The organism is Pseudomonas sp. XWY-1 (assembly GCF_002953115.1).
In the GTDB taxonomy this organism is placed as follows: Bacteria; Pseudomonadota; Gammaproteobacteria; order Pseudomonadales; family Pseudomonadaceae; genus Aquipseudomonas; species Aquipseudomonas alloputida.
In genome coordinates this window covers 3358425-3416095 of sequence record NZ_CP026332.1, presented here as the reverse complement: position 1 = coordinate 3416095, position 57671 = coordinate 3358425, and the positions used below count along the sequence as shown (strand labels likewise).

The window sequence follows — 57671 nt, the reverse complement described above, 5'->3', positions numbered from 1 at the left end:
TCTCTGGCCATCCTGCTGGCCGGCACCGCGTTTGCCGACAGCGATGATGAAGGCTTCATCGACGGCACGCAGATCCATGTGCTCAACCGCAACTTCTTCTTCAGCCAGGACTATCGCAACGGCGACTTCACCCTCAACCCCAACAAGGGTCAGCGGCAGAGCCTGCATCGTGAATGGGGCCACGGCATCATCGCCAATCTGCAATCCGGTTTCACCCGTGGCACTGTCGGCTTCGGCGTGGATGTGCAGGGGCTGGTCGGGCTCAAGCTCGATGGCGGCAATGGGGCAGTCGGCAATGGTGTCGGCGTGCCTGGCATCGTGTCGCGCTCGGGGAGCAACTTCGATGGCGAGCCCAAGGACAGCTACGGCAAGGTTGGCGCCGCGCTCAAGGTGCGCGCCTTCGACACCGAGCTGCGCTATGGCGACGTCAGCCCGACCAGCCCGGTGCTGCACGCCAGCGACATTCGCCTGCTGCCGCAGACACTGCGCGGCTTCATCTTCAACAACAACTCGCTGGATGGCCTGAGCCTGCAGGGCGGCAAGCTGGAGTCGAGCAGTGACCGCAACGCCAGCAACCACCGTGGTGATCTCGGCACCGTCTATGCCGGGCGTATCAAGGGCGCCAACGATGTGGTGTACCTGGGTGGCGATTACTCGTTCAACGACCAGCTCACCTTGCGCCTGCACAGCAGCCGCCTCGACGACGTATGGAACCAGTCGTTCTTCAGCGTCGACCATGTGCAGCCGCTGGGTAGCGAGCTGAGCCTGAAGACCGGCCTCAATTATTACCGCACCCGTGACAGCGGCCAGGCGCTGGCCGGCCAGATCGACAACGACTCATGGAGCGTGCATGCCGGTGTGGCTGCCGGCGCTCATGGCTTCAAGCTGTCCTACACACGCATTGATGGCGACACGCCGTTCGACTACGTGTGGAACACCTATGACCTGCAACTGGATGCCGCCTCGCAGGTTTCCGACTTCAACAACCCCAATGAGCGAGCCTGGGAAGCCCGTTACGACTATGACTTCGCCACGCTTGGCGTGCCAGGGCTGAGCCTGACAGCCCGCTACGTGCGCGGTACCGACATCGACGGTACGCGCGCGGGGGGCGCTTACAGCTACTTCAATGGTACCGAGGACGGCCGCCACTGGGAGCGCAACCTGTGGCTGAAGTACGTGCTGCAGAGTGGGCCGGCCAAGGACCTCTCGTTCAACCTGATGCAGGCCACCCACCGCGTCGGTGGCGATCACGTCGCCGAGTCCAACGTCGACGAACTGCGCCTGATCGTCCAGTACCCGCTGGATATCAGCCTCTGAGAACCTGCTCACGATCTCGCGAGATAACGCCATGCAACACCGATGGCGGCCCCGCAAAAACAGGCGAGGCGCGGTCGGAGTCGCGCTCGACTTCACCCGCTGTAAATGAGCAGTCCGACCACGCTTGCGCTCCAGCCTTTTTTAACGCAGGAGGGCCGACGCGCAGCAGGTCGTGAACAGGTCTGAGGCAAGTGTCCGCCCGGCAACAGCCAATCCACAGTTTGCCGCCACAGGTGCTTTTCCAATTATCTGGATTGCGCATCAAGTCATTGAATATGAAGGATTTTCCAGGTTGGTACGGGCTGTGCAGTAGCCCTGGAGAATCCATCACGCTTGGAGCAACACATGACTCAGTCACAACCCGCCGATCTGCGCGAGCAGGTCAGCTCGGCGCCTCGGCGCCCGGCACAGATCATCCGTAGCGACGCCGAAGCCATCGAGGTGGCGCAGCGCTTGGCCGAGGATTTTGCCCGTGAGGCAGCCTGGCGTGATCGCGAGCGGCGCCTGCCCTGGGAGGAACTGGAGCGCTTTTCCGAAAGCGGTCTGTGGGCAATCAGCGTGCCCAAGGCGCACGGCGGCGCCGGGGTATCTTATGTCACCCTCAGCGAGGTGATCGCGACCATCTCCGCCGCCGATTCATCGCTCGGCCAGTTGCCGCAGAACCACTTTGGTGTGCTCAGCAACCTCGGCCTGACCGGCAGCGAGGCGCAGAAGCGCCGCTACTACGCCAAGGTGCTGCAAGGCTACCGTTTCGGTAACGCCTTTTCCGAAGCGCGCAGCCAGTACGTCACCACCTTCCAGACGCAGATCCGCTTCGACGGCGACAGCGCCGTGCTCGATGGCGAGAAGGCCTACTGCACGGGGGCACTGTTCGCCCACATCGTCCCGGTCGCGGGTGTCGACGAGGAGGGCCGCCCGCACATCGCCTTCGTGCCACGCGATGCAGCTGGCCTGACGGTGATCGACAGTTGGGATGGCTTCGGCCAGCGCATCACAGCCAGCGGCCAGGTGCGTATCGAAGGCGTGCGAGTGCCAGCGAGCGAGGTGATACCGGCCTGGAAGGCCTACTACCAGCCAACCGCTGATGGCCCGATCTCGCAGATCATCCAGGCCGCCGTGGACACCGGCATCGCCCGTGGCGCCTTTGCCGAAACCCTGCGCGTGGCGCGTCAGGCACGCCCCTGGGTCGACAGCGGCTTGCAGCACGGCTGGCAGGATCCACTTGGCCAGGCGCTAATCGGCGAGCTGGCCTGGCGCCTGCAGGCGGCCGAGGCGATCTTGCAGCGCGCTGCCGAGGCGGTCGATCGCGCCGTCGCCGAGCCTGGCGAAGAGCTCGTTGCTGAAGCCTCAGTGGTGGTCGGCCAGGCCAAGGTGCTGTCTACCGAGATTTCCCTTGAGGCGTCCAGTCGCCTGCTGGAGCTGGGCGGCACGCGCAGCGTCTCGGCCAGCCAGGGGCTGGACCGCTTCTGGCGCAATGCGCGCACCCACACGCTGCATGACCCGGTGCGCTGGAAGTACCACCTGGTCGGCAATCAATTGCTCAACGGCATCAAGCCGCAACGTCATTCCTGGAACTGAGGTCACGCCATGTCCAACACCCATTCCCAAGGCCGGGGTGACCTGGCCCACGCTCGTCATGTCGAGGCAGCTCTGCTTGACTACCTGCGCGGGCAGAGTGCTCGCCATGAAGCGCTGGTCATCGCTGCAGTCGGCGAGTTGCGCATCCGTATCGACGCCGCCGACGCGTTGCTGGCACGCGCCGACGCCTCGCAGTCGGCCGCCATCGCTTTTCGTTTGGGCGCCGCCGAGGCCGCGCGCCTGGCCGCGCAGACGCATTTCGAACTGGTGGGCAGTAGTCTGCCGCGTCCGCAGCCGGGCAGCGCCGAACCGGCACTGCCCACTCAACGGCGACTGCTCGGCGACCACTACCTCAACGGCGCCGCCTTGGCAGATCAGCAAAGGGTGCAAGCATGAGTCGAATCCTGACGTTGCTCACCGCCCTGGTGCTGGCATTGGCGGGCGGCCTGACACAAGCCGAGGAGGAGGGCGAGGCCGTGCCGTCGCTGGCCGGCAAGCGCATTGCCGTGAGCATGACTGGCACCAGTCATTACTTCGACATCAAGGCGTTCCAGGCGCAGGTCAATGAGATTAAGCGCCTGGGCGGCACGCCGATCACCCTCGACGCCGGGCGCAACGACCGCAATCTGGTCACACAACTGAACACGGTGGTCACGCAAAAGCCCGATGCGGTGATTCAGACCCTCGGCACCCTGAGCGTGATCGACCCCTGGCTCAAGCGCATCCAGGCAGCAGGCATCCCGCTGTTCACCATTGATGTGCCATCGCAGTACAGCCTCAACAACACCACCTCGGACAACGTCGCGGCCGGCCGCGCGTTGGCCGAACAGCTGGTGCGCGACACCGGCGGCAAGGGCCGCATCCTGGTGTTCAACGGCTTCTACGGGGTGCCGGTCTGTGCGATCCGCTACGACGAGTTGAAGAAGGTACTGGCCGATCATCCGCAATTGCAGATCGTCCAGCCGGAGCTGCGTGACGTGATTCCCAACACCGTGCAGGACGCCCGCAGCCAGATCGCCGCGCTCCTGAACAAGTACCCCAAGGGCGATATCGCCGCCATCTGGTCGGCCTGGGACATCCCTCAGCTCGGCGCCAGCCAGGCGCTGATCGACGCCGGGCGCAGTGAGATCCGCACCTATGGTGTGGACGGCACGCCGGAGGTACTGGAGCTGCTCGCCCCTGACAACTCGCCCATCGGCGCGGTGGTTGCGCAGCAGCCCGACCTGATCGGCCGCACCGCCGTGCGCAACGTTGCCCGCTACCTGGCCGGCCAGCGTGATCTGCCGAAGGAAACCCATGTCGCCGCGCTATTGACGACCCGCGACAACCTGGCTCAGGTCAAGCACCTGCGAGGTGACCAATGAGTGACAACGACTGCTCCGGCATTTCCCGGCGCTGCCTGCTCGGCGCGTCTTCGGCGATGCTCGCTCTCGGGCTTGCCGCACCATTGACCCGCACCATTGCGGCTGGAGCCGACAGCGGTGCCGAGGCCAGTGCCACAGTGCCTTCGCTCAAGGGCAAGCGCATCGCCATCAGCACCGTGGGCACCAGCATCTACTTCGACAGCCGGGCCTTCAAGGCGCAGGTCGAGGAGGTACAGCGCCTGGGCGGCACGCCGATCACCCTGGATGCCGGGCGCAACGACAAGGCCATGGTGACCCAGTTGCAGAATCTGGTGACGCAGAAGCCCGATGCAGTGATTCACACCCTCGGCACGCTGAGCATCATCGAGCCCTGGTTCAAGCGCATCAGCGCCGCCGGCATCCCGCTGTTCACCATCGAGGTGCCGTCGCAGTACGCGGTCAATACGATTTCCGCAGACAACTGGAGCACGGGTTTGCTGCTGGCCAAGCAGTTGGTGGCCGATCTGCGCGGCAAGGGCAGGGTGCTGCTGTTCAATGGCTTCTATGGCGTGCCGAGCTGCGGCATTCGCTATGACCAGTTGAAGCTGGTGAGCAAGTTCTACCCGCAGATCGAGTTCATCCAGCCGGAGTTGCGCGACGTGATTCCCAACACCGTGCAGGATGCCCGCAGTCAGGTTGCCGCCTTGCTCAACAAGTACCCCAAGGGTGAGCTCGACGCGATCTGGGCGGCCTGGGATCTGCCGCAGCTCGGTGCCAGCCAGGCGCTGATCGAAGCCGGGCGCAATGAAGTGCGCACCTATGGCGTCGACGGTACGCCCGAGGTGCTGGAACTGCTGCGCCAGCCCGGCAGCCCGGTGGCTGCAGTGGTGGCGCAGCAGCCTGCGTTGATTGGCCGGACGGCGGTGCATAACGTCGCCCGCTACCTGGCCGGCGAGCACGATCTGCCGCCCGAAACCTTCGTCGAGACCCTGCTGACCACGGCGGGCAACGTCGATGACGTCAAACGCATCCGAGGCGACGCATGAGTACGCCGGTGCTGGAGCTGCGTGGCATCGTCAAGACCTTCGGTGCCACCCGGGCGCTCGACGGCGCCAGCCTGCGGGTGGCGGCGGGCAGCGTGCACGGTCTGGTGGGCGAGAACGGCGCCGGCAAGTCTACGCTGATCAAGGTGCTGGCCGGCATCCACCGCCCGGACGCCGGCAGCCTGCTGCTCGACGGCCAGCCGCACGGGCATTTCAGCCCGCGCCAGGTGGAGCGCCTGGGCATTGGCTTCATCCACCAGGAACGCTTGTTGCCGGCCCGTTTCACCGTGGGTGAAGCCTTGTTCTTCGGCCACGAACGGCGATTCGGGCCCTTGCTCGATCGCCGCTCCCAGCAGCGCGAGGCCGCGCGTCTGCTGGACGACTACTTCGGCCTGCGACTGCCGGCGAATGCGCTGATCGGTGAACTGAGCAGCGCCGAGCAACAGATGGTGCAGATCGTCCGCGCGCTGCTGATCAAACCGCGTGTGCTGGTGTTCGACGAACCCAGCGTGGCCCTGGTGCAGCGTGAGGTGGAGCGTTTGCTGCGGATCGTCCAGCGCCTGCGTGACGATGGCCTGGCGATCGTCTACATCTCCCATTACCTGCAGGAAATCGAGGCCCTGTGCGACCGCGTGACGGTACTGCGCAACGGTCGCGATGTCGCTGAAGTCTCCCCGCGCAACACGTCGCTGGAGCAGATCACCCGCCTGATGGTCAACCGCGAAGTCGGCGAGCTGTACCCCAAGGTAGCGGTGCCTGCCGGTGCGCTGTTGCTCGACGTACGCGGGCTGGGTCGGGCACGGGCCTACCAGGGCATCGACCTGCAGGTGCGCCGTGGCGAGATCGTCGGCCTCACCGGGCTGGTGGGCTCGGGCGCCAAGGAGTTGCTACGCAGCCTGTTCGGCCTGGCGCCACCGGACAGCGGCGAGGTGCGCCTGGACGGGCGACCGTTGTCCTTGCGCAGCCCGCGCGAGGCTGTCGCCCAGGGCGTCGCGCTGATGCCCGAGGAGCGCCGTCGGCAAGGCGTGGCGCTCGATCTGAGCGTGCAGGAGAACACCACCCTGGCGGCACTGTCGCGCTTCGTCCGCCTGGGGCTGCTGTCGCCGGCGCGCGAGCGGCATACCACCCTGGAGCTCATCGAGCGCCTAAGGATCAAGGCCCATGGCGCGCATGCCAAGGTGCGTCAGCTCAGCGGCGGCAATCAGCAGAAGGTGGCGCTGGCCAAGTGGTTCGCGCGGTGTTCCAGCCTGTACCTGCTGGACGAGCCCAGCGTTGGCATCGATGTTGGCGCCAAGGTGGAGATCTATCGGCTGATTGGAGAACTGGTGAAGGAGGGCGCCGGGGTGTTGATCCTCTCGTCCGACCTGCCGGAGTTGATCGGCCTCTGCGACCGCATTCATGTCATGCACCGCGGCGCCATCGCCGCACGTTTCGCCGCTGGCGAGGCGAACAGTGACCGCCTGCTGGCGGTGGCTACCGGCGCGCAACGCGCGCAGAACGAGGAACGACCTTTCTATGCCTATGCCATTGCTATCTGATGCCTTCCACCCGCGATTCGCGCAGTGGCTGCTGCGCCGTGGCGCGCTGCTGGCCTTCGCCGCGATCCTGCTGGCCTTCGCCCTCAGTGCGCCGAACTTCCTCACCCCGAGCAACCTGGTCAATGTGCTGGCCCAGTCGGCGATCCTCGGCAGCCTTGCCTTCGGCCTGACCACGGTGATCATCGGCGGCGGCTCGAACGTGGTGTCCGGTGGGCTTGATCTGTCGCTGGCGGCCAACCTCGGGTTGTCCGCTGCGGTCTATGCCAGCCTGAACAACGCCGGTTTCGGCGATGTTGTCAGCATCGCCGCGACGCTTGGCACTGGCCTGGCCATCGGCACGCTGAATGCGCTGGTGGTGGTCGGTTTCCGTTTGCCGCCGCTGCTGGCAACCCTGGCCACGATGAACCTGGTGGCCGGGCTGGAACTGGTGCTGACCGAAAACACCGTGCTGCCTAGCTCTTCGCCGTTGCTGGAAGGGCTGGCCTTCGGTAGTTGGCTCGGCGTGCCAGCCCTGGCCTGGGTGCTGCTGGCGGTCGGTGGCGTGCTGATCGTGTTGATGCAGTACACGCCATTCGGCCTGCGTCTGTACGCCATCGGCGAATACCCGGAGGCGGCTAATGCCGCTGGCCTGTCGGTGCGTGGCTACGTGTTCGCCAGCTACCTGATCAGCGGTTTGTGCGGCAGCCTGGCCGCGTTTTGTTCGGCGGCCTGGTTCAGCGGCAGCACCACCGGTTCCGGCGAGATGCTGCTGTCGGTGGTGGCCATTGCTTTTCTTGGGGTGATCTTCTCCCAGCGTCTGCAGCCGAGCATCGGTGGCACGCTGCTGGCAACGTTGCTGGTCGGGGTGCTGATCAACGGCTTCCAGCTTCTGAATATTTCCAGCTTCTGGGTCGACGGCGTGCAGGGTGTCCTGATCCTGCTGGTGGTGGCCCTGTCCGGTTTGCGCAACAAGGAGGCCTGAGATGTCCGATTCGTTATCCGCCCCGCAGCCTGCCGGTCTGACCGGGCTCTCTGGCCGGGCGTTGCTGCTCCTGGTCATGCCGACGCTGTTCGCCGCCGTTCTACTGTTCTTCGCGTTGAAGGCACCCGGCTTTCTCACCGTCGGCAACCTGTCCAGCCTGTTATTGAACAATTTCGTGCTGCTGGCCATCGTCGCCATCGGCATGACCTACGCCATCGCTGCGGGTGGCATCGACCTGTCAGTCGGCACTGCGCTGGACTTCTCGGCGCTGACCTTCGTCCTGCTGCTCAATGCCGGCTTCGGGCTCTATGTCGCGATTCCCGGTGGGCTGCTGGCTGGCAGCCTGGCCGGGTTGTTCAATGCCGGGCTGATCGCCGGGCTGCGTATTTCCCCTTTTCTGGCCACCCTTGGCACGCTGTTCATTGGCAGCAGCGTGCAAAAGCTGCTTTCCGATGGCGGACAACCGATCTACCTGGAGGCGCAGGTGCGCAGCGGCTTGGCCAGTGAGCGCTTGCTCGGCGTGCCGCTACCCTTGCTGCTGGTGGCACTGTTGGCGCTGGTGTATGGCGTGGTATTGGCGCGTGGCCGCTTAGGCCGGGAGATCATCGTCCTTGGCAGCCAGCCACTGGTGGCGCGTTATTCGGGCCTGGCGCAGCGACGTATCGCTGCCCTGGTGTTCATCGCCAGTGCCTTTGCCAGCGCGCTGGCGGGCATCCTGCTGCCGGCCACGGTGAACGCCTACGCGCCGATGTCCGGCAATGCCTTCCTGATGAATGCCATCGGTGCGGTCTTCATAGGTGCCACGCTGAGCCTGCACAACCGGGTCAACGTACCCGGTACACTGCTCGGTGTGCTATTTCTCAACGTCACGGCCAACGGTCTGCTGCTGATCGGCTGGAATTTCTTCTGGCAGCAGGTGGCCACCGGCGTTCTGATTCTCTCGGTTCTGCTGTTCAGTTTTGCCAGTCGGCGACTCGGCGCTGGCTAGTTCTGGCGTTCCGGGCGAAACGCCAGTGTCGTGACGAGGCCTGGGGGTGTGCCCCAGGCCATGCTTTCAGGACTGTTTGGCACCGCCACCGATCTGCCAGACATAGGGCGGTTCGCTACCATTGACGTGCCAGTCGCCGATGATGCGTTCCTTGTAGATCACCGGGTTGTGCGAGGCAGCAGTACGGGCGTTGCGCCAGTGGCGATCGAGCTGTTTGGTGGTGCTGGTACCGGAGGCGCCGAGGGTGTTGAACAGGTCGCTGGTGGCACGCAGTACCCATTCGATGGCCGCCACCTGGGCCTGGGCCGATTCCAGTTCGGCGGCGATGTTGGCCTTGCGCTCGGCGTTCTTGTCATTGCCGAAACGCGCCAGGTAGGCTTGCTGCGCGGCCTCGCTGGCGCGCAGGGTGCCTGCCTCGGCGGCGTAGATCAGCCCGGAGGCCTTGCCGATAACCTGCAATACCTGTGGATCCTCGCTTACCGCTGCGCCATTGCCATGGCTGAACACGCGCGTGCGCTTGCTGGTTTCCTGGCTGAAGTCACGCACGGCGGCGCGGCCGGAACCGACGATGACGGCGAGCAGCACCAGTTGGTAGAAGGCCGTCTGGTATTTGAAGCGGGTGGCGAAGTCGATGATGTTCTCTTCCTCGACCACCGCGTTCTCGAACACCGAGGTGCCGCTGCCGGTGGTGCGCTGGCCAAAACCATCCCAGTCGTCGCTCTGGGTGATCCCGGGTTGGTGGGTACGGATCGCTGCGATCACGTCGCCACCGGTGTCGTCTCGGCGGGCGAACAGGTCGATCCAGTCGGAGAAGAGGCTGCCGGTGCTGTAGTACTTGGTGCCATTGACCACCCACTGATCACCCTGGCGCGACACCCGGGTGCTGACGTCGCCGATCTTCACTGCGCCCACCTCCGTCCAGGCGCAGCCCACCAGATCCCCGTCGACGAAGCGTTTGAACCAGACGTCCTGTGGGGTGCTGGCATGGGCGTTGAGGCGATCCTCGACAAAAGCAAAATGCCCGCGCAGTGCCTGCGGCACATTGGAGTCCGCTTCGGCCAGTTCGATCAGCAGCTGGAACAACTGTGGCAGGGAAGCGCCGGCACCGCCCTGTTCGACGGGTACACGCACGGCGCCGAAGCCGGCTTCCTTGAGCCACTGGATGGGCTCATGGGGCAGGGTGCGGTTGCGCTCGCGTGCCACGCTGGATTCGGCGATGCGGGTAAAGATGGGGCGGAAGCGGGCGGCAAGGGATTCGTAGTGGGTACCGGTAGACAGGTGGGGCAGTGGGGCTTGGGCGGTCATCGCAGTTCTCCTCGATTGATGCGATTGCTGACGGCGATGCTCTCGCAAACTTCGTGCCTTGCAGTGAATGCCTTTTAAATCAATGGGTTGTGATCATTCTGGTGGGGCGGGCTGTTCGCTCGCCGACAGCTTGCTGAATGACTGTTGGTGGGCGGTCAATTGCGTTTTCCGGGGCAACTGTTGGCCGAGGGTCAGTGGTTCAACAGCTTGTTGGCCAAAAGACAGTTCAGGCTGCTAGCGCTAGCGTTCAAGTACTTGAATTTAAAGATTTTTATGGATTGGCACGGTTGCTGCTGAAGCTCCCTCAGGTAATGCCCGCTGGGCAAGGAGGGATGAGCATGAACGCACGTGTTATCAGGGTCGTGGTGGTGTCCGGCAGCCTGCGGGCTCCATCACGCACCCATGGTCTGCTGCAGGCCCTGGTGGAGCGGCTGCCGGCCGTGTTGCCGAAGCTGGAGGTGCACTGGGTGCGCATCGCCGAGTTGTCCGCCAGCCTGGCCGGTTCGCTGGAGCGCGATAGCGCCTCGGCTGACCTGCAACCGCATTTGCAGGCCATCGAGCAAGCCGACCTGCTACTGGTCGGCAGCCCGGTGTATCGCGCGTCCTACACCGGTTTGTTCAAGCACCTGTTCGACCTGGTCGATTACCAGTCGCTCAAGGGCGTGCCCGTGGTGCTTGCCGCCACCGGTGGTAGCGAGCGACATGCCTTGATGATCGATCACCAGTTGCGCCCGCTATTCGCTTTCTTCCAGGCCCACACCCTGCCGTACGGCCTGTACGCCAGTGTCGAGTCTTTCGACGATCAGCGCCTGGCTGACCCTGCGCAGCTCGAACGGATCGAGCGGGTACTCGATACCGTCGGCGCCTTCTTTCATATCCCGGTCGCCCGCGCGGCCTGACTTTCCGAGTTACAGGAGACATCGCCATGAGCCAACCGATCAAATTCGCCTACTGGGTTCCTAACGTCAGCGGTGGCCTCGTTGTCAGCAAGATCGAACAACGCACCAGCTGGGACATCGATTACAACCGCAAGCTGGCGCAGATTGCCGAGCGTTCCGGGTTCGAGTACGCGCTTTCGCAGATCCGCTTCACCGCCGGCTATGGCGCTGACAACCAGCACGAGTCGGTAACCATCAGCCACGCGCTGCTGGCCGCCACCGAAAAACTCAAGGTGATCGCCGCGATCCTGCCCGGACCCTGGACGCCGGTATTGGCAGCCAAGCAATTGGCAAGCATCGACCAGTTCACCGCGGGCCGCATCGCCATCAACGTGGTGTCCGGCTGGTTCAAGGGCGAGTTCCGCGCCATCGGCGAGCCATGGCTGGACCATGACGAGCGCTATCGCCGATCCGAGGAGTTCATTCGTGCGCTGAAGGGCATCTGGACGCAGGACAATTTCAGCTTCCACGGCGATTTCTACCGTTTCAACGATTACACCCTCAAGCCCAAGCCGCTGCAGCAACCGCACCCGGAAATCTTCCAGGGCGGGAGCTCACGGGCCGCGCGCGACATGGCCTCGAGGGTCTCCGACTGGTACTTCACCAATGGCAACAGTGTCGAGGGCATCAAGACCCAGGTCGACGATATCCGCACCAAGGCAGCGGCCAACGGGCATTCGGTGAAGGTCGGGGTAAACGCTTTCATCATCGCCCGCGACACCGAGGAAGAGGCCCGCGCGGTGCTGGCAGAGATCATCGCCAAGGCCGACCCGGAGGCGGTCAACGGCTTTGGCAGTGAAGTGAAGAACGCCGGTGCGGCCAGCCCGGAAGGCGAGGGCAATTGGGCCAAGTCGACCTTCGAAGACCTGGTGCAGTACAACGACGGCTTCAAGACCAACCTGATCGGTACGCCACGGCAGATCGCCGAGCGCATCGTCGCGCTCAAGGCGGTCGGCGTCGACCTGATCCTCTCCGGCTTCCTGCACTTCCAGGAAGAGGTCGAATACTTCGGCAAGCATGTGTTGCCGCTGGTGCGCGAACTGGAGCAGGAGCAGCATGCCTCCCTCGCTGTGGCCTGAGGTGCGTGGCCATGCATGAGGCGCTCGCGGACAACCTGCCGGCCAGCTTGCTGGCCCGGGCACATCAACGTGGGGCGGACGTTGCGTTGCGCCACAAGCGTCTAGGCCTGTGGCAGGCGCGCGGCTGGGCGCAACTGCTGGCCGAGGTGCAGAGCCTGGCCACCGGGCTGCGCGAGGCCGGCTTCGCGGTCGGCGACAGCCTGCTGATCGTCAGCCGGCCGCGCCCTGAGGCGCTGCTGGCAAGCCTGGCGGCGCAGTGGCTGGGCGGCGTCGCGGCACTGCTCGACCCGCTGATGACCGACACGGAGCAACTGACGCTGTTGCGTGAACTGCAGGCCGGGTTCGTCTTTGCCGAAGGTCAGGAGGAGGTCGAGCGGGTGCTGGCGAGCGGTCATGTGCCGGCATTGCTGTTCTACGCCGATGGCCGTGGCCTGGCGGATTCCGGGTTGCCTAATTACGCTCGCCTGGCCGCGCAGTTGCCCGATCCTGCCTTGCCGGTGCAGGCGCAGAGCGAGCGCCCAGCGTTCAGCTTTCACCGGCTGGATGCCGATGGCCAGGTTCAGCAGCACGGGCTCAGCCATGCAGAGGTGCTGGGCGAGGGGCGTCGGCTGGTCGAACAGGAGCGCCTGACGGCGGCCGAGGAAGCCTTGGCCTCCCGCAACTTCGCCACCAGCGGCCAGGCCCGCTACCTGCTGGCGCCTTGGCTGCTGGCAGGCTTTCGGATGAATTTTCCGGAGAGCCTGGCGACCCGCGACACCGACCGCCGTGAACTCGGCCCGACCCTGGTACTCGGCACCCACGACAGCTACGGCCGCCTGTATGCACTGGCGCAACAGCGTCTACCGCTGCCGGGCAGCCTGCTGCGGCGCGGGCTGGAATGGGCGCTTGACGCGCGCGGTGGGTTGCTGCGCAACGGCCTTGGCCACGTGTTGCTGCGTCGGCCGCTGCGCGATGTGCTGGGCCTGAGCCGCACCCGGGTGCCGCTGCTGGTCGGTGAGGCCCTGCCGGGCGAGGTGCAGGCGTTCTTCGCCGCCCTTGGGGTGGCGCCGCGTATCTGGCGGGAGGCGCCCCGCTGGCAGGCCGTGCGCAGCCCTCGTTCATCCCTCGCTGCTCGGTCGCAAAGCCGGGTTCAGCCCGTCTGAGGAGTGTTCATGTCGAATTCCCCGTTGTTGGAGCTGGAGGGCATCAGCCTGTCGTTCAAGGGTGTGAAGGCCATCAGCGACATCGGCTTCAGCGTCGCCGAAGGCGAGATCTGTGCGCTGATCGGGCCCAATGGCGCGGGCAAGAGCTCGCTGCTGAACATCATCAATGGCGTCTACCGGGCGCAGCAGGGGCGTATTCGTTTTGCCGGGCAGCAGCGTCGGGTGATGCACCCACATGCAGCGGCACGCAGCGGCATCGCTCGCACCTTCCAGAACATCGCGCTGTTCAAGGGCATGAGCGTGCTCGACAACGTGCTCACCGGGCGCAACCTCAAGCGCCGCAGTTCCTGGCTGGAGCAGGCGTTGCGCATCGGCCGCGCGCCGGGCGAGGACGATCGCCAACGCGCCGCCGCCGAGCGGGTCATCGAGTTTCTGCGCATCCAGCCGTGGCGTGACGAAATCGTTGGCACCTTGCCCTATGGCCTGCAGAAGCGGGTCGAGCTGGCCCGTGCGCTGGCCGCCGAGCCTCGCTTGCTGCTGCTCGACGAGCCGATGGCCGGGATGAATGCCGAGGAGAAGCGCGAAATGAGCCGCTTCATCGTCGAGATCAACCGTGAGTTCGGCATGACGGTGGTGCTGATCGAGCACGACATCGGCGTGGTCATGGGCATTTCCCACCATGTGGTGGTGCTCGATTACGGCCGCAAGATCGGCGACGGCTCCCCCGAGCAGGTTCGCCGCAACCCCGACGTGATCGCGGCCTATCTGGGTGGCCGGCCGGCGGCAGCTTCGGGGCTGTTCCCACACAGGAGCGCGACATGGCATTCTTTTTCGAAGTGCTGATCGGTGGCCTGCTGGCCGGGGTGATGTACTCCCTGGTGGCCATCGGCTTCGTGCTGATCTACAAAGCCAGCGGTGTGTTCAACTTCGCCCAGGGGGCGATGGTACTGTTCGCCGCGCTGACCTTCGTCAGCCTGCTGGAGCGCGGCGTGCCGTTCTGGCTGTCTTTTCTCGTCACCCTGGCGACGATGATCGCCCTGGCGCTGCTGATCGAACGGGCGGTACTGCGGCCATTGGTCGGGCGTTCGCCGATTACCCTGTTCATGGCCACGCTCGGCCTGGCCTACATCATCGAGGGCGCCGCCCAGGCCCTGTGGGGCGCTCAGGTTCACGGCCTGGAGCTGGCCATCAGCGACGCGCCGCTGGAACTGGGTGGCTTGCTGCTGTCGCAGTTCGACCTGTTCGCCGCCGCAACGGCGGCGGCCCTGGTGGTGCTACTGTCCTTGCTGTTCAACCGCACGCGCATCGGCCTGGCGCTGCGTGCGGTGGCTGACGATCCCCGCGCGGCGATGAGCGTCGGTATCCGCCTGCCGAGGGTGTGGGCGGTGGTCTGGGCGGTGGCCGGGTTCGTCGGGCTGGTCGCCGGGCTGCTCTGGGGCGCGCGCCTGGGGGTGCAGTTTTCGCTCTCGCTGGTGGTGCTCAAGGCCCTGCCGGTGCTGATCATCGGCGGCTTCACCTCGATCAGCGGGGCGATCGTCGGCGGCCTGATCATCGGCGCTTCGGAGAAGCTCGCCGAGGTGTATCTCGGGCCGCTCATCGGCGGCGGCATCGAAAACTGGTTTCCCTATGTGCTGGCCCTGCTGTTCCTGCTGGTGCGTCCGGCTGGGCTGTTCGGCGAGCGCGCCATCGAGCGAGTCTGAGGAGCGTCGATCATGCTGTATCGAGAAGCGGGCCAGTTCAGCGTGCGTTACGCCGACGACCGACGATTCTTCCGCCTGCGCCAGGATCGGCTGGGCCTGGCGGCCTTGGTCCTGTTCGCCTTCATCGGCGTGCCGTTGCTGGGCAACGATTACTGGTTCAGTGCCATCCTGATCCCATTTCTACTGCTGTCGCTGGCCGGCCTAGGGCTGAACCTGCTGACCGGTTATGCCGGGCAACTGTCCTTGGGTTCGGCGGCGTTCATGGCAGTAGGTGCCTTCGCGGCCTATAATTTCGAGCTGCGCGTGGCGTGGCTGCCGCTGCTCGCCAGCCTGCTGCTCGGCGGCCTGGTGGCGGCGCTGGTGGCTGTGGTGTTCGGCCTGCCGAGCCTGCGCATCAAGGGCTTCTATCTGCTGGTGTCGACACTGGCGGCGCAGTTCTTCGTGCCATGGGCGTTGACCCGCTTCAGTTGGTTCAGCAACGACAGTGCCTCGGGGGTGATCAGCGCGCCGCCACTGCTGATGGCCGGGTATGACTTTTCGTCGCCGGCCGGGCGCTACCTGCTGACCCTGGCGGTGGTCAGCGCGCTGTTCTGGCTGGGCGCCAACCTGGTGCGCAGCGAACTGGGGCGCAACTGGATGGCGGTGCGCGACATGGACACCGCCGCCGCAGTGATCGGCATCCCCCTGTTGAAGACCAAACTGCTGGCTTTTGCCATCAGCGGCTTCTACCTCGGCGTGGCCGGTTCGCTCTGGGCCTTCACCTACCTGGGCACGGTGGAGCCACACGGCTTCGACCTGAACCGCTCGTTCCAGATCCTGTTCATCATCATTATCGGCGGCCTGGGCAGCATCCTCGGGAACTTCCTCGGCGCCGCCTTCATCGTGCTGTTCCCGGTGCTGCTGTCGAACCTGGCCGGGTTGCTGCCGACCGGGCTGATCGATGCCGGACAGATAGAGAACCTGCAGAAGATGGCCTTCGGCACGCTGATCATCATCTTCCTGATCAAGGAACCGGAGGGCCTGGCGCGCCTCTGGCAACGCTTTCGCGAGCGCACTCGGCGTTGGCCGTTGCGCCACTGAGCGAACCTTCGCACCGGGCTTCGCCCGCCTTATGTCACTGCCCACTGATTTGTAAAGGATAACCACGATGTCGACCCGATCCGTCCTCGGCCGCCTGGCGCTGGCCGTGAGCCTAGCGGCCGGTGCACTCAACGTGCACGCGGCCAACGAACAGTATTTCCCCCTGCAGAGCTACCGCGTTGGCCCCTATGCCGCAGGTGGCACCGGTTTCTTCGGTGGTTTTATCGATTACCTCAAGTACGTCAACGCCCAAGGCGGCGTGAATGGTGTCAAGCTGACCTGGAGCGAGTGCGAGACTGAATACGTCGTGGAGAAGGGGGTGGAGTGCTACGAGCGCCTCAAGGGTGGGCTCAACGGCGCACCGGCTGCCGCCACCAATCCGCTGTCGGTGGGTATCGCGTATGCCACCCTGGAACGCTCCACGGCCGACAAGCTGCCGCTGATCACCATCAACCATGGGCGTACCGACTCCACCGATGGCAGCGTGTTCCCTTACGTCTTCCCGCTGCAGCTCAATCCCTATTCCGAGGTATCGGCCATCGTCAACTGGATCGCTCAGCAGGCAGGCGGCGAGCAGGGCCTCAAGGGCAAGAAGATCGTCACGCTCTTTCACGGTTCGCCCTATGGCAAGGAAACCAACGAGGTGCTGCAGGCCCTGGCGGACAAGTACGGTTTCGAGTTGGTCCTGCTTGAGGTGCCGCACCCCGGTAACGAGCAACAATCGCAGTGGCTGAACATCCGCCGCCTGAAGCCGGACTGGGTCATCCTGCGCGGCTGGGGCGTGATGAACCCGGTGGCGCTGAAGACTGCGCAGAAGGTCGGTTTCCCTGCCGACCGCATCATCGGCAATATCTGGAGCAATTCCGAGGAAGACGCGGCGCCTGCCGGTGCCGCGGCCAAGGGCTTCATCGCCATCACCACGCATCCGTCCGGTACCGAGTTCCCGGTGCTGCAGGGCATCGAACAGGCGGTGGTGGACAAGGGCCAAGGCGACCTGGCCGATCCGAAGCGCTTCGGCACCGTTTACTACAACCTCGGCGTGGTCAACGGCATCCTCAACGTCGAGGCATTGCGTCTGGCTCAGGAGAAGTTCGGCAGGCAACCGCTGAGTGGCGAGCAGGTGCGTTGGGGCTTCGAACACCTGAACCTGGACGATACCCGCCTGCAGGCACTCGGTGCCAAGGGGCTGGTGCAGCCGCTGAAACTGTCCTGCTCCGACCATGAAGGCGGTGGTGCGGTGCGCTTCCAGCAGTGGGACGGGCAGAAGTGGAAACTGATCAGCGACTGGGTACAGGCCGACCGCGCGTTTTTGCGGCCGATCATCGAGGCCTCGTCGCATCAATATGCCATAGAGAAGGGTATCACCCCGCGTGATTGCAGCCAGGAAGGCTGATCGCGCGGGCAGGGCCGGTGGCGTCCCCCCGGCCTGTCTTCAGCCCTGCGCAGTTCGGGCGCCGCTTCCAGTCTGTTGCGATTCGCCATTTGGCGCGGCCATGCGCTTCTGTCCTTCGCAACCCTCTTGGCGCAGTTGGCAAGGGGGGCAATCGTTCGTGGCGGCCTCTCAGATTGATAGTTGTATCGCCCGCTCAGGGCGCATCTGGGGCTCTGGCCGGCGCCGATTGACCACCAGTTCGCCGATGGCGATCAGTCGGGCGCGGGTGATGTTGCGGCTCAGGCCCAGCAGACTGGCCGTGTGCACCTGGTTGCAGTGGCAGAAACGATAGGCACTGCGTAGCAGGGTGTCCTCGACCTTCTCGTGCAGGCTGCCGGCCTGCTCCTCGAACAGGCGCTGAAAGGCACGCAGCAACTGCTCTTCGGCGCTTTCGGCGGTGCTCACCGGCGACTTGTCCTGGCGCTCGATACGCAGGTGCGACAGGCGCAGGTCGTCGTCCTGCACCAGGCCATTGCGGCACACCAGCAGGGTGTGGTGGATGACGTTTTCCAGCTCGCGGATGTTGCCGGGCCAGTCGTAGCTCACCAGCTTGCGTTCGGCCTCGGGGGACAGGCGCACTTCGCCGTAACCCAGGCGGTTGCAGTAGGTCTTGATGAAGTGTCGGGTCAGCGGCAGGATGTCGCCCGGGCGTTCTCGCAGCGGGTAGAGTTGCAGGCTGACCACGTTGAGGCGGTAGTACAGGTCTTCGCGGAAGTTGCCGGCAGCGATGGCCTTGTCCAGTTGCACGTTGGTGGCGGCGACCACGCGCACGTCGATGGGGATGCTCTTGCGCGAGCCCAGGCGCACCACTTCACGCTCCTGCAGCACGCGCAACAGCTTGACCTGTATGGCCATGGGCAGGTCGCCGATTTCGTCGAGGAACAGCGTGCCGCCGTTGCCCTCCTCGAACCAGCCGGCCTTGGCCGCCAGGGCGCCGGTGAAGGCGCCTTTCTCGTGGCCGAACAGCTCGGCCTCTACCAGCGACTCCGAAAAGGCGCCACAGTTCACCGCGACGAAGGGGCCGTTGCGCCGTCCGCTGAGGTTGTGTATGTGGCGTGCGACCAGCTCCTTGCCCGTGCCGGTCTCGCCGATGATCAGGACGCTGGCCTCGCTGGGGGCGACCTGTTGCAGGTGGGCGAGCAGCGCCTGCGATCTAGCGTCTTCGAAGACCTGTGCGGTCGCCCGGATCGAGGTGGCCAGTGACGGCGAAGGGGGGAGGGTCAGCAACTGCATGGCGATTCCTATGAGTAGAAAGATGGGGTGGGTCGCGTCTGGCTCAGTGCCCACTCACCCAGCTCGTGGAGTTTGTAGTCCAGCGGGTCGTGCAGGCTCTGGGTACGCAGGTTGCGCCAGTAGCGATCGAGGCGTAGCGAGGCGTGGGTCGCACGTGCGCCAGTGACCTCGAACAGGCGGTTGCAGATGTCCAGGCCAGTGCGTGCCGCCGCCACCTTGGCCGTGGCGATGGCCAGCGCCAGTTGCGCACGCTCTTCGGCGCCGAGCGCGTGCTCCTTGTGCCAGGCCGCGTCGAGTTGCGTCGCGGCGCGCTCCACCAGCAGGCGCACGCCTTCCAGACCGACCCAGAACTCGCCGTAGTGGCGCAGGATGTAAGGGTCTTCGCTGACATGTCGGGCTTTGGAGCGGAACCACGGGCGGCCTTCCTTCAACGTGTAATGGCGGGCCTCTTCCAGAGCGCCTTCGGTGATACCAAGGAATACGTTGGCGAAATGCAACTGGGCGATCAGCGGGCGCAGGCTGGCGAAGGGTGTGCTCAGCGGGCCGGGGTCGAGAAGCATCTCGTTCTCTTCGACGCGCACGCGCTCGAAAGTAGCGCTGCCGCTGTCGGTCTGGCGCTGGCCCATGTTGTTCCAGTCATCATGCAGTGTGATACCGGTCCGGCCGCTGGGGATGGCAGCGATCAGCAGCTTGCCGCCAGCACTTTCATCGACTGCCGAGGCAATCAGCATTTCCGAGTCGCTGGCGCCTGAGCAGAAACTCTTCTTGCCGGAAAACTCGTACCAACCGTCGAAGCGTGTGAGTACGGTGCGGCTGTCCAGGGGGTTGAGCGCATTGCCCCAGAACCAGTTCTTGCGCGCGGTCTGCTCGAACCAGGGTTGCCACTGATCGCGACGGGAGAACAGGCGCACGGTAGCCAGCATCAGGTGCTGAAAGCCGAAGACGTGGGCGATGGAACTGTCGACCCGGGCGAATTCGCGCACCACCTCCAGGGTTTCGCTCCAGCTGGCGCCGAGGCCGCCGAACTGGGTGGGTATGCTCAGCGCCAACAAGCCGCTCTGGCGGATAGCGTCGCGCTGGGCCTTGGGTGTGCCGCCGGCCTCGTCGCGCTCGACGGCGGTTTCGGCGAACGCCGTAGCTAGGCGACGTGCAGTCTGCAAGGGGCTGAGCACGGCAGGTCGTAGAGGGGTTGTCACTCGGCATTCCTCGCTGGCGGGTGGGATGGCGGATAGGGGGAATTTCATAGCGGCGCCTCAGGCAATTTGCTCAGCACATGCGCTTGGCGGTGGAAGAGGGCTGCGGTGCGTTCTGCGGCTAGCGGGATGCGGGCCTGCAGAGGCTGGAAGAAACTCAACAGCGGGTGCAGCTGCAACAGCACCTGGGATTGGCCGGAGGTAGGCAATGACGTTGGCATAAGAAACTTCAACCCTCCAGCACGGTTACCCCGATTCATCGCGGGTCTGATGAAAGTATAAAAGTTGATTAATATCTCTAAAAATAATAAAAAATAATATTTATATTTCTTGGTAGAATATCTGTTCATTGCAAATGCAATGGCATCACAAGGCTGCCAAAGCTTTCGATCAACTGAGACCGCAGGCGTGTTCCTCGCTGTTTCCCACACAACAGCAGCCATGCAATGTTGCTGCCTCTTCAACACCATGCCGTCATGACAAGAACCCTTCTCGCGCTTGAGTACGCGGGGTTTGGCCGATTGGCATGGAGTCTGCTTCGTTGCCCTGGAATCCATTGAATCCCAGGGGGCGACGTGATCGCTGATAAATATCCACTGATTGCCAACGACCCTTTGGAAACCCCTGCGCGGGTCAGCGCAGACTCCCTTGGCTCTGCATCGATTCATGCTATCGCGCTGGAATTTCGCGCGGTCACCAAACGTTACGAGGGGAGCCGGAGCGTACACGACGCGCAGCGGCACAACGGCAGTTGCAGGCGGTGGGGCTGAAAGCGTGGGGCGAGCGTTTTCCCCACGAGTTGTCTGGTGGCATGCAGCAACGTGTCGGGCTTGCGCGGGCAACCACCCACCGCTGGGTCATCTGGCTGTTGCCTATAGCCGGCTTTGCGTCGGGGCTGGTTTATCACCTGATCGGCAAGCCGGTGAACGCGGCAATAACCTACTGATCGACGAGATTCACGACCCGAAGAAAACCGTTCCGCTGCGCAGGGTGCCTCTGGTGCTTGCGGGTACGGTGATATTCCACTTCTGGAACTTTCGTGCTGTTTCAAGCAATCGATTTTGTCATTTTACGACCCCTCTCCAAGCCCCATTGAGCTGCATAAATCAAAGGTTTCAGGGCGCGTCGGGATTTCTCACAAAAAGCACTGATGGCACGTTGACTCTCCCCTTAGGGGGAGACTTTAGACTCCCGGCCCCCGATAGATCTGGCCTCAAAACAGCTTTTTTGGCCCGATGACTTTATTCATTCAATGCGGCTTTTGTAGGGAAACACTCAATGAATAATCCGTTGGAATTGGACAGCGTTATCAGCAGTACACAGGATATTCTTGCGCAGTTGCTGGTGCTGGATAGGGGCGACGTGACAGAGCACAGCAGTATTGTTGACGACCTCAGCGCCGACTCGCTGGACATCGTCGACCTGAGCTTCCAGCTGGGCCGTCAGTACGGTTGCACCTTGCCGAAAACCAGCGTGCTGGATCACGCGGTAGCGGTGTTCGGCGACGCCACCCGGTTTGTCGAAAATGGCCGAATCACGCAGGACGGCGTGGCCTTGCTGGAGCAGAGCCTCAGTGCTTATGCGCCGGGCCAGTTGCACGTGGGCATGCAGCCGGGCGATGTCTTCTCGGCCACCACCGTGCGTAACTGGGCGCAGCAATGCCATAACGTTTTCAACTACCTCCCCGAGACCTGCCCTGAGTGTGGCGCGGTTCATGCCCAACTCAATGAACGCCAGCAAGTGGTGTGTGGCGGTTGCAGTGCTCGCCTGACCCCTCTGGACGGTGACTCGATCTCGCGTCTGTTGGTTGAGCAGTACGCGGCCGCCCAGTTGAAGGCTTCGGCGTAGGGGGTGCCTTGATGCAGGCCCGAGAGGTTCTGGTCACCGGCTATGGACTGGTGGCTCCCACGGCACTGGATGCGGCCTCGCTGTTCACGACGATCAGCGAAAACCGTTCCTGCATTGGCCAGCACCCGGCGTTTGTCGAACTGGGGTTTGCGAACCCGGCGGCCGGATTTATCGATGAGCAACAATGGCAGGTCATCGCGGCGGCCTTTCCGGGCGACCTGCAGACCACCTCCCGCCAGGAATGGCTGGCGCATTACGTGGCCCGTCAGGCGCTGGCCCATGCCGGGTTGGCCGACGGCGCTTTTGCCCGAGTCGCCAGCGGTATTTTCGTCGGGGCCAACAAATATTGCGTGAGCGGTGATTTGCGGGACGCCAGCCGTTACATGGACGATCAGGGGCGGGTCGATCTCGACCAGTTCCTGGATAACCACACCCTCAGCGGTGGGGCGTTTGCCCGGCGGGTTGATCAGCAAACCCGCCATCTCGCCGAATGGCTGGGTGTACGTGACCATATTTCCACGCATTCCGATGCCTGTGCCGCCGGCACCATGGCCATCGGCAGCGCCTATCGAGCGATCGCCCGTGGCGAGATCGACCTGGCGTTGTGTGGCGCGGTGGAGTTGATGGCCCATGAATTGTCCTACTACAGCTTTGATGGGCTGGGCGCACTCTGCCAGCGCGTGGACTTTTCCCCGCAAGAACAGAGCCGGCCATTCATGCCGGACCGCTGCGGCTTTGTGCTGAGTGAAGGGGCGGCGCTGTTGGTGCTGGAATCCCGCGAGCATGCCGAGCGTCGTCAGGCCTGTTCGCTGGGCCGGGTGCTGGGTTACGCGAATCTGTGCGAGGCAGAGAAAATCACCTCCAGCAGCCGCGATGGCAGCAAGTATGCCGCCTGCATGACGGCGGCCCTGGCCGATGCCGAACTGACCAGTGCGGCTGTGGACCATGTGAATGTTCACGGTACGTCGACACAGGCCAATGACCGTTGCGAGGCCCTGGGCCTGGTGCAGGTCTTCGGCGAAACCCTGGAGCAGATGACGTTCACCGCCAACAAATCTGCCGTAGGGCATTCGTTGGCCGGCAGTGGTGCCATTGAGGCGGTGCTGTCGTTGATGAGCATTCAGTTGGGCGTGGCCTTGCCGACCCTCAATTTTCAGCCGGAAAAATCCGAATTTCCGGCGTTGAAATTCCTTTGCGAACCGTTGCAGCAACCGATCAATGTCGTGCTCTCCAACTCCTTCGGGTTTGGTGGCGTGAACAGTTCGTTGGTGCTGGGCAGGGCATGACATGACCAGATCCAATTCAACCGCTGTTTATATCACTGCGGCGTCGGTACTCAACGCTGCCGGTACTGAATGTGCGCCTCGTGACAGTCAACCTCAGGCCGCGCAACCGCTGGATTTCGACCCGGCACGTCTGGCCCATTGTGTCGCAGCGCCCGCCTTGCCGGCGGGTGTGTACGACCGCAGACTGTCCCGCAGCCTCGAGCCTCAGGGCGCGCGCCTGCTGTATTGCGCCGGCCGTCTCGCCGAGACCTTGCGTGGGCTGGAGCTGCCCGACGAGCGGATCGCATTGACCGCTGCCATTCCGGAAGTGGATGGCCCCAGCTCGTGCTGGGATGCAGTGCAGGCCATTGGCGCACAACCGGCAGACCTGTTGGCGCAATTCTTTGCCCACACACCGCCGCTGCATGCGCTGATGATGCTCAACAGCAGCGTCATGGCCCACGCGGCTGAGGCCTTGCGGTGCAAGGGGCCCATGGGCGGTTTTTGCTCCCAGGGCAATGCGGGGCTGGATGCTTTGATGGAGGCCGCTGCCCATCTGAGCGAAGGCCGTGCCGATGCTGCCGTCGTCGTCAGTAGCAGTCCGAACATCACCCCGGCGTTGTACCTGCGTGACACGAATCACCCACCTGTGAACCCCGGCCCGTGGGTTTTCGGCGAAGGTGCTGCGGCACTGTTGCTGACGACCAACCCAGGCAGCGGTGCTCAATCTGCGTTGCGTATTGCCGGGTTTGCCCGTGGTTACAGCGCGCAACCCGAGCGTGGACTGGCGGTTGGTCGCGACGTCATAGAGCGTGCTTTGAGCAATGAAAAACTGTGCCTCAACGATATCGGGCAAGTCGTCGCCGATGCACAGGATCCGCAGATTGCCGCGTTGTTTAGCCTATCGGGGCACACCCTCGAACACTCCAAGGCGTTGCTAGGTGACTTGGGCGCCAGCGCCTTGCTCAGCGAAATCGCTGTGACCTGGGCACTGGATTGCAGCCGTTACACGCTGTTGCTCGAACATAGCCGAGGCGGGCATTGGGGCGCGGTACTGCTGGCCAGAACGTCGTCGGACACAGAGACAATGGAGAGTTACCCATGAGCCCCACACGGATCGTGATCACGGGCATGGGCGCCGTCACCGGCTTCGGTTTCGAGTGGCAGTCCATGTGGCAAAGAATGTTGGCCGGCGAGCATTGCATTCGGCCATGGCAACCGGAAGGCGTCGAGGCGGGTGCGTTCCCCGTGCGTTACGCAGCGCCCGTGGATATGGGCTTGATGCCGGCACACTTGAAAGACCATCCGGCCTGGGGATTGTCGCTGGAAAAACGCACCCGCTTTGGCTGGGTCGCGGCCACCCAAGCCATTGCCGATAGTGGTCTGAGCCCCGAACAGTTGCGTGGCGCGGCGGTATTGTCAGCGTCCGGCGCACCTGCTCATCGTTTGCAGGACATGCTGCTCAGCCTGGCGGATAACCCGGCGCAGGCGCCGTCCTGGGCTCAATTGATGGCGCGACAGGCGCAGGTCGATCCTGACAGTTCACTGTGTCAGAGCAACGACCGCCTTGCGCGGGTGATTGCCGATGGCATCGGCAGTGAAGGCCCGGTGATCAATGTCAGCAGCGCCTGCGCGGGAGCGTCCCAGGCCATCGGCAATGCATTCCAGATGATCCGTCGCGGCGAGGTCGAGCTGGCCATTGCCGGGGGCGCGGATTCGGTGCTGAGCCTGGACACCATGACCGCGCTGTATCTGCTCGGCGCCGCCAGCAGCGAACAGCGTTGGGGCACCGAACTGTGTCGGCCGTTCGATCGCCATCGCAGTGGCTTGATTGCGGGTGAAGGCGGCGGTTTTGTAGTGCTCGAAACCCTTGAACGGGCGCTCGCCCGAGGGGCAACGCCGTACGCCGAAGTGCTGGGTTTCGGCAGCAGCCTGGATGCCTACAAAATCACCGCACCCGACCCGCAGGGCCGGGGCGCGGTGCTGGCGATGCAGGCGGCCCTGACGGATGCCGGGCTGGCGCCGCAACAGGTCGATCTGATCAATGCCCACGGTACGTCGACCCCCCTCAACGATGCCGCCGAAACCCTGGCAATCAAAACCCTGTTCGCCGAGCGCGAACATTATCGGCGGTTGCTGGTGACGGCCAACAAATCCCAGTTCGGCCACCTGATTGCGGCCGCCGGAGCACCGGAGTTCATGCTCACGGCCCTGGCCTGCCGGGATGATCGGGTCACGCCGACCCTGAACCTGCAGGATGCCGACGAACAATGCGACCTCGACTACTGCGCCCACCAAGCGGTCAAGCGCAAGGTCGACGTTGCCCTGAGCAACTCCTTCGGTTTCGGCGGCCTCAACACTTCACTGGCGCTGGGCAAGTACCGGGAGGCGCCGCGATGAAACAGGCGGTCGCGATTGCCGGTGCGGGTTGCGTGTTGCCCAGCGGCTGGGGTGTCGAGTCTTTTTGGGCGGCCGCAACCGAAGGGCGCAGTGCAATTACGGCGCTGAACGCCCGACGGTTCAGCAGCGAGCGCGTGGTGGCGTTCGGGCAAATTCAGGATCAGGACCACCAACGCAGCCGACAAGACCTTGCGCAAAACCTTCAGCGTTACTGCACGCCGGCAGTGATCTGGGGTGTCAGCGCGGTACGTCAGGCGTTGGAAGAAGCCGGCCTGGCTGATGAGCAGCCGGATGTCCGTTTCGGTTTGTATTGCTGTCAGGGCGGCTACACCCATCCGTCTCTGGAATCCTATGCCGAGTTGTTGCACGGCTGTCGGCAGGACGGCGTCGCCGACATGGCGGCGTTCGCCAAACGGATCCTGCAAGACCGTGCCCAGGACCCTTTTCTGGTGCTCAAAGGCTTGAGCAACTGCTTGCTGGGTGTCACCAGCCTGGCGCTGAAACTGGTGGGCGAGTGCAACGCCTATATGCAAGGTGTCGCCGGCAACCTGGCAGCCTTGCGTGAGGCTACGGCCGCTTTGCAGGCTGGCCGAATTGACGCGGCAATCGTTGTCGGCGCGGGCAGCGAGCTGGATGCCCTGGCGCTGTCCGGGTTGGTCCAGGCGGGTGTCATCAGCGCCAACGGCTCGAACACGCTGCTGCCGTTCGACCTTCGGGGCACCGGCGGCATTGCCGGGGAGGGCGCGGCAGCGTTGGTGCTGCGCCGGCGCGAAGACCTGCCGGCCGGTCCTCAGGCGTGCCTCGCCGACATGACGGCCCATGCCTCCCTCGGTCGCTTGAGCCTGCCCGACAGCCCAACCGATGTGTTGGTGTGCAGCGGCACCGGCGATGCGCACAAAGACCGCGTGTTGTGCCAGACGCTGGCCCTTGCGCGCGCCTCGCACATCACCAGCGGGTTGGCGATCAACGGCATTCTCAGCGCGGCGCCGAGCCTGGTGGATCTGATGCTTGCCCGTTGCGCATTGCAGGCCCAAAGCGTGCCGCCGATTGCCGGTTTGCAGCAGCCAGTGGCGAACCTGCCGTTCATTCAGGGCGCGCCCCACGCCGCGAGCCTTGCGCATTGCCTGGTGCTGAACCGCGACGACAACGGATTCAGCGCCGCCTATCAAGTGCACTACAGCGCAAAGGTCACTCAGGACTGCCGCTGACTACCGCCTCTTTTTTACTTTCAAGGGATATGACTGTCATGGATTATCGCGATTTCGTTCGGCCCAAATTCGTCGGCCTGCTGCAGGCACTGGGCCTGGAGTGTGAATTTGAGCGCGCCCTCGGTAGCCAGTTGTTCTACCGCAACCCCAAGGGCGACATGGTCACGGTCACCGACTTTCTCGGCGGTTACGGTGCGGCACTGTTCGGCCACAACGACCCACAGTTTGTCGATCAGCTATGTGCGCTGCTGCGCAGCGACGTGCCGTTCAACGCACAAATGTCGATCCGCGGTGCGGCCGGGCAATTGGGGCGAGCGCTCAGCGACGCCTTCAATCGCGAACTGAAGAACACCGAACGTTATATTTCGACTTTCTCCAACAGCGGCGCGGAGGCGGTGGAAATCGCCGTCAAGCACGCGGAGTTCCGTCGCCAGAAGAGCCTGCAAAAGCAGTTCGACGACATCGATTTCACCCTGGCCAGCCTGACCGCCAGCGAACACGCTTACCGCGAACTGGAGGTGGCCGACCTCGACCTGCCTGCAGGTGTCCTGCCGGCCACACTGAACAGCGTGACCTTGCGTCAGGTGGTTGAAGCCGTTCGCCAACACAACCTGGCGCAGTTGCACATCGAACCGGTATTCGTCGCCCTGCGCGGCAGCTTCCACGGCAAATTGGTCAATACCGTGCAACTGACCTATGGCCGTCAGTACCGCGCGCCGTTTGCCCGTTTTGGGCTGAACGTCGAGTTCATCGACCCACAGCAGCCCCATCAGTTGCAGGAATTGCCGGCCCGGCACACGCACCATTGGTTGAGCCTGCAATGGGACGGCGAACACCTGCACGTCCTGCAACTGCCGTTCAGTGCGATTACCGCCGTGTTGATGGAACCGATTCAGGGCGAAGGCGGTATCAACGAGTTCGTGGCCGAGTTCTATCTGGGGCTGCGCAAGCTGTGTAACGAGCAACAATGCCCGCTGGTGGTCGATGAAGTGCAGTCGGGTTTTGGTCGCGCCGGGACGTTTCTTGCCAGCAGCCAGTTCAACCTGCAAGGCGACTACTACTGCCTGTCCAAGGCCCTCGGCGGCGGCTTGATGAAAATCGCCGCGACGGTGATCCGCAGCAGCCACTACGAAGGCGAGTTCAGCTACATCCACAGCTCGACCTTCGCCGAGGACGACCCGTCCTGCCATATCGCGCTGTCGGCATTGCGCCGGTTGTTCGCCAATGACGACGCGATGCTCAAAGACATACGCACCAAGGGCGCCTACCTCAAAGCCTCGCTCAATGAACTGAAGATGGCCTATCCGGATGTGATCGCCGATGTGCGCGGGCGTGGCTTGCTGGTGGGGCTGGAATTGCACGACTTGAGTGTCAGCAGCTCGCTGGTACAGGCGTCGGCCCAGTACAACGATGCCTTGGGTTACTTGATCGCCGGTTACCTGTTGCAATTCGAAGCGTTGCGGGTGGCACCGTCGGGCAGCAACTCCAACGTGATTCGCCTGGAGCCGCCAGCCTGTATCACCCTGAGCGAAATCGACAAGCTGATCGCTGCCCTCAAACGGGTCTGCGACATGCTGCGCCGTGGCGATGCCTTGCCGTTGGCGGCGGGTATCTGCGCGGACTCGATGCCCGCCGTGCCAGCCCGTCAGAACGATTTTCGGGTGACCGAGCCCGTTGAAAACAGGGATGCCAAGGTCGAAGTCGTCGCTCGGGTAGCGTTCATCAACCACCTGATCGATGCCGATATCCTCGGTGACGTCGATCCCTCGCTGGCAGCCCTGAGCCCGGAACAAAAACGCACGTTCATCAATCGCACCAAGCCTGAACGCCGCGCTGTGCCAGTCGGTCCGGTGATCATTCGGTCGCGCCTCGGCATGGCGGTGGAGTTCACGTTATACCCGCTGTGCATGGACTCGGATGCCATGGCCGAGTACATCCGCAGCGGTGACCTGGACAGCATTCGCGAAGAAGTCGGCAGGCGTGTCACCGATGCCCGCGCCGATGGCTGCAGCATCGCCGGCCTCGGGATGTACACCTCGATCGTCACCAACAATTGTCAGGCGCTGAAGATTGCCGACATGGCGCTGACGTCCGGCAACGCCCTGACCATCGGCATGGGGCTCGAAGCCATCGAGCAAGGCTGTGTACAGCAAGGTTTGGCACTTTGCGAGCAAACCGCTGCCGTTGTCGGTGCCGCCGGTAACGTTGCGTCGACCTATGCCTCGGTGCTGTCCGCCACCGTCGATCACCTGATTCTGATTGGCAGCGGTCGTGACGGCTCGGTTCGGCGCCTGGAGAAAACCGCGCAACAGATCTACGCCGACGCGGCCCGCTCGATCCTCAAAGGCACGGCCGAACACGACCGCTTGGCCCAGCGACTGCTGACCCTTGATGGTTTTCGTGGCTTGTTGCACTCACATGGCCAAAAAGCCGACCTCGGTTTGCACATCGCCCGTCTGGTGGATGAACGCCTTGGCGCGAACGCCTTCATCACGGTCACCAACGATCTCGACGCCATCAAGGGCGCACGGATTGTCCTGTGCGCTGCCAATGCGCCTCAGCCGTTCCTCGGTGCCGAACATTTTGCCGAGCGCAGCGTGATTTGCGATATCGCCGTGCCGCTGAACGTCCATCAAGACCTGCCGAGCCAACGCGAAGACGTGCTCTACATGCACGGCGGCATCGTCCAGACGCCGTTCGACGACGGCCTGGCGCCCAACGTGCGGGCCTATCTGAAAAAAGGTCAGTTGTATGCGTGCATGGCCGAGTCGGTGTTGATGGGCTTGTCTGGCATGAGCCAGCACGGCTCCTACGGCGATATCAGCCGTGAGCAAGTTCAGCAGGTCCGCGCACTGGCCGCGACCCACGGTTTCACCCTCGCGCAATTCAAAACTCAAAACTCACTTTAAGGAGCGGTCATGACTCAGAAAATAGCTGTCGTGACCGGCGGCAGCCGTGGCATTGGCAAGTCCATCGTGCTGGCCCTGGCCGGCGCGGGTTATCAGGTTGCCTTCAGTTATGTCCGTGACGAGGCGTCAGCCGCTGCCTTGCAGGCGCAGGTCGAAGGGCTCGGCCGGGAGTGCCTGGCCGTGCAGTGTGATGTCAAGGATGCGCAGTGCATTCAGGCGTTTTTTGAACGGGTCGAGCAACGTTTCGAGCGTATCGACTTGTTGGTCAACAACGCCGGTATTACCCGTGACGGTTTGCTCGCCACGCAATCGTTGAGCGACATCACCGAGGTCATCCAGACCAACCTGGTCGGCACGTTGTTGTGCTGTCAGCAGGTGCTGCCCTGCATGATGCGCCAACGCAGCGGGTGCATCGTCAACCTCAGTTCGGTGGCCGCGCAAAAGCCCGGCAAGGGCCAGAGCAACTACGCCGCCGCCAAAGGCGGTGTAGAAGCATTGACACGCGCACTGGCGGTGGAGTTGGCGCCCCGCAACATCCGGGTCAACGCGGTGGCCCCCGGCATCGTCAGCACCGACATGAGCCAAGCCTTGGTCGGCGCCCATGAGCAGGAAATCCAGTCGCGGCTGTTGATCAAACGGTTCGCCCGGCCTGAAGAAATTGCCGACGCGGTGCTGTATCTGGCCGAGCGCGGCCTGTACGTCACGGGCGAAGTCTTGTCCGTCAACGGCGGATTGAAAATGCTATGAGCCAGGTACGCACGATTGTGATTACCGGCGCGGCCAATGGTATTGGCCGCGCCGTCGCGGAGAATTTTGCAGCCCAGGCCGAGCACCTTTTGATCTTGCTTGATCGGGATCTGGCAACCTTGCAGGGGTGGGTCACCGAGGGCGAATTTGCCGCTCGCATCGAAACCCATCAAGCGGACATCGCCGATCTCGCCAGCCTGCAACTTCTGTTCAAGGGCCTGGCCAACCGGGTCGGCTTTGTTGATGTGCTGGTCAACAGCGCCGGGGTCTGCGACGAGAACGAACCCGAAGACCTCGACAACTGGCACAAGGTCATTTCGATCAACCTCAACGGCACCTTTTACGTCACCTCGTTGTGCCTGCCACTGATGGCGGATGGTGGGCGGATCGTCAACATGTCGTCGATCCTCGGCCGAGCGGGCAAGGTCCGCAACACCGCTTACTGCGCCTCCAAGCACGGCATCATCGGCATGACCAAAGCCTTGGCGCTGGACCTGGCGCCACGGCGAATCACCGTCAATGCCATCCTGCCCGCCTGGATCGACACACCGATGCTGCAAGGCGAATTGGCGGCTCAAGCGCGCATCGCCGGGATCACCCACGAGCAAATCCTGCGCAATGCCAAGAAGAAGTTGCCCCTACGGCGCTTCATTCAGGGCGACGAAGTGGCGGCCATGGTTCGTTATCTGGCGAGCCCGCAGGCGAGTGGTGTCACGGCGCAAAGCCTGATGATCGACGGCGGTGCCGGGTTGGGAATGTAGCCATGGCTCGACTGGGATTGAACCGCGGCCTTTTGGCCGCGCTGGTCAGCCTCGGCCCGCCAGCGGCGATCGCCGAGTGGTTGCCGGAGCATCATGAAGCGGAGATCGGCGTTGCCACGGCCGTGCGTCTGCACGGTGACGACCGGGTCACGCAGAAGGCCGTGTACCTCAAGTTCAGCCTGGAGGATGCCTGGGACAGCGGCTACTACAAGGCCAAGGGCCGAGCCCGTTACGACTTCCGTTATGACGGCAACAACCCATACAGCGCGCAAGCCCGGGACGATTACCGGGCGACTGCCGATTGGCGGCACCTTTACTGGGGGCTCTACGTCGGTGACGGCGAGCTGACGGTGGGCTGGCAGCAGGTGGTGTGGGGGCGTGCAGATGAATTACGGGTGCTCGATCAGATCAACCCGCTGGATTATCGCGAGGGTGTGATCGGTCTGTTGGAAGACAGCCGCATCGCCGTGCCGATGATTCGCCTGGTGCAGCCGGTCGCCGAGTGGGAGCTGGAAGCGCTGGTGATCACTGATTTTGTGAAAAACCAGGCGCCGGCCGTCGGCAGCGAGTTCGATGCACCGATCTTTGCCACACCCGATCCGCAGATGTTCGTGGTCGATTCGCGGCCCGGTTATGACGGTCACAGTGGCTTCGGTTACGGCGCCAGTGCCAACGGCCGGATCGGCACGGTGGATGTCAGCTTCGTTGCCCTCAACGCCCGCCAACAGGACCCGGTTTACGCCGTCGAAGGCCAGACCGAAGAGGGCCTGATTCGCCTCGAGCGGCAATTCCCGCGCTATTCCATGGGCGGTGCCGGTGTGGCCATCGATGCCGGCCACAGCATCGTGGTACGCAGTGAAGTCGCCTACTTCGACAATTGGCGCGTCACCAATCCTTACCGCGCTTACGGCAGCGACCAGACGGCGATGACCAAGTCGCTGCTGGGCGTCGATTACCTATTGCGGGACTGGCTGATCTCGACGCAGTGGCAACATCAGCGGCTGCTCGACTGGCAGCCCGGCATGGTGCAAGACAAGCGCGACGACCTGTTCACCGTGTCTGCCGAAGGCTCGCAGTTCCAGGATCGCCTCAAGACCCGTCTGGTTTTCGGCATGTCGCCGCCAGCGCAGGACGACAGTTTCGTTCAGGGGATCTTCACCTACAAACCGGTGGACTGGCTCAAGTTGGGGCTCGAAGTCGATGTGTTCTTCGGCAAGCCCGACCGCCAGTTCGGTGCGTACGACAACCGCGACCAGGTGCGCTTGTCCGCCGGTTATCTGTTCTGACCACACCGGTGCGGTGTGCGAACCACTCAAACAATGAAAAGGAAATCGCCATGTTGCCCATCTTCAAGACCCTGACTGTAAGCGCACTGCTGCTGAGCGCCGCTGCCGCCATGGCAGCTGAAACACGCACGGCCGACGACATCATTCGCCAGGCCCGGGACCGCGATGACGGCAAGAGCTTCATGTCCCAGGTGTCGCTGATCCTGATCGACAAGCAAGGTAACAGCCGCATCCGCGAGTTCAGCTACCTGCAAAAGGATTACCCGGACAGCGACAAGTTCACCATGTATTTCTCCGCGCCGAGTGATGTGCGTGACGTCGCCTTCCACATCGAAAACCCGCGTGAGGTCCTGGGCCTCGAAGACAGCCAATGGATGTATTTGCCGGTCAGCCGACAGACCCGAAGGATTTCCACCACCGACAAACGCGGGGCGTTCATGGGGAGCGACTACTCCTATGCCGACCTCGACAAGATTCGCGCCGAAGACTATCGCCAAACGCTGGTTGGCGAAGAGCAGTTGCAGGGTCGCGATTGCTACGTGATCGAGCGTGAGCCGGCGACGCCTGCCGTGTTGGCCAAGACCGGCTACAACAAGCTCAAGGTCTGGGTTGACAAGAAGAACTCACTGGTGCTGCGCCAGGACTTCTTCGATGTAAAAGGTGTGATGTTCAAGCAGATGCGCACCCTGAAGACTGAAACCATCGACCAGATCGACAGCATTACCCTCAGCGAAACCGAGGACTTCATCGCCGGTACGCGCTCTCAGCTGCGCTTCAACCAGTTGCAGTACAACGTCGCGCTGGACGACCGCCTGTTCACGCAGACCGCGATCAAGCGCGGGCTGAAAGCCGGCGACTTGCCGGAATACGCCGTGTCTGCCCGCTAAGCGCCGCTCCCGATTCATCTGGAACCCTCATTCATGGAAAGATACCTGAACTTCGTCGAGCGCTATGCGCGGGCAATTGTGTTCGTGCTGGTGGCGATCACCGCCTACTTCACCTACACCCTCGGCGCGCTGATGTCGGACACCAATCCGTATCTGCTCAAGGACACTCACCCGGCGCGCAAGACGATCATTGATTTGCAGCGCGAATTCACCGGCACCTATGACTCGGTCATGGTGGCGCTGAACAACCCCGAGAGTGTCTTCAACACCACGTCGTTGAACGCCCAGTTCGAGCTGTCCCAGGCCATACGCCGGTTGATGCTGGCGAACGATGAGGACCGTGTCGAACTGCAGCGCATCGTCGGCCTCCACAGTGGCGACCCTGATGCCCAGGGTTTGCTGGTGCAGATCCTCGCCGAGGGTTTTTCGCAGAACGATTACGCTGCCGCCAAAGCGCTGCGTGACCATGGGATTGCCCGGCACTGGGACAGCCATGACCTGCAGTTCCTGAGCTTTCTTGCCGAGCGGCTCAACCCGATCCAGGAAATGGCCTCGATGGCTGACCTGGAAAACATCAGCTTGAGTGCCGATGGCGAGTTGTGGATCCACAAGACCCTGCACGCCCTGGATATGGACCCGATCAAGGTCGAAGCGCAGATCATGGGCAACGAGCAGATGGTCGGTGGCGTCGTCTCGGCGGACAAGAAAGTCGCCATGGTCGTCGCCGAACTGGGCACCAAACAGGACGACGCTCAGGCCCAGTTGCGTGCCTATCACCAGGTCCGCGAGATCATCGCGAAGTACCAGGCCGCCCATCCGGAGTTCACCGATGAGGTGTTCATCGCCGGCATGCCGATCTTCATTGCGGCCCAGCAGGAAATCATCGATCACGACCTGGCGATGCTGTTCCCGATCGTGTTCCTGTTGGTGACCTCTCTGCTGGTTTTCTTCTTTCGCAAACCACTTGGCGTGGTGCTGCCGCTGTTCAATATCCTGTTCTGCACCATCTGGACCCTTGGCCTGATGGCGCTGCTGCGTGTGCCGATGGACTTGCTCACCAGTGTCTTGCCGGTGTTCCTGTTCACCATCTGTTGTGCCGACGCGATCCACGTCATGGCCGAATATTACGAACAGCTCAATTCGGGTAAGTCTTTCCGCGAAGCCAACCGTGAAACCCAGCGCCTGATGGTCACGCCGGTAGTGTTGACAACGGTCACGACGATTGCGACGTTCCTGATTTCCACCACCAACAACATTGTCAGCATCCGCAACTTTGGCATGTTCATGTCCATCGGCCTGACGGCGGCGCTGATCATCTCGTTGCTACTGATTCCGGCGTGGATTTCGATCTGGGGCAAAGATGCCGTCCCGCGCAAAGTGCAACTGAAAGAGTCGCTGATCTCCCACTATCTGGTGGTGTTCTGTGCCTGGCTGATTCGCTGGCGCAAGCCGGTATTGCTGGTGACCCTGCCGTTGTTGGCGATGATGACGGTGTTCACGTTCAAGGTGGATATCGAAGACTCGGGCATTGCCTACTTCAAGAAGGACAGCCCGGTGCGGATGTCCGACGAATTCATCAACCGGGCCGGAGTCGCGGGTACATCGCCGGGCTGGATCGCTTTCGACACCAAGACTCCGCGTGGCGCGCTGACCACTGAAACCGTGCAGTTCCTCGACCGTCTGGACCAGTTCATCAAGGCCCAGCCGAACGTGAGTTACACCTATTCGGTGGCGACCTACATCAAGCGCATGAACCTCGTGCTCAACGACATGAACCCTGCTTTCCTGCGGGTGCCGCAGGCGGTGGAGCAGGTGACGGTGGTCGATGATGACGGCAAACCGGAGACCTTCGATGTCGATGGCAACTCGCTCATCGAACAACACATCATGATGTTCGAGAACGGTGGCGGCACTGACTTGCAGAACGTGCTCAATGCCGATTACTCGAAGGCGGTGACGCTGTTCACCATGACCTCCTCTGTGGCGGGCGATTACCAGGCGATGCTCGATAAACTGGACGCCTGGCTGGTCATCAACAAACCGGCCAACCTGCAAGTCACCCATGCCGGTACGCCGTACATATGGACCGGGGTGTTGCAGGAAATCACCCAGGGTCAGGTGCTGAGCTTCTCGCTGGCGTTGCTGGCCGTGACCTTGATGATGATGTTCTGGCTCAAGTCAGTACGCCTGGGCATCCTCGGCATGCTGACGTTGCTGACCACGTCGGTGACGGTGTACGGCAGCATGTACCTGTTGGATATCGAGTTGAACATCGGTACCACACTGGTGACGTTCCTGGTGGTGGGCGTCGTGGATTACGCCGTTCACCTGCTGTCACGGATCAAGATGCTGGTGCAGAAGGGCATCGAGATCGACGAGGCCATCCTGGTGGCCATGCAGGGCGTCGGGCGCTCGACGGTGGTCAACGTCGTGATCTTCTCGATGGGCTTTGTCGCGCTGCTGTTCTCCGCCTACAAACCTGTCATTGACCTGGGTGTATTGGTGATACTGGCGCTGTCATCCAGCGGCTTCATGACCATTTTGTTGGTCACGCTGATTTCGCCGTGGTTCTTTGCCTCGATTGTGCCGCAGCCAGTAGTGCAAGAGGGCGAGCAGCCGGGGGGTGGGGCTGTGCCAGGCTAAATCGCCGGGGCGCCTGCGTGCTGAAAACGGCACCGGGCGCCATGGCCGTTCAGAGGCGGCGGAGCGGATTCAGCGGGCTTTTTCCAGGTGTTCGAACTGGCATTGCATCTGAGCATCTTTGAGGCTCAGCTCAAACTCAACCAAGCCGTCATGCACTTGCTGCAAGGCCTGGATCTGCCCCATCAATTCCTGCTTTTTGTTATCGATGGCCTGCATGGCCAGGTCCCAGGGCAGCTCCTGGCCGCGATGATCCTGCAGAATGGCCTGCATTTCCTTGAGCTTGAAGCCGAGTTGTTGAGCGCATTTGATGAAGGTCAGCAGCTCTACGCTTTGCTGGCTGTAGATGCGGTACTTGCCTTCGCGTTGCGGTGGGGGCAACAGGCCGATTTCTTCGTAATGGCGGATGCTTTTGACGGTGGTGCCCGACAGCTGGGCGGCTTTGCCGATGTACATGAAAATCCCTTTTTGACGCATCAGAAGCGAAAAGATGTCGCGTGCTCGTACAGGCGCGCGACATTTTTGCACAAGCGTCAGGGGGTGGGAAGCCAGGCTGAACAAGGCGTCACAGCAGGGAGGCTCGGCTGGGCAGTGCAGGGGCACGGCCCGACCGGGGCTGATCAGCGGCTGGCGACGGCCTGGACTTGTTTGAGCCAGGCTTCACGCTGTTCCGGCTTGGAGCCCAATACCGGACCGAAGGTCAGGGTTTTCAGAGGTTTTATGCCGCAGAACTCCAGGGTGGTCTTGCGCATCTGGTGCAGGCCCGGCATGCGATATACCCACCGGTAGTACCACGGCGGCGTGTCCATGGTCACCAGAAGGTGAGCCGTGCGGCCCTTGAGCAGCTTATCCGGGAAGGGCGAGCCCTTGCGGTACTTGAAGGCAAAACCGGGCAGAAACACGCGGTCGAAGAACCCCTTGAGCAACGCCGGAATGCCGCCCCACCAGATCGGGTACACCAATGTCAGGTGTTCGGCCCAGGTAATGTCGTTCTGTGCGTTGATCAAATCGGGCTCAAGCAACTGGATCTGGTTATAGCCATCGTGCAAGACCGGATCGAAATCCAGGGTATCCAGGCGCAGCAGGCGCACCTCATGGCCTGCTTGCGTGGCAGCCTCGACATAACGTTCGGACACAGCGCCGCAAAAGCTGTCGTTCGAAGGGTGGCCGAGGATTACGAGCATGCGTTTGCGCTTCATGACAAACTCCAGGTAATGAAGTGCCAAGGGTAAAGTCTGCCCCTTACGGTAGAGTCAAGCCTTGCCGGTTAGCGGTAAAGACAAACAGTCCAGCAGCGCTCGGGTGTAGCCCGGCAAACGTTGAATGAGCGGGTGCAGAAACGCAATGTGCGTTGAGCCAGTACTCAAAGCGTCTATGAAGCCTTACCGGCGCGAGATGAGCCGGCCGCACAAATTTCGTTGAGGGTGTGTTTTTAGAGGTCTCGTACCTCATACCGGTCGTGCAGACCGTTTTTTAAAGGAGACGTTTTGATACCTATGGATAGACCAATAAGACTGGTGGTATTGGGCGCGTCGGGGCGCATGGGTCAGAGACTGGTGCGAAGCTTGCTTCATGCCCAGGGTGCGTGCCTGCATGCTGCGGTGGTACGGCCTGGTTCCAGCTTGGTTGGCAAGGACTGCGCTGAAGTGGTGGGGAGTGGCCCGACTGGGGTGCATTTCACTGACGATATGTTGCGATCGCTCGACGGGGCTGATGGCGTGCTTGATTTCACCCAGCCCGAAGTCACGTTGCAATGCTTGGAGTACACCTCGGCCCGAGGGTTGGTTCACATTATTGGTACGACTGGTTTCAACCCCGAGCAGGAAGCGGCGATTGCTGGCAGCCAAGGGGCGCGCATTGTCAAGTCTGGCAACATGAGCGTAGGGGTGCAGTTGCTCAGTGTCCTCGCTGAAATTGCCGGTCGAGTGCTACCTGCGGAGGATTGGGATGCTGAGGTGCTGGAAATGCATCACCGTCATAAGGTAGATGCACCGTCCGGCACGGCGTTGATGATGGGGGAATCGGTCGCCAAGGGCCGGCAGGTGGACCTAGGCAGCCAGGCGGTGCGCGTGCGAGATGGGCTGACCGGCCCGCGTGAAGTGGGCACCATTGGTTTCGCCACCCTTCGGGGGGGCTCAGTGGTGGGGGATCACTCACTCATCTTTGCGGGCGAAGGAGAAGTATTTACCCTCAGCCACCAGGCACTAGATCGGCAGGTATTCACCCGAGGGGCGCTGCGGGCGGCACGCTGGGCTTGGCATCAGCCTGCCGGGGTATATTCCATGCAGGCGGTGCTTGGCTTGGCAGTGAATTGAGCGTGAGTGCGATGCGGGCTAGTGGTGCTCTAGTCGCATGGATTGGTCCAGCGCTTGCAAGAGTGTCTGGTCGATCTCGTCCAGATCCTTGCAGATGAACCGCACACCCGATGCCTGCATCTGCTGTTTCTGGTACAGGGTTGCGGGTTTGCCGATAAAGCCACAACCGAGCGTTTTGCTCACTTGGGCGACCCGGTTCAGGTCATCGATGAACACCAGCTCGCCGGCACCGGTAGCTGTTTGACGGTGGATTTCAGCCATGCCCGGGCGTGCGTGGCCCATGTCGATGTAAGGCAGGTCGGCATCGAAGTACTCACTTACCGGCGCCAGGTAGCGGTCGAAGATCGCTGCCTTGGGGCTTCCCCCATATGCGGTGATACGAGCGCCTGTTTCTTTGAGCCGGGCGAGCAAGGCAACGGCTCCCGGTTCCAGCTGTACAGGGTGGCGTGCGGCGTACTGGGCTTGTTCTGCGAGGAAGGCATCTATGGTTTCCATGGCTGTCCAGGGCAGGTTGCAGGCCAGCGCCATGATGTGCCCCCCGGCCATATGCGGCGAGCCTAGTATCTGGCGTTCTAGATCGGCCGTGTAGTGGCCGCCATGGCGTTCGACGAAGGTACGAATTGGAGTGCTATAGACATCGCTCAGCAATACACCATTGGTGTCTATCGCGAAATGGCGAATTTTTTCGAGCTTGTTCATTCTGGATTCCATCTCAAATGGGCGCATAGCCGACGAGAAGCAGCGCGGGCTGCTTCTCAACGCGGGGGATTAGGTGTTTTGCGTCGCGGCTTGGCGAAGGCGGAACGTGCTGGGGTCATAGTCGTGGAGGCTGGCGAAAGGCAGCGCTTCGGCTGTGAACAAATGGTCCAGGCGATCACGGTAGGCTTGTAGGTAGTCCGCACGAACCTCGGCGGAGACACTTGCTGGTTGCCAGCAGATGAAGGGTTCGAGCACATCGAAGCCGGTCAGACGCAGTACACCGTGCTGAATGGGAAACAGCAGCGTATTGATGTTGCCGTTGATGCCGTCATGGCCGTACATCGAGGCGCCACCCCCGGTGGTAAGCGAAACCATGGCTTTCTTGCCGGCGAACTTGCCGTTGTCATACCAGGCCCCGGCGCCATAGACCGCACCGTAAGCCAGCACTCGATCTACCCAGCCCTTCAGAATCGCAGGCATCGAGAACCACCAAAGTGGGAACTGCAGAATCAGCGCGTCGCAAGCAAAGAGCTTGTCGATCTCTGCTTGAATGTCCGGGGCAAAGCCTGAGTTTTCGGTAGCGTGCGCCTCCTCGACCTGTTGCTTGAAATAGTCAGGGTCGGCACAGGTTGTGAAGTTGCCACGCCCGGACAGTGCCTGCCAGTTCATCGCGTAGAGGTCTGAAACCGTGACTTCATGACCTTACTGAGTGAGGTGACTGCGGGCTTGGGCTGTGAGTGCAGCGTTGAAGCTCTTGGCTTCAGGGTGGGCATGGACGATGTGTACTTTCATGTGTGTTCCCGGGAGTCGTTCGCTGATGGAAGTAAACGAACGGTGCATACTCAGCCCATCTCATGCAGGGCAGACTCACGCCGTTCGCCCGCAAACTCTGGCCAAACGGGGGCATTTCGGCTAGCTGCGAACTATCTCAGGTAGGGGGGCGCCCAGCGGTGCGTCAGTGGGTTTCTGCGCCGGATCGTGCACACCATGCAGGGTGATGACTTCGCCAGCTTCGTTGCGCCATTGAGCCTCGATCTTGGCTTTTTTGGCTTTGAGTGGGTCGATGTGATTGGTCACGCTATTGCGCGCTGTCCGTGCGAGCTCACGGGCTTCTTTCAAGCCTACATCCGGATACCTGCCAATCACGAACACGTTTTCCTTGCCGCGAAGACGGTACTTCAGTCGCCAGTGCCGGGAGGGTGATTTGCCAGGCTTGAGCGAGGCACGTACCTGTAGATACAGACCCGGCACGTCGCCATCGGCGTACTTACCTGATGGGGTCAGCGAACGTATGAAGGCATCGCTGAGCTTTGAGCGGAATGGAGGTGGTTTTTCGGGGGACATGGTGTGGGGGTAGCTTTTTTGATCTGGGCTCGATGTACCCCCAAGATACCCCCAGTCAAGCTGGAATTTAGTGGATTCCTACGGACGCAATGGACGGAAAGTCTTTATAACGCTATGTATTTAAAGGTTTTGTGGCGCTTAGTGGAACTCAGTCAAGACTGTCAGGTCGCCGAAGAACATTTGGAAGGGCCTCTAGCGCGGCATTTCTGGCGTGCAAAAGCAGAAATGCCCCCAAAATGCCCTCGATACCCCCAGCAGGATGCGCGATCGCGAATGGCGATTTCTGATAGCTGTCGGGGTGGCGCACTCTGGACTGTATCTCCATGGCCGGATCGACGTAAGCAGGGCGGGGCTGCATCTACATGGGTCGTATGTCACGAATGGCAGCTTTCGACCCAGGCTGTGTGAAAACGCCTGCGATTGTCTAACCTTCTGATCGTCGAGATCGTGGCGGGGACGATCATGAAGCGATTCATAGAAGGTGAGTCTCGGACGCAAGTCACGTTGCTGCCGGAGTGCCTGGACGACTACATCACCGAAGAAAACCCAGTTCGGGTAGTCGATGTTTTTGTCGATGAACTTGACCTTGGAACACTCGGTTTCGAGGGTGTCGATCCTGCGGCAACGGGTCGTCCGGCGTACCATCCAGCAGTGCTGCTGAAAATCTACATCTACGGCTATCTCAACCGGGTTCAGTCCAGCCGCCGGCTTGAGCGCGAGGCAGAGCGCAATGTCGAGCTGATGTGGTTAACGGGCCGGTTGGCTCCTGACTTCAAAACGATTGCCGACTTTCGCCGAGACAACGGTAAAGCCATTCGCAGCGTCTGCCGGCAATTCCTAGTGCTTTGCCGCAACCTCAATCTCTTCACCCAGTCGATCATCGCCATTGACGGCAGCAAATTCAAAGCCGTGAATAACCGCGACCGCAACTTCACCCAGGGCAAGATCAAGGCGCGCATGCAGCAGATCGAGCAGAGCATTGACCGCTATCTTGCGGCGATGGATTCGGCGGATCGGGCAGCGCCCGAGGTCGCCGAGGCCAAGGCTGAACGGCTGAGCGAAAAAATAGAAAAGCTGAAACAGCAGATGACGAAGCTCAAGGAGATTGAAGCGCAGCTTCACGCCAGCCCAGATCAGCAAATCTCTCTTACCGATCCTGATGCGCGCTCAATGGCCACGAGTGGCCGAGGTACTGGCACGGTTGGTTACAACGTACAAACAGCAGTCGATGACAAGCACCATCTGATCATTGCCCATGAAGTCACCAATGTTGGCAATGACCGAACGCAGCTAAGCAATATGGCGAACCTGGCACGCGAAGAGATCGGCGCTGAGTCGCTGACAGTGGTTGCCGACCGAAGCTATTACAAAGGTCCAGAAATCCTTGCTTGCGAGCAGGCCGGGATCACCACTTTTGTACCGAAGCCGCTGACATCAGGCAGCAAAGCGGAAGGCCGATTCGGTAAGCAGGACTTCATCTACATTGCTGCATCGGATGAATACCGATGCCCTGCGGGTCGGCTACTGACCCGCAGGCACTCTTCGATGGAGGACGGCATGTTGCTGCACTCCTACTGGTTCTCAGGCTGCCAAAGTTGCTCCATGCAGAAGCAGTGTACGACGGGTAAGGAACGCCGGTTGAAGCGCTGGGAGCATGAAACGGTAGTCGAAGCCGTGCAGATCCGATTGGAGCATGACCCAGGAAAGATGAAGGTTCGCCGGCAGACGGTGGAGCATCCCTTCGGAACGCTCAAATACTGGATGGGAAGCACTTACTTCCTGACCAAAACCCTACCGAGGGTAAGCACCGAGATGAGCTTTCACGTGCTTGCCTACAATCTCAAACGAATGATGAGCATCCTTGGCATGGCTGGACTGATTGAAGCGATCAGGACTTGAGTCCAACCGTTTCTTTGCGTCCGTATACGGCTATCTGGGCCGCTGCCGCGGCCCAGATAGCCCATGTCGCGCCTGGCGCCCGACTGAGGTAGATCTGCACTTACATCTGTTGAATTTACAGGCTGCCCCAGCTTCTTTCGCTACTCGAGGTACTTACTTGCGTTTTCACACAGCCTGGACCCGAAGCCGCCGTTGGGGATCGGCAGAAACCGGCCAGAAGCGGCCATTCGCTCGGTCAGTGACTTTTAAAAAAGTGCGGTTACCCGCCCAAACACCAATGAAATACCTCTGGAGCAACTATCAGCCTGCCCAGGCATTCAGCCGACCTAAAGGCCGAGTGTTGGCCGGGTTGTTGTCGATATCAGAGCCTGTAATAGGCTCAGGCCTCAAAACGACTTGCTGACCCCTGCAATCACGGTTGGTGCGCAGACATCGTCGAAGCCGTTGTAGCTGTAGCACTCGGAGTCAGACAAATCGCTATCTGCATACGACAGTGACCAGTCGGCAGTGAACAGGGTCTTGCTGAGGGTCACTTGCCACTCGTTGTAGCTGGATCGAGCCTTCTCGTCGCGGCTGAAGAAGGTGTCGTCCTTGAAGTCCACCTTGCCATAGCGAAGATCCAAGCCCACCTCCATTGGGAGCGTGGTCTCATAGCCCACGAAGCTGTAGAAGTAGCTCTGATCGCCATACAGGTCGTTGGAGTAGTAGCCGCCGACATAGGCGCCGTAGGCGGTCAGCTTGGCGTAGGTTTCACTGTTGTTCAGTGCCCCTTCTTTGGGGTACTCGTACTGGTAGTACGTCAGATCCAGGCTGATGTCATCGGTGGCCTGCCAGAAGTAGCCGACGTAGTAATCAATCTCCTGTCGGGTCTTGCTGTCATAGCCGTAGTCCACGTTTGAACTCCAGATGCCTGCGTACAGCCCACTGGAGTGGGACAACCTGGCGGAGCCCTGGATGGCCGGGTCGCCCTGAGTTTGAGACATGCCTCGCGAGTGGTAGTCGCTGTAGGCACCAACAGTTAGATCGAGACTGAAATCGTCGTTTAGCGTGATGGCCTGGCACACCATCCAAGGGGCGAGTGTCTCACCCATAAGGGCCATTTGCAGCGCACGTTTCATCATTAACTCCTCGTTTCTTTCTTGTGTTTTGGAGTGGTAGAAGCTCAACTGATCTCGCCAGCGCAAACTGATAGCTCCGACGAAATTCAGGGCGAGAGAAACCAGGGCAGGCATGAGTACCTGCCTGCTCTTGTTGGGCTTTTCCTTGATGACTGTGGGGCTGGATCAGGTGTCGCCTCAGCTCGACATCGTTCCGCGTGGGCCCTATATCCTGTTGCTCATGGCCTGGGGTAGATGTTCTGGAACCACCATTCTCGGCGTTTGCAGTAGGGGTCTGATTTGATGCTGGGGTCGGCATCCAGAGCGAGCAGCGGACGATTTTCCGTGTCGTAATCAGCCCAGGCGGGATAATCCGGTTGACTGGTCTCTGCGTAGTTGAAGATCAAGCCCTGCATCAGCCTTACCAGGGACTCACGCTCCTTGCTGTCGGTACTGTTGGCGGGCAACCCAGCAAGGCGCTTACCTACATAGGTGTCCAGCTTGTCGAAGAAGTACACCTGATCCGCAGCGTGCTGAGCGCGGCGACGCGGGTCGGTTTCACGATCAAATCGATAGACCTTTACCCGATTGTTTCGAGCCAGCCCCTCAGCAGCCCATAGCGAAGGCATTACAAAAGCGCTGTCACCGAGCAGATGCATTGCCCGCTGTCCGTCGTTTTCATCGGGGAATGTCTCGCAGTACAGGTTTTTAACCGACTCCGCCAACCTTGCCGGAATGCCAATGTTCTCGATGACGGAGTCCATTCCCAACTGGTCAATTTGCTCATCCCAGTTCAGCCACAACCCCATCTCGTAGTTGGTGAAGCCGATGATGATATCGATTCCTGTGGCCTCGCCTTTGGCAGCAAAGGCGATAGGATCGACGAGTGAGCTTTTGGCATGGGATTTTGGCCAGAACAGCGAATCCATATGGAAAAGCATGTCCCTGCTTTCGCTGAGCTGGTGAACCTTCATCATCAGGTCGGCGGTTGTCATCTCATTTAGCTGCTGGAAGCTGTCGATACCGCAGTCAGCAAAAAACTCACGAGCCACATCGCCTGCTGACGCATCGGATAGCCCATAAGTTAGATCGCCACTCAGGCCGGGCAGCCCTGCGTAACCGCTCATCATCACTACGCGCCTGACCAGGCCGTTCAGATGCCCGCCTGCCAGATGCCAGCTGATATCGATGCTGCCGGCAGACTCTCCCATGAGCGTGATGTTCTCTGGGTCACCACCGAACTGTGCGATGTTACTGCACACCCAACGTACGGCTTGGAGTTGATCAAGCAGTCCGTGAGAGTGCGAGCCAGAGTATTCCGTGCCCCCCAAAACGCTGACATCAAGGAAGCCGAACACTCCAAGCCGATAGTTGATAGAGACAAAGACCAAGTCGCCGTTCTTTGCCAACTGATCACCGTGGTAACCCTCCAGCCGACTGCTCTCCAACCAGTTCGCGCCACCGTGAATCCAGATGACTACAGGCTTCTTGTGTGGCGCAACAGCTGGAGTCCACACGTTAAGAGTCAGGCAGTCTTCTGACCCGACCCAGGGTTGTCCTTCAACCTGAGGCTCATCAGTGAGCTCTGAAAACTCGCCCTCAGTAGAGTCGAACAACTGCGCAGAGGCAGAGCCAAACCGGCTAGCGTCACGAACGCCGCTCCAACCTTCGTACGGCTGTGGTGGCCGGAAGCGCAGAGCACCCACCGGGGCTTTAGCGTAGGGAATACCGAAGAAAGTGTGCAGGCCAGCGGCGATATCGAAAGTACCGCGGATAGCGCCTTGCTCAGTCTGAACAACCGCAGATTGAGTGGATTTAGAACACATTGCGAAATCCTTGAGCGATGGGGCCTGATGCAGCCCCAATAACAAATAGAAGGGGTTTAGTGATCACATGGAGTTCTTGAATCGGTTCCACGCTCGGCTCATGTCACGTAGCTGCCTGGGGCTTGGATCGGTTTGCCAGAACATCTTCTTGCGGACATCCTCAGGCGGGAAAACTGCTGGGTTTTTGGTGACCTCTTCAGGAAGCAAGGCAAGGCTGGCTGGCACAGCATTGGCATAGCCAACGGTTGCCGTGAAATCCGCGCTAATCTTTGGCTCCAGGGTTTCGTTTAGGAAGCGATATGCCGCATCCAAGTTAGGAGCGCCTTGGGGGATGACAAGGAATCCAAACCAGGCTAGAGCGCCTTCACGCGGTGCAACGTATTGGATCTTGTCGGTGATGCCTGCTTCTTGAGCCCGTGCTCGTGCGATCTCCACATCGCCTGACCAGCCCAGCACGAGGCAGACGTTGCCGTTGGCTAAGTCGTTAATGTAGGTGCCCGATGCGATATAACGCAGATTGGGAAGGACTGCTTTTAGAAGCTCGTTGGCCTTCTCCAAGTTCTGCGGTGTCGGCTGCTGCGGATCAAGCCCAAGGTAGTTCAGGACGATGGGATACACGTCCTCTGGGCTGTCGAGCATTGCGACACCGCAAGATTTAAATCGACTAACGATCTCCGGCTTGAACAGCAGATCGAGCGAGTCGAATGGCGCATCGGGCATTTTTGCCTCAAGCAGGCTCCGATTCATTCCTATGCCGGTGGTGCCCCAGTCGTAGATGAGTGCATGGCGATTGTCAGGGTCTTTGCTCTCTACGAACTTCATCAGCTCCGGATCAAGATTCTTCCAGTTGGGAATCTTGCTGCGATCCAGCTCAGTCAATGCGCCAGCCTTGATCAGTTGACTCAGCGAGGTATTCGAGGGTGCTGCGACGTCGTATCCACTGTTACCTGTGAGCAGCTTCACTTGAAGCGTCGCCTCACTGTCGAAGGTGTCGTACAGCACCTGGATGCCGGTCCTGTCCTGAAAGTCTTTGATGGTGTGTTCACCGATCAGATCCGACCAGTTGTAGACCCGAACTTGCTGGGGAGCCGCGATTGCCGCGCCGATGGACGCTGCAAGTGAAGCGGTGAAGCCAATAACCAAACCGAGCCTGCTCATGGCGCTGATGCCCTCGTTTTTTTCTTGTGGGAAAAAGCTATTCCATGTCATTTATGTAGCCAACTACATTTTAACTTCCAACTACACAGAATGGCTGTCAGCCGCTAGAATGCCTCGTTGTGCCACCACCTATGGAATGAATATGCCCGTTAGCCAGCCACAGCAGACGCCATCGCTTCGCGAACGGAAGAAGGAGAAGTTTCGCCAGAACCTCGTGAATACCGCGACCAAGCTGTTCCGCGAAGGCACGGTCAGTAGTACGCGCATGGAGGACATTGCGGCGCAGGCTGAGGCTGCGGTGACGACGGTTTACAACTATTTCCCGAACAAGCATTCGCTGCTGATAGCAATCATTGAGAACCAAGTGTTATTGGCGCAGGAACGGGTGCATGAGGTGCTCAGAGATCTGCCGACAGACCCTCAGCAGGGCATCCTCGCGATGATTGCCGCAGACTACGGGGACATCGATACCGTCGAGGACAAACGCTTCTGGCGCGAGCTTTTAGCGGTGATGGTGCTGGCGGTGGATGAGCAGCCTGACATTGAGCAGGCCCGGCGTCGTTTCCGTACGTCATTGAAGCGGGCCATTGAGGTGTATGCAGGAAATGGCACGCTGCAAGGTAGTCATGACCCAGATGCCCTAGTCGACATCATCTATGCGATTTACGCATTCCACTTTCGCAACCTGGTGTGCTCGCAGGGCTCCCTCACAGCGGGCGTACTACAGCTCGTTCAGCGCGACATCAGCTTGTTGTTTGTCGATACGCTGAAATGACGTCGCTTTACTGCACCATAATATTGGCCTGCTTCTGGCCGAGTAGTTGCTATCCCTGAGAGGCAGCTTTTGGCCGGTTTCTGCCAGTTCCCACCGGCAGCTTTGGGTCGTTCTCTACCGGTCATAGCCATGCAGTGGTTGGTCAAATCCGATGCAAATACTTGGTCAAGTAGAATGCAACCAAGTGGTCAAGTAAGTGCGCTGCGAGGCCACCGCCTGGAACTTGCTGCCATCGATGGCCGCCAACTGGCCACTGATCAGCCCCACCTGGCGGCAGAACTGCACGAAGGCCCGGCAGGTCGCCTGGAAGGCCGCGCCATTGTCCTTGCGGAAGTCGGCGATAGTCTTGAAGTCCGGTGCCAGGCGACCGAGCAGCCACATCACCTCGACATTGCGCTGGCACTCGGCCTCCAGCCGGCGCGAGGAGCGGATGCGCTGGAAGTAGCCATACAGGTAAAGCTTGAGCAGGTCCGCCGGATCGTAGGCTGGCCGCCCCGTCCTCTGCGGCTGGGCTTTGCTGAAGCCCAAGACCTGTGGATCCAGTCGGGCCACGTAGGCCTCAATCACCCGCACCAGATGGTCTTCCGGAACCAGTTCGTCCAGCGTCGGTGGAAACAGGCTGCTCTGCTGGCGCCCCTCTCCCTGAATGTAGCCCATAAACGACAATGCCCATATTGATCGATACGGGCATTGTCTTCAGCTCGGCCCTGGACTGCCAGGTTTTCACACAGCCGACGTGGGCCATGGCATCGCGCATGAAATGCACACCGCAGCGCTGCCAGGTGGTGCACGCTGGACATCAGTGAACCTCCCTGGCAGGGTCGCCGGCCCTGATGCCCCGCATTTTGCTTTCATTCCATTTTGCCGGTGCGCACGATACCTTGCACATACGCCACGATCTGTTCGTTGGCGACCTCGACATTGCCCCAGTGTGCCCGTCCGCACAGCAGGCTCAGCACTGCTTGCGCGATGGCGTGTGCCCGTGATCCGGACGCGGGTCCACACAAGTTGCAGTCGGCGATGATGATTTCGGCCAGCAACGCACTATAGACCGCCTTGAGCTGCTCGACCTGCAGCGCCTGGTCGTCGGTCAGGTTCATCGCCTCGCGGGTCAGCAGTACCAGGCGGTCGGGGTGGGCCTGGCTGAAGGCGATAAATGCCTGCACGAAACAACGCAGGCGCTCGTCGGTGGAGCGGCTAGCCTTGAGCGATTTGCGGGTTTCATACAGCAGGTCGGTCAGGCTTGACTCGATTAGTTCGAACAGCAGCCCCTGCTTGCTTTCGATATGGTGGTACAGCGAGCCTGGATGCAGGCCCAGATGGCTAGCCAGGTCACGCAGGCCGATGGCTTGGTAGCCACGCCGGGCGAATAGGTTGCTGGCGGTCTCCAGCAAGCGGTCTCGGGCATCGGGGGAGGGAACAGGCAGGCGGCTGGCGGCGGGCATAATGGGACCTGTCAGTGATTTGATGTTTGACCAAATGTAAGACAACAGGCATCTTACGTAAAGACTCAATCACGGAGGTGTGTTGTGGAAAATCAGACAGTGGTGATCGTAGGTGGCGCGTCGGGTCTGGGGCTGGAAACAGCTCGCCTGATGGTCAAGCGTGGGGCTGGCAAGATTGGCCTGATCGACCGTAACGAGCAATTGTTGGTACAAGCTGCCGAAGTGCTGCGCACGCAAGGTGCAGAGGTGGCCATCGCGGTCGGCGACATCGCTCGCAAAGATACCGCCCATGCCGCCTTTGGCGAAATCGTCAGCGCACTGGGTCGGGTTCACTGCCTGGTCAACAGCGCGGCCATCTACCCGCGCCAGGACATCTTCGAGATCAGCGACGAAGAGTGGGACCTGGAAAACGCCGTCAACATCAAAGGTACCTATCACATGATGGTGGCGGCAGTGCGACACATGCAGCAGTTTGTCGCGGCGCCTGCGGTGACCGGTCGCATCGTCAACGTCACCTCCGTGGACGCTTTCAAAGCCCACCCGCAGAATGCCCACTACGCTGCCACCAAAGCTGCGGTTGTCAGCCTGACCAAATCCTTCGCCCAGGCCTGCGCCAAGGACCAGATCCTGGTCAACTCGGTAGCGCCTGCCGGCTTTGCCACCGAGCGCGCCAAGCAACTGGGCTTCCTTGGCGAACTGGCGGCAGCCAACCCGCTGGGCCGCGCCGCAGAACCTGCCGAAATCGCCGAGTGGATCGTGATGATGGGCAGCAGCCGCAACAGCTATGCCACGGGTGAAAACGTCATTGTTAGCGGAGGCTACATCTATGCCTGAAGTCGCATTTCCCGAGGGCTACCAGCGCGCGCTGGTGACCGGGGCCACCAGCGGTATCGGCAAGGCCATCGTGCTGGCGCTGCGCGATGCTGGCCTTGAAGTGATTGCCGTTGGTCGCAGCGCCGAGGCGTTGGCGGAGCTGGCACGCGAGCCAGGGGTGAGCACCTTGCAGGCCGACGTGCGCGACTACCGCGGGTTGAGCCGGGCGCTGGAGGGCCGCTCGGTGGATGTACTGGTCAATAACGCCGGCATTCTGTCCACCCGCGCGGCGTTTCAGGAAATCGACGAGGCCGAAATCGACAACATGCTCGATATCAACCTCAAGGCGCCGCTGCACCTGGCGCGCCAGGTATTGCCGGGCATGGTCGGGCGGGGCAGGGGGCACCTGTTCTTCATCGGCTCCAGCGCCGGCCGCGCCCCGCACCCGGGTGCTGCGGTGTACGGTGCGTCCAAGGCTGGCGTCAGCCTGTTTTGCGATGCCTTGCGCTGCGACCTGCTGGGCAGCGGCGTGCGCGTGACCGAGATCGCCCCGGGCCGGGTGCAGACCCAGCTGTACAAAACGGCCATGGGAATGCAGGCGGCGGGCAACGAGCTGTACGAAGGCTATGAATCGATCCAGCCTGAAGACATCGCCGAGCTGCTGCTTGCCGCGCTGAGAATGCCGCGCCAGGTGGATGTGTCGCGCCTTGAAGTGTTCCCTACCGCCCAGGCAGTGGGTGGCGGGCGGATGGTCAAGACCAGCGCCTGAGCCGCTGGCCCTGTCGCCGGCGCCTACAGAAAACCCCTGTAGGAGCCGGCTTGCCGGCGATAGTGCCACAACACTGAAAACAGACGAATCACTGCTTGACCACATGTAAGACAACATATAACTTACATGGAGACCGCTTAAGCGGATCGATACAACTACAAAGCAACAGCAGGGGATATGACGATGACTGCGACATCATGCCGGGTCGGCGTGGACATAGGCGGGACCTTCACCGATATCGCGCTGGACGTGGACGGCGTGCTGCATTCGACCAAGATCCTGACCGACTACGAGCTGCCCGAGCGGGCCATCCTCACCGGCGTGCGCCAGGTGGTGGAGCAGGCCGGCCTTGCACTTTCGGATATCGACCAGTTGATCCACGGCACCACCCTGGCTACCAATGCCCTGATTGAGCGCCGCGGTGCGCGCACGGCCTTCATCACCACCGAGGGTTTCCGTGACACCCTCGAAATGCGCACCGAAAACCGCTTCGAGCAGTACGACATCAACATCGTCCTGCCGCCACCGCTGATCGACCGTGAACACCGCTACACCCTGCGCGAGCGCCTGGGCGTCAAAGGCCAGGTGCTGATCGCCCCGGTACAGGCAGAGATCGACGCGCTGGTCGAGCGCATCGCCGAAGGCAACTACGACAGCGTCGCCATTGGCTTCATCCACAGCTATGTCAACGGCGCCCACGAGCGCCAACTGCGCGATGCCCTGCAGTCGCGCCTGCCGCAGCTGTCGATCTCGATTTCCAGCGAAGTCTCGCCGCAGATGCGCGAGTTCGAACGCTTCAACACCGTTTGCGCCAACGCCTACGTAAAACCACTGATCAAGTCCTACCTGGACCGCCTGGTGGTCACCCTCAAGCAGGAAGGCGCCGACTGCCCGGTGTTCATGATTCACTCAGGTGGCGGCATCATTTCGGTGCAGAGCGCTGCCGAGTTTCCGGTGCGCCTGGTTGAATCGGGCCCGGCCGGCGGTGCGATCTTTGCCGCCGACATCGCCCGCCGTTATGCGCTTGAGAATGTGCTGTCGTTTGACATGGGCGGCACCACGGCCAAGATTTGCCTGATCGAAGACCAGGTGCCGAAAACCGCCAAAACCTTCGAAGTGGCGCGTACCTACCGCTTCAAGAAGGGCAGCGGCATGCCGATTTCCATTCCGGTGGTGGAAATGGTTGAAATTGGCGCCGGCGGCGGTTCCATCGCCAGCATCGACAGCATGCGCCAGATCCGCGTCGGCCCGCACAGCGCCGCTTCCGAGCCGGGCCCGGCGTGCTACGGCCGTGGCGGCCTGGAGCCGACCATCACCGACGCCAACCTGCTGCTTGGCCGCCTGGACGCCGACAACTTCGCCGGTGGCGCCTTGCGCTTGTCTACCTTGGCTGCCGGTAACGCCATGGCGCGGGTGATTGGTCAGCCCTTGGGGATGAAGCCCGAAACCGCCGCCTTCGGCGTCTGCGAAGTGGTCGACGAGAACATGGCAAACGCCGGCCGCGTGCACGCAGTGGAAAGCGGCAAAGACATCGCCGACTACACCATGATCACCTTCGGCGGCGGCGGCCCGCTACATGCCGCGCGCCTGTGCGAAAAAATGGGCGTTGCCCGTTTCATCGTTCCGGCCGGTGCCGGCGTGGGCTCGGCCATCGGCTTCCTGCGCGCACCCTTTGGCTACGAAGCGGTACGCAGTTCGTTTGTGCGCCTGTCCGAATTCGATGCAGTCGCCATCAATGGCCTGATCGCGGAAATGAAAACCGAATCGCTGGGCTTCCTGCGCCAGGGCATGCCCGAGGGTGAGCCGGAAATGGAATGCACGGCGTTCATGCGTTATGTCGGCCAGGGTTGGGAAATCCCCGTGGCGCTGCCGTTCAAGGCGTTCAGCGCTGCCGATACCGTGCAGTTCAAGACGCTGTTCGAAGAAGCCTACACGCGCTTCTTCGGTCGCCCGATCGACGGCCCGGACATCGAGATCGTCAGCTGGTCGGTACGCGCCAGCTCGCCGCTGCCGCCTGTGGAGCGCATCGAGACCGTGGGCGCCTCCTACCGTGCCCAGGAAGTCGATCGCCGTCAGGTGTTCGATGTGGCCGCCGGTGGCTTCGTCGAAGCTGGCATCCATCCGCGCGAAGAGCTGCAGGTCGGTGCCCGGGTCGACGGCCCGGCAATCATCGTCGAGCGCGAGACCTCGACCTTCGTCACCTCCAACTTCACCGCCACGGTCCAGCCAGACGGCTGCCTGCTGGTTGTGCGCCGCTAACGCCTGAATTCGGAAGACCTGAACATGAGCGATACCTTGATCGACATTCAAATGCAGGTGATGTGGAACCGCTTGGTTTCGGTGGTCGAAGAGCAGGCCCTGACCCTGATCCGCACCGCGTTCTCCACAAGCGTGCGCGAGGCCGGCGACCTGTCGGCCGGCGTCTTCGACCGTGCCGGCAACATGCTCGCCCAGGCGGTCACCGGCACCCCTGGCCACGTCAACACCATGGCTGAAGCGGTGGTGCACTTCATCAAGGACATCGGCGAAGACAACATCTTCGAAGGCGATGTGTACGTGACCAACGACCCGTGGAAGGGTACCGGCCACCTGCACGACATCACCATCGTTTCGCCGTCCTTCTACAAGGGCAAGCTGATCGGCTACTTCGCCAGTACCGCCCACGTGGTCGACATCGGCGGCCGCGGCTTTGGCCCCGACGCTCGTGAAGTGTACGAAGAAGGCCTGTTCATCCCGATCATGAAGCTGTTCGAGCGTGGCAACGTCAACCGCGACCTGATCAACATCCTGCGCAACAACGTGCGCGAGAATGACCGGGTAGTGGGTGACTTCTATGCCCTGTCGGCCTGCAATGAAACCGGCCACAAGCGCCTGTTGGACATGCTAGAAGAGTTCCAGCTGGACGACCTGGAGCACATCGGCGGGTTCATCCTCGAGCACAGCCGCCGCGCCACCCTGGAATGCTTCAAGTCGCTGCCGCACGGCACCTACAGCAACAGCATGACCCTCGACGGCTACGACGTCCCGGTCACCCTGGCGGTGACCATCACCGTTGGCCCGGACGGCATCCAGAGCGACTTCACCGGTACGTCGGGCATGAGCCAGTTCGGCATCAACGTGCCGTTGGGCTACGCCAAGGCCTATGCCTGCTACGGCCTCAAGTGCATCGTTGCGCCAGAGATCCCGAACAACACTGCGTCGCTGGCACCGTTCGAAGTGACTGCGCCTGAAGGCTGCATCCTCAATGCCAAGCACCCGGCGCCGGTGTCTGTGCGCCATGTGCTCGGTCACTTCGTGCCTGACCTGGTACTCGGTGCGCTGCACAAATGCCTGCCAGGCAAAGTGCCAGCCGAGGGCGCCAGCGCCCTGTGGAATCTGCACCTGAGCGTTCGCCCGCTGGAAAGCAACCGCAATGGCCGCAACGCCGAAATGCTGATGTTCAACAGCGGCGGCATGGGCGCCCGTTCGGCGATGGACGGCCTGAGTGCCACCGCCTTCCCAAGCGGCGTGCACACCATGCCGGTGGAAGCCACCGAGCACGCCGGCCCCGTGGTGGTCTGGCGCAAAGAACTGCGTGAAGGCTCTGGCGGTGCCGGCCAACTGCGCGGTGGCCTGGGCCAGGAAATCGAAGTGTCGGCCAGCGAAGGCTACAGCTTCCGCTTCAGCGCCATGTTCGACCGTATCCAGTACCCGGCTCGCGGCCTCGAAGGCGGCCAGGAGGGTGCACAAGGCTTCGTTGGCCTGGATGACGGCAGCCTGCTGCGCGGCAAGGGCCAGCAGTTTGTGCCGGCGGACCGTCGCCTGGTGTTGCGTTTGCCGGGTGGCGGTGGTTATGGCGACCCGCGTCAGCGTGACCGCCAGTTGGTCGAGCGCGACCTGCGCTACGGCTACATCAGTGCCGAGCAGGCGCGTGACGACTACGGCTTCGAAGCCGCCAAGGAGCGTTGAGCAATGGACGTGCAAAGCAGCCGCGTCAAAGCGGTAAAAAGCTCGCCGAGCATGGCCGTGTCGGTGCTGGCCAAGCAAATGCTGGCCAAAGGGGAGCCTGTGATCAACCTGGCCCTCGGCGAGCCGGACTACAACGTCCCGGCCCACGTGATCGAGGCGGCACACCAGGCGATGCTGGCCGGCAACAACCACTACACGCCGCCCAATGGCATGGACAGCCTGCGCCAGGCGATCGTAGACAAGTTCGCCCGGGAAAACGACCTGCACTACGGCCTGGACGAAATCTGTGTGGGCAACGGCGCCAAGCAGCTGTTGTTCAACGCCTTCCTGGCTACCCTGGAAGAGGGCGATGAAGTCATCACCCCGGCGCCGTACTGGGTGTCGTACACCGACATGGCGATGCTCAACGGCGGTGTGCCGGTGGTCATCCCGTGCGGTGCCGAGCAGGGCTTCAAGGTCACTGCCGAGCAGCTGGAAGCGGCCATTACCCCGCGTACCCGCTGGGTGATGCTCAACTCGCCGAACAACCCTAGCGGGGCGATCTTTACCCGTGAAGAGTTCGCCGCCTTGGGCAAGGTGCTGGAGCGCCACCCGAAGGTACTGATCATCTCTGACGAGATCTATGAGCACATCGTGCTGGGCGACCAGCCGTTCGTTTCGTTCGTCACTGCCTGCCCGCAACTGCGCGAGCGCACCCTGTTGATCAACGGGGTGTCCAAGGCCTACGCCATGACCGGCTACCGCCTGGGCTACGCGGCCGGGCCAAAGGGCCTGGTGGTTGCGATGAACAAGACCCAGTCACAGACCACCACCTGCCCATCGAGCATCTCGCAGCTGGCAGCGGTGGCAGCGCTGAACGGCCCGCAGGACTTCGTGCGCGACGCAAACCGCGAGTACAAGGCGCGTGGCGCGCTGGTGGTCGAGGGCCTGGCGCAGATCCCCGGGCTCAAGCTGCAGATGCCCCAGGGCGCGTTCTACGCCTTCCCTGAAGTCAGCGCCTTCATTGGCAAGCGCACGCCGGACGGCCAGGTGATCAACAACGACACCGAGCTGTCGGCCTACCTGCTGCGGGTCGGCAAGGTGGCCACGGTGCCGGGTTCGGCCTTTGGCGTGGAGCCTTATGTGCGCCTGTCCTTCGCCACTTCGCGCCAGGAGCTGGAACAGGCGCTGGGGCAGTTGCGCGAAGCCTTCGCGGCGCTGGCCTGAACACACGAATCGAACAGAGGTAAACCATGAGCAAGCCATTCAAACGTCTGCTGATCACCGGCGCCGCCGGGCGCCTGGGTAGCGTGCTGCGCAAGCACCTGGCGCAGTTCGCCGACGAATTGCGCCTGACCGACATCGCCGACCTGGGCCATGCCGCGCCGCACGAAGAGCTGATTCGTTGCGACCTGGGCAACTTCGATGACGTGCTGCCGCTGACCGAGGGCGTCGACGCCATCGTGCATGCCGGTGGCGTGCCGGTTGAAGACACCTTCCAGAAGATCCTCAACGGCAACATCGTCGGCACCTACAACATCTACGAAGCAGCCCGTCGCAACGGCGTGAAGCGGGTGGTGTACACCAGCTCCAACCACGCCATCGGCTTCTACGACCGTACCGAGACCATCGATGCCACCGCCGCCCATCGCCCGGATAGCCTGTACGGCGTGAGCAAGTGCTTTGCCGAGGACCTGGGCCGTTACTACTGGGACAAGTTCGCCATCGAGTCGGTGAACCTGCGCATCGGTTCGTCGTTCCCCGAGCCGCTGGACCGGCGCATGCTCGCCACCTGGCTGTCGTTCGACGACTTCGCCCAGCTCACCGAGCGCTCACTGCTGGCGCCGCGGGTCGGGCACATGGTGGTGTACGGCATGTCCGATAACCGCGAAAGCCTGTGGGACAACCGCCTGGCTTCGTCGATTGGCTATGTGCCGCAGGACAGTGCCGACGACTACCGGAAAAAGGTATTGGCCGAGCACCCGCCGCTGGACCCGAACGAGCCTGCCGCACGCTACCACGGCGGCAACTTTGCCGGCGCTGGCCACTTTGAAGACCCGAAATAAATCCACATCACGAGAGCGCTCAACATGGCTTCTACGGCAAAACAACAGAACTACGATGTGGTGATCGTCGGCGGCGCGGTCAACGGCAGCGCCACGGCCTATTTTCTGGCCAGCAACCCGGATTTCAAAGGCTCGCTGCTGGTCATCGAGCGCGACTGGACCTACAACAAGTCGGCCACGGCGCTGTCGAGCAGCTCGATCCGCCAGCAGTTCTCCAACCCCATCAACATCGAAATCTCGAAGTTCGGCGCCGAATTCGTGCGCAACTTCCCCGACCTGATGGAAGTCGACGGCGACCGCCCGGACCTGGCATTCCACGAGAATGGCTACCTGTTCCTGGGTGACACCAAGGGCTATGAAGTGCTGCGCCGCCTGCACGACACCCAGGTGTCCCACGGCGCCGACGTGCACCTGCTCGACCCCGAGCAACTGCAGCGCAAGTTCCCCTGGGTGAACATCGACACCCTGGCCGGTGCCAGCTATGGCCAGACCGGCGAAGGGTGGTTCGACAGCCTCGGCATGCTCAACGGTTTCCGCCGCAAGGCACGCTCGATGGGCATCGAGTACATCGAAAACGAAGTGGTCAGCATCCAGCGTGAAGGCGATCGCATCACCGGCGTGCAACTGGCCAGTGGCGAGCGTATCGGCTGTGGCCTGCTGGTTAACTGCGCCGGTACCCGCGGCACCAAGGTCGCGCGCATGGGGGGCCTGGACATCCCGGTCGAGCCACGCCGCCGTTCGCTGTTCGTGTTCGACTGCCGCACGCCGCTGGAAGGCACCGTGCCGCTGACCATCGACCCGACCGGCGTGTTCTTCCGCCCCGAGGGCAAGTTCTACCTGGGCGGCACTTACCCCAAGCACGACCCGGAAGTGGACTTCGAGGACTTCGACGTGATGCACGACGAGTTCGACGAAGAGGTATGGCCGATCCTCGCCGAGCGCGTGCCGGCGTTCGAGGGTATCAAGGTGGTCAACTTCTGGGCCGGGCACTATGACTTCTGCGTGCTCGACCACAACGCTATCGTCGGCCCGCACAACGAGGTCAAGAACTTCCTGTTCTGCAACGGCTTCAGCGGCCACGGCCTGCAGCAGGCGCCGGCCATCGGCCGTGGCCTGTCCGAACTGATCACTTACGGCGGCTACCGCTCGCTGGATCTGGGCGCGCTGTCCTATCAGCGCGTCATCGACAACAAGCCGTTCCTGGAAGATTCGGTCATCTGATCGCACGGCCTGAGGGAGAACAACAATGAGCAACTCCGAAATCAAACGCAGCGGCGGCCAGGTACTGGTCGATGCCCTGCGGGTCAATGGTGTCGACCGTGCCTTCTGCGTGCCGGGCGAAAGCTACCTGGCAGTCCTAGATGCCCTGCACGATGTGCAGGATGAGATCGACCTGATCGTCTGCCGCCAGGAAGGCGGTGCGGCCTATATGGCCGAAGCCTATGGCAAGCTCACCGGCAAGCCGGGCATCTGCATGGTCACCCGCGGCCCGGGCGCGACCAACGCCTCGGTGGGCGTGCACACCGCGTTCCAGGACTCCACGCCAATGATTCTGTTCATCGGCCAGGTGGCGCGCGACCAGATCGAGCGCGAAGCCTTCCAGGAAGTGGACTACCGCCGCATGTTCGGCCAGATGGCCAAGTGGGTGGTGCAGATCGACGATGCCGCGCGCATCCCTGAACTGGTCAATCAGGCCTTCCAGCGTGCCATCAGTGGC

At 61.8% G+C, this 57671-nt stretch carries 48 protein-coding genes and 4 pseudogenes (2 of these 52 cut by a window edge); 38 read left to right on the top strand and 14 right to left on the bottom strand.

From position 1 onward, the window contains the following. From PRJ_RS15855 to PRJ_RS15820, 8 genes are all read left to right on the top strand, one after another. Window positions 1-1317: the 3' portion of an OprD family porin gene (locus PRJ_RS15855; RefSeq protein WP_104961911.1), read on the top strand. 33 nt of this gene lie to the left of the window's left edge; only the last 1317 of its 1350 coding nucleotides appear in the window; its start codon lies beyond the left edge, outside the window; the stop codon is at window positions 1315-1317. 345 nt (window positions 1318-1662) lie between these two features. Then, complete coding sequence (locus PRJ_RS15850) at window positions 1663-2895, top strand: SfnB family sulfur acquisition oxidoreductase (RefSeq protein WP_104961910.1); 1233 nt, start codon at window positions 1663-1665, stop codon at window positions 2893-2895. A 9-nt stretch (window positions 2896-2904) separates the two neighbouring features. Then, window positions 2905-3291 carry a hypothetical protein gene (locus PRJ_RS15845; RefSeq protein ID WP_003253982.1) on the top strand — a complete coding sequence of 129 codons (387 nt, stop codon included), beginning with the start codon at window positions 2905-2907 and terminating at the stop codon, window positions 3289-3291. Continuing rightward, window positions 3288-4259, top strand: a complete 972-nt coding sequence (locus PRJ_RS15840; RefSeq protein WP_003253981.1) for a sugar ABC transporter substrate-binding protein — start codon at window positions 3288-3290, stop codon at window positions 4257-4259. The genes PRJ_RS15845 and PRJ_RS15840 overlap by 4 nt, the downstream gene beginning before the upstream one ends. Further along, a complete protein-coding gene (locus PRJ_RS15835; RefSeq protein WP_104961909.1) occupies window positions 4256-5284 on the top strand; it encodes a sugar ABC transporter substrate-binding protein in 1029 nt (342 codons plus the stop codon). The genes PRJ_RS15840 and PRJ_RS15835 overlap by 4 nt, the downstream gene beginning before the upstream one ends. Then, entirely contained in the window at window positions 5281-6819 is a 1539-nt protein-coding gene (locus PRJ_RS15830) for a sugar ABC transporter ATP-binding protein (protein WP_104961908.1), read from the top strand. The genes PRJ_RS15835 and PRJ_RS15830 overlap by 4 nt, the downstream gene beginning before the upstream one ends. After that, window positions 6803-7780, top strand: coding sequence for an ABC transporter permease (locus tag PRJ_RS15825; protein ID WP_020191473.1), 978 nt, complete (start codon window positions 6803-6805; stop codon window positions 7778-7780). Before PRJ_RS15830 ends, PRJ_RS15825 begins: the two co-directional genes overlap by 17 nt. A 1-nt stretch (window position 7781) precedes the next feature. Next, complete coding sequence (locus tag PRJ_RS15820; RefSeq protein ID WP_104961907.1) at window positions 7782-8768, top strand: ABC transporter permease; 987 nt, start codon at window positions 7782-7784, stop codon at window positions 8766-8768. A 66-nt stretch (window positions 8769-8834) separates the two neighbouring features. On the opposite strand, the gene PRJ_RS15815 is transcribed toward PRJ_RS15820, so the two are convergent. Beyond that, complete coding sequence (locus tag PRJ_RS15815) at window positions 8835-10073, bottom strand: acyl-CoA dehydrogenase family protein (RefSeq protein WP_104961906.1); 1239 nt, start codon at window positions 10071-10073, stop codon at window positions 8835-8837. 338 nt (window positions 10074-10411) lie between these two features. Between PRJ_RS15815 and msuE the strand changes: the two genes are divergently transcribed. The 7 genes from msuE (at window position 10412) to PRJ_RS15780 (ending at window position 17405) form a co-directional block, all read left to right on the top strand. Further along, entirely contained in the window at window positions 10412-10972 is a 561-nt protein-coding gene (gene msuE, locus PRJ_RS15810; protein ID WP_104961905.1) for an FMN reductase, read from the top strand. 26 nt (window positions 10973-10998) lie between these two features. Further along, window positions 10999-12090 carry a dimethylsulfone monooxygenase SfnG gene (gene sfnG / locus PRJ_RS15805; RefSeq protein WP_014756375.1) on the top strand — a complete coding sequence of 364 codons (1092 nt, stop codon included), beginning with the start codon at window positions 10999-11001 and terminating at the stop codon, window positions 12088-12090. Between the two features lie 11 nt (window positions 12091-12101). Then, window positions 12102-13232, top strand: coding sequence for an AMP-binding protein (locus PRJ_RS15800; protein ID WP_104961904.1), 1131 nt, complete (start codon window positions 12102-12104; stop codon window positions 13230-13232). Window positions 13233-13241: 9 nt separating this feature from the next. After that, window positions 13242-14075, top strand: coding sequence for an ABC transporter ATP-binding protein (locus PRJ_RS15795; protein WP_104961903.1), 834 nt, complete (start codon window positions 13242-13244; stop codon window positions 14073-14075). Beyond that, on the top strand, window positions 14051-14932 hold the full coding sequence (locus PRJ_RS15790) for a branched-chain amino acid ABC transporter permease (protein ID WP_012052698.1): 882 nt from the start codon (window positions 14051-14053) through the stop codon (window positions 14930-14932). The genes PRJ_RS15795 and PRJ_RS15790 overlap by 25 nt, the downstream gene beginning before the upstream one ends. A 12-nt stretch (window positions 14933-14944) precedes the next feature. Continuing rightward, window positions 14945-16012: a branched-chain amino acid ABC transporter permease gene (locus tag PRJ_RS15785; RefSeq protein ID WP_003253970.1), complete on the top strand. Its 1068-nt coding sequence runs from the start codon at window positions 14945-14947 to the stop codon at window positions 16010-16012. A gap of 67 nt (window positions 16013-16079) precedes the next feature. Further along, on the top strand, window positions 16080-17405 hold the full coding sequence (locus tag PRJ_RS15780; protein WP_104961902.1) for an ABC transporter substrate-binding protein: 1326 nt from the start codon (window positions 16080-16082) through the stop codon (window positions 17403-17405). A gap of 168 nt (window positions 17406-17573) precedes the next feature. Here the strand turns inward: PRJ_RS15780 and PRJ_RS15775 are convergent, their stop codons facing one another. The 3 genes from PRJ_RS15775 to PRJ_RS29855 are packed head-to-tail and all read right to left on the bottom strand — an operon-like array spanning window position 17574 to window position 20313. Then, window positions 17574-18677 carry a sigma-54-dependent Fis family transcriptional regulator gene (locus PRJ_RS15775; protein WP_003253968.1) on the bottom strand — a complete coding sequence of 368 codons (1104 nt, stop codon included), beginning with the start codon at window positions 18675-18677 and terminating at the stop codon, window positions 17574-17576. Window positions 18678-18685: 8 nt separating this feature from the next. Beyond that, entirely contained in the window at window positions 18686-19873 is a 1188-nt protein-coding gene (locus PRJ_RS15770) for an acyl-CoA dehydrogenase family protein (RefSeq protein WP_004576530.1), read from the bottom strand. A gap of 44 nt (window positions 19874-19917) precedes the next feature. Then, the gene (locus PRJ_RS29855; protein WP_147429981.1) at window positions 19918-20313 is read right to left on the bottom strand and encodes a hypothetical protein; all 396 of its coding nucleotides are present in this window, start codon (window positions 20311-20313) and stop codon (window positions 19918-19920) included. A gap of 260 nt (window positions 20314-20573) precedes the next feature. Here PRJ_RS29855 and PRJ_RS30425 point away from each other — a divergent pair. The 12 genes and pseudogenes from PRJ_RS30425 to PRJ_RS15710 all read left to right on the top strand — a co-directional run. Further along, window positions 20574-20711: pseudogene (locus tag PRJ_RS30425) on the top strand (ABC transporter); the annotation flags it as partial. A gap of 437 nt (window positions 20712-21148) precedes the next feature. Beyond that, on the top strand, window positions 21149-21718 hold the full coding sequence (locus PRJ_RS15760) for an acyl carrier protein (RefSeq protein ID WP_010953688.1): 570 nt from the start codon (window positions 21149-21151) through the stop codon (window positions 21716-21718). An 11-nt stretch (window positions 21719-21729) separates the two neighbouring features. Next, entirely contained in the window at window positions 21730-23004 is a 1275-nt protein-coding gene (locus PRJ_RS15755) for a beta-ketoacyl-[acyl-carrier-protein] synthase family protein (protein WP_104961901.1), read from the top strand. Window positions 23005-23173: 169 nt separating this feature from the next. Next, window positions 23174-24088 carry a beta-ketoacyl synthase gene (locus PRJ_RS15750; protein ID WP_104962887.1) on the top strand — a complete coding sequence of 305 codons (915 nt, stop codon included), beginning with the start codon at window positions 23174-23176 and terminating at the stop codon, window positions 24086-24088. Continuing rightward, entirely contained in the window at window positions 24085-25383 is a 1299-nt protein-coding gene (locus PRJ_RS15745) for a beta-ketoacyl-[acyl-carrier-protein] synthase family protein (protein WP_104961900.1), read from the top strand. Before PRJ_RS15750 ends, PRJ_RS15745 begins: the two co-directional genes overlap by 4 nt. Beyond that, window positions 25380-26591, top strand: coding sequence for a beta-ketoacyl synthase N-terminal-like domain-containing protein (locus PRJ_RS15740; RefSeq protein WP_104961899.1), 1212 nt, complete (start codon window positions 25380-25382; stop codon window positions 26589-26591). The genes PRJ_RS15745 and PRJ_RS15740 overlap by 4 nt, the downstream gene beginning before the upstream one ends. Before the next feature lie 38 nt (window positions 26592-26629). Next, entirely contained in the window at window positions 26630-29500 is a 2871-nt protein-coding gene (locus tag PRJ_RS15735) for an aminotransferase class III-fold pyridoxal phosphate-dependent enzyme (protein WP_104961898.1), read from the top strand. Between the two features lie 9 nt (window positions 29501-29509). Then, window positions 29510-30247, top strand: a complete 738-nt coding sequence (locus tag PRJ_RS15730; RefSeq protein ID WP_076402972.1) for a 3-oxoacyl-ACP reductase family protein — start codon at window positions 29510-29512, stop codon at window positions 30245-30247. Continuing rightward, entirely contained in the window at window positions 30244-31008 is a 765-nt protein-coding gene (locus PRJ_RS15725; protein WP_104961897.1) for an SDR family NAD(P)-dependent oxidoreductase, read from the top strand. The genes PRJ_RS15730 and PRJ_RS15725 overlap by 4 nt, the downstream gene beginning before the upstream one ends. A 2-nt stretch (window positions 31009-31010) precedes the next feature. Then, window positions 31011-32294, top strand: coding sequence for a DUF1302 family protein (locus tag PRJ_RS15720; protein ID WP_100773789.1), 1284 nt, complete (start codon window positions 31011-31013; stop codon window positions 32292-32294). Between the two features lie 50 nt (window positions 32295-32344). Further along, window positions 32345-33181, top strand: a complete 837-nt coding sequence (locus tag PRJ_RS15715; RefSeq protein ID WP_104961896.1) for an outer membrane lipoprotein-sorting protein — start codon at window positions 32345-32347, stop codon at window positions 33179-33181. Between the two features lie 33 nt (window positions 33182-33214). After that, window positions 33215-35824, top strand: coding sequence for an RND family transporter (locus PRJ_RS15710; RefSeq protein WP_104961895.1), 2610 nt, complete (start codon window positions 33215-33217; stop codon window positions 35822-35824). A gap of 69 nt (window positions 35825-35893) precedes the next feature. Here the strand turns inward: PRJ_RS15710 and PRJ_RS15705 are convergent, their stop codons facing one another. Together PRJ_RS15705 and PRJ_RS15700 are read right to left on the bottom strand one after the other, a co-directional pair. Next, window positions 35894-36277 (bottom strand): MerR family transcriptional regulator, encoded by a 384-nt coding sequence (locus PRJ_RS15705; RefSeq protein WP_003253954.1) that lies wholly within the window; start codon window positions 36275-36277, stop codon window positions 35894-35896. 164 nt (window positions 36278-36441) lie between these two features. Beyond that, window positions 36442-37020, bottom strand: coding sequence for an NAD(P)H-dependent oxidoreductase (locus PRJ_RS15700; protein ID WP_003253953.1), 579 nt, complete (start codon window positions 37018-37020; stop codon window positions 36442-36444). 297 nt (window positions 37021-37317) lie between these two features. Between PRJ_RS15700 and dapB the strand changes: the two genes are divergently transcribed. Further along, window positions 37318-38136 (top strand): 4-hydroxy-tetrahydrodipicolinate reductase, encoded by an 819-nt coding sequence (gene dapB / locus PRJ_RS15695; protein WP_104961894.1) that lies wholly within the window; start codon window positions 37318-37320, stop codon window positions 38134-38136. Between the two features lie 18 nt (window positions 38137-38154). Here the strand turns inward: dapB and PRJ_RS15690 are convergent, their stop codons facing one another. From PRJ_RS15690 to PRJ_RS15680, 3 genes and pseudogenes are all read right to left on the bottom strand, one after another. Further along, window positions 38155-38835: a hypothetical protein gene (locus PRJ_RS15690; RefSeq protein WP_256597842.1), complete on the bottom strand. Its 681-nt coding sequence runs from the start codon at window positions 38833-38835 to the stop codon at window positions 38155-38157. Window positions 38836-38904: 69 nt separating this feature from the next. After that, window positions 38905-39522, bottom strand: a pseudogene (locus PRJ_RS15685) (NAD(P)H-dependent oxidoreductase); the annotation flags it as partial. Window positions 39523-39846: 324 nt separating this feature from the next. Next, window positions 39847-40179: pseudogene (locus PRJ_RS15680) on the bottom strand (Arm DNA-binding domain-containing protein); the annotation flags it as partial. Between the two features lie 462 nt (window positions 40180-40641). Between PRJ_RS15680 and PRJ_RS15675 the strand changes: the two are divergent. Then, a complete protein-coding gene (locus tag PRJ_RS15675; RefSeq protein ID WP_104962886.1) occupies window positions 40642-42078 on the top strand; it encodes an IS1182 family transposase in 1437 nt (478 codons plus the stop codon). 386 nt (window positions 42079-42464) lie between these two features. On the opposite strand, the gene PRJ_RS15670 is transcribed toward PRJ_RS15675, so the two are convergent. From PRJ_RS15670 to PRJ_RS15660, 3 genes are all read right to left on the bottom strand, one after another. After that, window positions 42465-43196, bottom strand: coding sequence for a TorF family putative porin (locus PRJ_RS15670; RefSeq protein WP_104961893.1), 732 nt, complete (start codon window positions 43194-43196; stop codon window positions 42465-42467). Between the two features lie 218 nt (window positions 43197-43414). Then, window positions 43415-45001 carry a carboxylesterase/lipase family protein gene (locus PRJ_RS15665; protein ID WP_104961892.1) on the bottom strand — a complete coding sequence of 529 codons (1587 nt, stop codon included), beginning with the start codon at window positions 44999-45001 and terminating at the stop codon, window positions 43415-43417. A gap of 63 nt (window positions 45002-45064) precedes the next feature. Further along, the gene (locus PRJ_RS15660; protein ID WP_158682567.1) at window positions 45065-46159 is read right to left on the bottom strand and encodes a polyamine ABC transporter substrate-binding protein; all 1095 of its coding nucleotides are present in this window, start codon (window positions 46157-46159) and stop codon (window positions 45065-45067) included. Here PRJ_RS15660 and PRJ_RS15655 point away from each other — a divergent pair. Further along, window positions 46158-46934 carry a TetR/AcrR family transcriptional regulator gene (locus tag PRJ_RS15655; RefSeq protein ID WP_158682566.1) on the top strand — a complete coding sequence of 259 codons (777 nt, stop codon included), beginning with the start codon at window positions 46158-46160 and terminating at the stop codon, window positions 46932-46934. The two genes, PRJ_RS15660 and PRJ_RS15655, sit on opposite strands and share 2 nt — an antisense overlap. A 189-nt stretch (window positions 46935-47123) precedes the next feature. Here PRJ_RS15655 and PRJ_RS15650 read toward each other — a convergent pair. Together PRJ_RS15650 and PRJ_RS15645 are read right to left on the bottom strand one after the other, a co-directional pair. Then, window positions 47124-47591, bottom strand: a pseudogene (locus PRJ_RS15650) (transposase); the annotation flags it as partial. A gap of 194 nt (window positions 47592-47785) precedes the next feature. Continuing rightward, window positions 47786-48379, bottom strand: coding sequence for a TetR/AcrR family transcriptional regulator (locus PRJ_RS15645; RefSeq protein ID WP_104961890.1), 594 nt, complete (start codon window positions 48377-48379; stop codon window positions 47786-47788). A gap of 84 nt (window positions 48380-48463) precedes the next feature. On the opposite strand from PRJ_RS15645, the gene PRJ_RS15640 reads away from it, so the two are divergent. The 8 genes from PRJ_RS15640 to PRJ_RS15605 all read left to right on the top strand — a co-directional run. Then, the gene (locus tag PRJ_RS15640) at window positions 48464-49213 is read left to right on the top strand and encodes an SDR family NAD(P)-dependent oxidoreductase (RefSeq protein WP_014861589.1); all 750 of its coding nucleotides are present in this window, start codon (window positions 48464-48466) and stop codon (window positions 49211-49213) included. Further along, window positions 49206-49961 (top strand): SDR family oxidoreductase, encoded by a 756-nt coding sequence (locus tag PRJ_RS15635; protein ID WP_014861590.1) that lies wholly within the window; start codon window positions 49206-49208, stop codon window positions 49959-49961. Before PRJ_RS15640 ends, PRJ_RS15635 begins: the two co-directional genes overlap by 8 nt. Before the next feature lie 183 nt (window positions 49962-50144). After that, a complete protein-coding gene (locus PRJ_RS15630; protein WP_104961889.1) occupies window positions 50145-52220 on the top strand; it encodes a hydantoinase/oxoprolinase family protein in 2076 nt (691 codons plus the stop codon). A 24-nt stretch (window positions 52221-52244) separates the two neighbouring features. Then, a complete protein-coding gene (locus tag PRJ_RS15625; protein WP_014861592.1) occupies window positions 52245-53909 on the top strand; it encodes a hydantoinase B/oxoprolinase family protein in 1665 nt (554 codons plus the stop codon). Window positions 53910-53912: 3 nt separating this feature from the next. Further along, a complete protein-coding gene (locus PRJ_RS15620) occupies window positions 53913-55115 on the top strand; it encodes a pyridoxal phosphate-dependent aminotransferase (protein ID WP_104961888.1) in 1203 nt (400 codons plus the stop codon). Window positions 55116-55141: 26 nt separating this feature from the next. Next, window positions 55142-55954 carry an NAD(P)-dependent oxidoreductase gene (locus PRJ_RS15615; protein ID WP_104961887.1) on the top strand — a complete coding sequence of 271 codons (813 nt, stop codon included), beginning with the start codon at window positions 55142-55144 and terminating at the stop codon, window positions 55952-55954. A 24-nt stretch (window positions 55955-55978) separates the two neighbouring features. Next, the gene (locus PRJ_RS15610; protein WP_014861595.1) at window positions 55979-57175 is read left to right on the top strand and encodes an FAD-binding oxidoreductase; all 1197 of its coding nucleotides are present in this window, start codon (window positions 55979-55981) and stop codon (window positions 57173-57175) included. A 25-nt stretch (window positions 57176-57200) separates the two neighbouring features. Beyond that, window positions 57201-57671: the 5' portion of a thiamine pyrophosphate-binding protein gene (locus PRJ_RS15605; RefSeq protein ID WP_104961886.1), read on the top strand. It continues 1215 nt past the right edge of the window; the window shows 471 of its 1686 coding nt (coding positions 1-471); its start codon is at window positions 57201-57203; its stop codon lies off the right edge, out of view.

Bases quoted from the DNA above. Each gene is read 5' to 3' on its own strand.
- PRJ_RS15850 (WP_104961910.1), top strand. From the start codon at position 1,663: ATGACTCAGTCACAACCCGCCGATCTGCGCGAGCAGGTCAGCTCGGCG.
- PRJ_RS15845 (WP_003253982.1), top strand. From the start codon at position 2,905: ATGTCCAACACCCATTCCCAAGGCCGGGGTGACCTGGCCCACGCTCGT.
- PRJ_RS15840 (WP_003253981.1), top strand. From the start codon at position 3,288: ATGAGTCGAATCCTGACGTTGCTCACCGCCCTGGTGCTGGCATTGGCG.
- PRJ_RS15835 (WP_104961909.1), top strand. From the start codon at position 4,256: ATGAGTGACAACGACTGCTCCGGCATTTCCCGGCGCTGCCTGCTCGGC.
- PRJ_RS15830 (WP_104961908.1), top strand. From the start codon at position 5,281: ATGAGTACGCCGGTGCTGGAGCTGCGTGGCATCGTCAAGACCTTCGGT.
- PRJ_RS15825 (WP_020191473.1), top strand. From the start codon at position 6,803: ATGCCATTGCTATCTGATGCCTTCCACCCGCGATTCGCGCAGTGGCTG.
- PRJ_RS15820 (WP_104961907.1), top strand. From the start codon at position 7,782: ATGTCCGATTCGTTATCCGCCCCGCAGCCTGCCGGTCTGACCGGGCTC.
- PRJ_RS15815 (WP_104961906.1), bottom strand. From the start codon at position 10,073: ATGACCGCCCAAGCCCCACTGCCCCACCTGTCTACCGGTACCCACTAC.
- msuE (WP_104961905.1), top strand. From the start codon at position 10,412: ATGAACGCACGTGTTATCAGGGTCGTGGTGGTGTCCGGCAGCCTGCGG.
- sfnG (WP_014756375.1), top strand. From the start codon at position 10,999: ATGAGCCAACCGATCAAATTCGCCTACTGGGTTCCTAACGTCAGCGGT.
- PRJ_RS15800 (WP_104961904.1), top strand. From the start codon at position 12,102: ATGCATGAGGCGCTCGCGGACAACCTGCCGGCCAGCTTGCTGGCCCGG.
- PRJ_RS15795 (WP_104961903.1), top strand. From the start codon at position 13,242: ATGTCGAATTCCCCGTTGTTGGAGCTGGAGGGCATCAGCCTGTCGTTC.
- PRJ_RS15790 (WP_012052698.1), top strand. From the start codon at position 14,051: ATGGCATTCTTTTTCGAAGTGCTGATCGGTGGCCTGCTGGCCGGGGTG.
- PRJ_RS15785 (WP_003253970.1), top strand. From the start codon at position 14,945: ATGCTGTATCGAGAAGCGGGCCAGTTCAGCGTGCGTTACGCCGACGAC.
- PRJ_RS15780 (WP_104961902.1), top strand. From the start codon at position 16,080: ATGTCGACCCGATCCGTCCTCGGCCGCCTGGCGCTGGCCGTGAGCCTA.
- PRJ_RS15775 (WP_003253968.1), bottom strand. From the start codon at position 18,677: ATGCAGTTGCTGACCCTCCCCCCTTCGCCGTCACTGGCCACCTCGATC.
- PRJ_RS29855 (WP_147429981.1), bottom strand. From the start codon at position 20,313: ATGGCTGCTGTTGTGTGGGAAACAGCGAGGAACACGCCTGCGGTCTCA.
- PRJ_RS15760 (WP_010953688.1), top strand. From the start codon at position 21,149: ATGAATAATCCGTTGGAATTGGACAGCGTTATCAGCAGTACACAGGAT.
- PRJ_RS15755 (WP_104961901.1), top strand. From the start codon at position 21,730: ATGCAGGCCCGAGAGGTTCTGGTCACCGGCTATGGACTGGTGGCTCCC.
- PRJ_RS15745 (WP_104961900.1), top strand. From the start codon at position 24,085: ATGAGCCCCACACGGATCGTGATCACGGGCATGGGCGCCGTCACCGGC.
- PRJ_RS15740 (WP_104961899.1), top strand. From the start codon at position 25,380: ATGAAACAGGCGGTCGCGATTGCCGGTGCGGGTTGCGTGTTGCCCAGC.
- PRJ_RS15735 (WP_104961898.1), top strand. From the start codon at position 26,630: ATGGATTATCGCGATTTCGTTCGGCCCAAATTCGTCGGCCTGCTGCAG.
- PRJ_RS15730 (WP_076402972.1), top strand. From the start codon at position 29,510: ATGACTCAGAAAATAGCTGTCGTGACCGGCGGCAGCCGTGGCATTGGC.
- PRJ_RS15725 (WP_104961897.1), top strand. From the start codon at position 30,244: ATGAGCCAGGTACGCACGATTGTGATTACCGGCGCGGCCAATGGTATT.
- PRJ_RS15720 (WP_100773789.1), top strand. From the start codon at position 31,011: ATGGCTCGACTGGGATTGAACCGCGGCCTTTTGGCCGCGCTGGTCAGC.
- PRJ_RS15715 (WP_104961896.1), top strand. From the start codon at position 32,345: ATGTTGCCCATCTTCAAGACCCTGACTGTAAGCGCACTGCTGCTGAGC.
- PRJ_RS15710 (WP_104961895.1), top strand. From the start codon at position 33,215: ATGGAAAGATACCTGAACTTCGTCGAGCGCTATGCGCGGGCAATTGTG.
- PRJ_RS15705 (WP_003253954.1), bottom strand. From the start codon at position 36,277: ATGTACATCGGCAAAGCCGCCCAGCTGTCGGGCACCACCGTCAAAAGC.
- PRJ_RS15700 (WP_003253953.1), bottom strand. From the start codon at position 37,020: ATGAAGCGCAAACGCATGCTCGTAATCCTCGGCCACCCTTCGAACGAC.
- dapB (WP_104961894.1), top strand. From the start codon at position 37,318: ATGGATAGACCAATAAGACTGGTGGTATTGGGCGCGTCGGGGCGCATG.
- PRJ_RS15690 (WP_256597842.1), bottom strand. From the start codon at position 38,835: ATGAACAAGCTCGAAAAAATTCGCCATTTCGCGATAGACACCAATGGT.
- PRJ_RS15675 (WP_104962886.1), top strand. From the start codon at position 40,642: ATGAAGCGATTCATAGAAGGTGAGTCTCGGACGCAAGTCACGTTGCTG.
- PRJ_RS15670 (WP_104961893.1), bottom strand. From the start codon at position 43,196: ATGAAACGTGCGCTGCAAATGGCCCTTATGGGTGAGACACTCGCCCCT.
- PRJ_RS15665 (WP_104961892.1), bottom strand. From the start codon at position 45,001: ATGTGTTCTAAATCCACTCAATCTGCGGTTGTTCAGACTGAGCAAGGC.
- PRJ_RS15655 (WP_158682566.1), top strand. From the start codon at position 46,158: ATGGCGCTGATGCCCTCGTTTTTTTCTTGTGGGAAAAAGCTATTCCAT.
- PRJ_RS15660 (WP_158682567.1), bottom strand. From the start codon at position 46,159: ATGAGCAGGCTCGGTTTGGTTATTGGCTTCACCGCTTCACTTGCAGCG.
- PRJ_RS15645 (WP_104961890.1), bottom strand. From the start codon at position 48,379: ATGCCCGCCGCCAGCCGCCTGCCTGTTCCCTCCCCCGATGCCCGAGAC.
- PRJ_RS15635 (WP_014861590.1), top strand. From the start codon at position 49,206: ATGCCTGAAGTCGCATTTCCCGAGGGCTACCAGCGCGCGCTGGTGACC.
- PRJ_RS15630 (WP_104961889.1), top strand. From the start codon at position 50,145: ATGACTGCGACATCATGCCGGGTCGGCGTGGACATAGGCGGGACCTTC.
- PRJ_RS15625 (WP_014861592.1), top strand. From the start codon at position 52,245: ATGAGCGATACCTTGATCGACATTCAAATGCAGGTGATGTGGAACCGC.
- PRJ_RS15620 (WP_104961888.1), top strand. From the start codon at position 53,913: ATGGACGTGCAAAGCAGCCGCGTCAAAGCGGTAAAAAGCTCGCCGAGC.
- PRJ_RS15615 (WP_104961887.1), top strand. From the start codon at position 55,142: ATGAGCAAGCCATTCAAACGTCTGCTGATCACCGGCGCCGCCGGGCGC.
- PRJ_RS15610 (WP_014861595.1), top strand. From the start codon at position 55,979: ATGGCTTCTACGGCAAAACAACAGAACTACGATGTGGTGATCGTCGGC.